This window comes from Paractinoplanes tereljensis (assembly GCF_016862435.1).
Classification (GTDB): domain Bacteria; phylum Actinomycetota; class Actinomycetes; order Mycobacteriales; family Micromonosporaceae; genus Actinoplanes; species Actinoplanes tereljensis.
Genome location: NZ_BOMY01000046.1, coordinates 169,910 through 227,580, shown reverse-complemented (window position 1 = coordinate 227,580; position 57,671 = coordinate 169,910). Strand labels below are relative to the sequence as shown.

The 57,671-nt window shown below is 69.9% G+C and carries 42 protein-coding genes and 1 tRNA gene (2 of these 43 running past the window's edge); 14 read left to right on the top strand and 29 right to left on the bottom strand.

Annotation, left to right across the window (positions count from 1 at the left end; translation table 11 throughout):
- Window positions 1-876, bottom strand: partial view of a GDSL-type esterase/lipase family protein gene (locus Ate02nite_RS36565; RefSeq protein ID WP_203812477.1) — the 5' portion only. The gene continues 426 nt to the left of window position 1, outside the view; 876 of the gene's 1,302 nt are visible here — the first part of the coding sequence; the start codon lies at window positions 874-876; the stop codon falls past the left edge of the window.
- Between the two features lie 124 nt (window positions 877-1,000).
- Between Ate02nite_RS36565 and Ate02nite_RS36560 the strand changes: the two genes are divergently transcribed.
- Together Ate02nite_RS36560 and Ate02nite_RS36555 are read left to right on the top strand one after the other, a co-directional pair.
- Window positions 1,001-2,485: a multicopper oxidase family protein gene (locus tag Ate02nite_RS36560; RefSeq protein ID WP_203812476.1), complete on the top strand. Its 1,485-nt coding sequence runs from the start codon at window positions 1,001-1,003 to the stop codon at window positions 2,483-2,485.
- Between the two features lie 105 nt (window positions 2,486-2,590).
- Window positions 2,591-4,018 carry an ATP-binding protein gene (locus Ate02nite_RS36555; RefSeq protein WP_203812475.1) on the top strand — a complete coding sequence of 476 codons (1,428 nt, stop codon included), beginning with the start codon at window positions 2,591-2,593 and terminating at the stop codon, window positions 4,016-4,018.
- 86 nt (window positions 4,019-4,104) lie between these two features.
- Here Ate02nite_RS36555 and Ate02nite_RS36550 read toward each other — a convergent pair whose 3' ends face one another.
- The 8 genes from Ate02nite_RS36550 to Ate02nite_RS36515 form a co-directional block, all read right to left on the bottom strand.
- A complete protein-coding gene (locus Ate02nite_RS36550; RefSeq protein ID WP_203812474.1) occupies window positions 4,105-7,644 on the bottom strand; it encodes a PQQ-dependent sugar dehydrogenase in 3,540 nt (1,179 codons plus the stop codon).
- Window positions 7,634-9,067: a glycosyltransferase gene (locus tag Ate02nite_RS36545; protein WP_203812473.1), complete on the bottom strand. Its 1,434-nt coding sequence runs from the start codon at window positions 9,065-9,067 to the stop codon at window positions 7,634-7,636. Before Ate02nite_RS36545 ends, Ate02nite_RS36550 begins: the two co-directional genes overlap by 11 nt.
- A complete protein-coding gene (locus Ate02nite_RS36540; protein ID WP_203812472.1) occupies window positions 9,064-11,373 on the bottom strand; it encodes a glycosyltransferase in 2,310 nt (769 codons plus the stop codon). The genes Ate02nite_RS36545 and Ate02nite_RS36540 overlap by 4 nt, the downstream gene beginning before the upstream one ends.
- Window positions 11,370-11,879 (bottom strand): GtrA family protein, encoded by a 510-nt coding sequence (locus Ate02nite_RS36535; RefSeq protein WP_275422983.1) that lies wholly within the window; start codon window positions 11,877-11,879, stop codon window positions 11,370-11,372. The genes Ate02nite_RS36540 and Ate02nite_RS36535 overlap by 4 nt, the downstream gene beginning before the upstream one ends.
- A gap of 523 nt (window positions 11,880-12,402) precedes the next feature.
- Window positions 12,403-14,169: a protein kinase domain-containing protein gene (locus Ate02nite_RS36530; RefSeq protein ID WP_239147965.1), complete on the bottom strand. Its 1,767-nt coding sequence runs from the start codon at window positions 14,167-14,169 to the stop codon at window positions 12,403-12,405.
- Window positions 14,170-14,434: 265 nt separating this feature from the next.
- Window positions 14,435-14,508, bottom strand: a tRNA-Met gene (locus Ate02nite_RS36525).
- A 67-nt stretch (window positions 14,509-14,575) separates the two neighbouring features.
- The gene (locus tag Ate02nite_RS36520; protein ID WP_203812469.1) at window positions 14,576-17,551 is read right to left on the bottom strand and encodes a UPF0182 family membrane protein; all 2,976 of its coding nucleotides are present in this window, start codon (window positions 17,549-17,551) and stop codon (window positions 14,576-14,578) included.
- Window positions 17,552-17,633: 82 nt separating this feature from the next.
- Complete coding sequence (locus Ate02nite_RS36515) at window positions 17,634-18,662, bottom strand: YlbL family protein (protein ID WP_203812468.1); 1,029 nt, start codon at window positions 18,660-18,662, stop codon at window positions 17,634-17,636.
- 90 nt (window positions 18,663-18,752) lie between these two features.
- Here Ate02nite_RS36515 and Ate02nite_RS36510 point away from each other — a divergent pair, with 90 nt between their 5' ends.
- The gene (locus Ate02nite_RS36510; protein ID WP_203812467.1) at window positions 18,753-19,976 is read left to right on the top strand and encodes a zinc-dependent metalloprotease; all 1,224 of its coding nucleotides are present in this window, start codon (window positions 18,753-18,755) and stop codon (window positions 19,974-19,976) included.
- Between the two features lie 70 nt (window positions 19,977-20,046).
- On the opposite strand, the gene Ate02nite_RS36505 is transcribed toward Ate02nite_RS36510, so the two are convergent.
- Together Ate02nite_RS36505 and Ate02nite_RS36500 are read right to left on the bottom strand one after the other, a co-directional pair.
- Window positions 20,047-20,643, bottom strand: a complete 597-nt coding sequence (locus Ate02nite_RS36505) for a hypothetical protein (protein WP_203812466.1) — start codon at window positions 20,641-20,643, stop codon at window positions 20,047-20,049.
- A gap of 174 nt (window positions 20,644-20,817) precedes the next feature.
- Window positions 20,818-21,351, bottom strand: a complete 534-nt coding sequence (locus Ate02nite_RS36500) for a M48 metallopeptidase family protein (protein ID WP_203812465.1) — start codon at window positions 21,349-21,351, stop codon at window positions 20,818-20,820.
- 493 nt (window positions 21,352-21,844) lie between these two features.
- Between Ate02nite_RS36500 and Ate02nite_RS36495 the strand changes: the two genes are divergently transcribed.
- The 4 genes from Ate02nite_RS36495 to Ate02nite_RS36480 all read left to right on the top strand — a co-directional run bounded on the left by Ate02nite_RS36495 (window position 21,845) and on the right by Ate02nite_RS36480 (window position 25,938).
- Entirely contained in the window at window positions 21,845-22,006 is a 162-nt protein-coding gene (locus Ate02nite_RS36495; protein WP_015625326.1) for a DUF5679 domain-containing protein, read from the top strand.
- A gap of 198 nt (window positions 22,007-22,204) precedes the next feature.
- Window positions 22,205-23,200, top strand: a complete 996-nt coding sequence (locus Ate02nite_RS36490; protein WP_203812464.1) for a hypothetical protein — start codon at window positions 22,205-22,207, stop codon at window positions 23,198-23,200.
- Between the two features lie 98 nt (window positions 23,201-23,298).
- Entirely contained in the window at window positions 23,299-24,645 is a 1,347-nt protein-coding gene (locus Ate02nite_RS36485) for an ABC1 kinase family protein (RefSeq protein WP_203812463.1), read from the top strand.
- A gap of 21 nt (window positions 24,646-24,666) precedes the next feature.
- Window positions 24,667-25,938 (top strand): M18 family aminopeptidase, encoded by a 1,272-nt coding sequence (locus Ate02nite_RS36480; RefSeq protein WP_203812462.1) that lies wholly within the window; start codon window positions 24,667-24,669, stop codon window positions 25,936-25,938.
- 314 nt (window positions 25,939-26,252) lie between these two features.
- Here the strand turns inward: Ate02nite_RS36480 and Ate02nite_RS36475 are convergent, their stop codons facing one another.
- The 3 genes from Ate02nite_RS36475 to Ate02nite_RS36465 all read right to left on the bottom strand — a co-directional run bounded on the left by Ate02nite_RS36475 (window position 26,253) and on the right by Ate02nite_RS36465 (window position 29,404).
- Window positions 26,253-26,615, bottom strand: coding sequence for a WhiB family transcriptional regulator (locus tag Ate02nite_RS36475; RefSeq protein WP_203812461.1), 363 nt, complete (start codon window positions 26,613-26,615; stop codon window positions 26,253-26,255).
- A gap of 137 nt (window positions 26,616-26,752) precedes the next feature.
- The gene (locus Ate02nite_RS36470) at window positions 26,753-27,127 is read right to left on the bottom strand and encodes a hypothetical protein (protein WP_203812460.1); all 375 of its coding nucleotides are present in this window, start codon (window positions 27,125-27,127) and stop codon (window positions 26,753-26,755) included.
- A gap of 123 nt (window positions 27,128-27,250) precedes the next feature.
- The gene (locus Ate02nite_RS36465) at window positions 27,251-29,404 is read right to left on the bottom strand and encodes an ATP-dependent DNA helicase UvrD2 (protein ID WP_203812459.1); all 2,154 of its coding nucleotides are present in this window, start codon (window positions 29,402-29,404) and stop codon (window positions 27,251-27,253) included.
- A 68-nt stretch (window positions 29,405-29,472) separates the two neighbouring features.
- Between Ate02nite_RS36465 and Ate02nite_RS36460 the strand changes: the two genes are divergently transcribed.
- Window positions 29,473-29,715: a mycoredoxin gene (locus tag Ate02nite_RS36460; protein ID WP_203812458.1), complete on the top strand. Its 243-nt coding sequence runs from the start codon at window positions 29,473-29,475 to the stop codon at window positions 29,713-29,715.
- Window positions 29,716-29,761: 46 nt separating this feature from the next.
- On the opposite strand, the gene Ate02nite_RS36455 is transcribed toward Ate02nite_RS36460, so the two are convergent.
- The 6 genes from Ate02nite_RS36455 to Ate02nite_RS36430 form a co-directional block, all read right to left on the bottom strand.
- On the bottom strand, window positions 29,762-30,424 hold the full coding sequence (locus Ate02nite_RS36455; protein ID WP_203812457.1) for a hypothetical protein: 663 nt from the start codon (window positions 30,422-30,424) through the stop codon (window positions 29,762-29,764).
- A complete protein-coding gene (locus tag Ate02nite_RS36450; protein WP_203812456.1) occupies window positions 30,421-30,897 on the bottom strand; it encodes a hypothetical protein in 477 nt (158 codons plus the stop codon). Before Ate02nite_RS36450 ends, Ate02nite_RS36455 begins: the two co-directional genes overlap by 4 nt.
- Before the next feature lie 21 nt (window positions 30,898-30,918).
- A complete protein-coding gene (locus Ate02nite_RS36445; RefSeq protein WP_203812455.1) occupies window positions 30,919-31,806 on the bottom strand; it encodes a phytanoyl-CoA dioxygenase family protein in 888 nt (295 codons plus the stop codon).
- Between the two features lie 103 nt (window positions 31,807-31,909).
- Entirely contained in the window at window positions 31,910-32,872 is a 963-nt protein-coding gene (gene nudC, locus Ate02nite_RS36440; protein ID WP_438871297.1) for an NAD(+) diphosphatase, read from the bottom strand.
- A complete protein-coding gene (locus Ate02nite_RS36435) occupies window positions 32,872-34,188 on the bottom strand; it encodes a M16 family metallopeptidase (protein WP_203812454.1) in 1,317 nt (438 codons plus the stop codon). Before Ate02nite_RS36435 ends, nudC begins: the two co-directional genes overlap by 1 nt.
- The gene (locus tag Ate02nite_RS36430) at window positions 34,185-35,492 is read right to left on the bottom strand and encodes a M16 family metallopeptidase (protein WP_203812453.1); all 1,308 of its coding nucleotides are present in this window, start codon (window positions 35,490-35,492) and stop codon (window positions 34,185-34,187) included. The genes Ate02nite_RS36435 and Ate02nite_RS36430 overlap by 4 nt, the downstream gene beginning before the upstream one ends.
- A gap of 181 nt (window positions 35,493-35,673) precedes the next feature.
- Here Ate02nite_RS36430 and Ate02nite_RS36425 point away from each other — a divergent pair, with 181 nt between their 5' ends.
- From Ate02nite_RS36425 to Ate02nite_RS36410, 4 genes are read left to right on the top strand one after another with little or no spacing between them, the layout of a single operon-like run.
- A complete protein-coding gene (locus tag Ate02nite_RS36425; RefSeq protein ID WP_203812452.1) occupies window positions 35,674-36,105 on the top strand; it encodes an RrF2 family transcriptional regulator in 432 nt (143 codons plus the stop codon).
- Between the two features lie 13 nt (window positions 36,106-36,118).
- On the top strand, window positions 36,119-37,204 hold the full coding sequence (locus Ate02nite_RS36420) for an ABC transporter substrate-binding protein (RefSeq protein ID WP_203812451.1): 1,086 nt from the start codon (window positions 36,119-36,121) through the stop codon (window positions 37,202-37,204).
- Between the two features lie 19 nt (window positions 37,205-37,223).
- On the top strand, window positions 37,224-38,015 hold the full coding sequence (locus Ate02nite_RS36415) for an ABC transporter ATP-binding protein (protein WP_203812450.1): 792 nt from the start codon (window positions 37,224-37,226) through the stop codon (window positions 38,013-38,015).
- Window positions 38,005-38,946 (top strand): ABC transporter permease, encoded by a 942-nt coding sequence (locus Ate02nite_RS36410; RefSeq protein ID WP_203812449.1) that lies wholly within the window; start codon window positions 38,005-38,007, stop codon window positions 38,944-38,946. Before Ate02nite_RS36415 ends, Ate02nite_RS36410 begins: the two co-directional genes overlap by 11 nt.
- Here the strand turns inward: Ate02nite_RS36410 and Ate02nite_RS36405 are convergent.
- Both Ate02nite_RS36405 and Ate02nite_RS49590 read right to left on the bottom strand, forming a co-directional pair.
- Complete coding sequence (locus tag Ate02nite_RS36405; protein ID WP_203812448.1) at window positions 38,943-39,833, bottom strand: hypothetical protein; 891 nt, start codon at window positions 39,831-39,833, stop codon at window positions 38,943-38,945. The genes Ate02nite_RS36410 and Ate02nite_RS36405 overlap by 4 nt on opposite strands.
- 48 nt (window positions 39,834-39,881) lie before the next feature.
- Window positions 39,882-40,004: a hypothetical protein gene (locus Ate02nite_RS49590; RefSeq protein WP_275422982.1), complete on the bottom strand. Its 123-nt coding sequence runs from the start codon at window positions 40,002-40,004 to the stop codon at window positions 39,882-39,884.
- Window positions 40,005-40,121: 117 nt separating this feature from the next.
- Between Ate02nite_RS49590 and Ate02nite_RS36400 the strand changes: the two genes are divergently transcribed.
- Window positions 40,122-40,835: a lysophospholipid acyltransferase family protein gene (locus tag Ate02nite_RS36400; RefSeq protein WP_203812447.1), complete on the top strand. Its 714-nt coding sequence runs from the start codon at window positions 40,122-40,124 to the stop codon at window positions 40,833-40,835.
- Window positions 40,836-40,919: 84 nt separating this feature from the next.
- On the opposite strand, the gene cspE is transcribed toward Ate02nite_RS36400, so the two are convergent.
- On the bottom strand, window positions 40,920-41,123 hold the full coding sequence (gene cspE / locus Ate02nite_RS36395) for a transcription antiterminator/RNA stability regulator CspE (protein WP_030442529.1): 204 nt from the start codon (window positions 41,121-41,123) through the stop codon (window positions 40,920-40,922).
- Between the two features lie 222 nt (window positions 41,124-41,345).
- On the opposite strand from cspE, the gene Ate02nite_RS36390 reads away from it, so the two are divergent.
- The gene (locus tag Ate02nite_RS36390) at window positions 41,346-41,753 is read left to right on the top strand and encodes a pilus assembly protein CpaE (protein WP_203812446.1); all 408 of its coding nucleotides are present in this window, start codon (window positions 41,346-41,348) and stop codon (window positions 41,751-41,753) included.
- Here the strand turns inward: Ate02nite_RS36390 and Ate02nite_RS36385 are convergent.
- The 6 genes from Ate02nite_RS36385 to Ate02nite_RS36360 form a co-directional block, all read right to left on the bottom strand.
- Window positions 41,721-45,158: an ATP-dependent helicase gene (locus tag Ate02nite_RS36385; protein WP_203812445.1), complete on the bottom strand. Its 3,438-nt coding sequence runs from the start codon at window positions 45,156-45,158 to the stop codon at window positions 41,721-41,723. The two genes, Ate02nite_RS36390 and Ate02nite_RS36385, sit on opposite strands and share 33 nt — an antisense overlap.
- Window positions 45,155-48,778 (bottom strand): ATP-dependent helicase, encoded by a 3,624-nt coding sequence (locus tag Ate02nite_RS36380; protein WP_203812444.1) that lies wholly within the window; start codon window positions 48,776-48,778, stop codon window positions 45,155-45,157. The genes Ate02nite_RS36385 and Ate02nite_RS36380 overlap by 4 nt, the downstream gene beginning before the upstream one ends.
- A 29-nt stretch (window positions 48,779-48,807) precedes the next feature.
- A complete protein-coding gene (locus tag Ate02nite_RS36375; RefSeq protein ID WP_203812443.1) occupies window positions 48,808-49,821 on the bottom strand; it encodes a LacI family DNA-binding transcriptional regulator in 1,014 nt (337 codons plus the stop codon).
- A 327-nt stretch (window positions 49,822-50,148) separates the two neighbouring features.
- Window positions 50,149-54,933 carry a ricin-type beta-trefoil lectin domain protein gene (locus tag Ate02nite_RS36370; RefSeq protein WP_203812442.1) on the bottom strand — a complete coding sequence of 1,595 codons (4,785 nt, stop codon included), beginning with the start codon at window positions 54,931-54,933 and terminating at the stop codon, window positions 50,149-50,151.
- A gap of 4 nt (window positions 54,934-54,937) precedes the next feature.
- Window positions 54,938-55,987, bottom strand: a complete 1,050-nt coding sequence (locus Ate02nite_RS36365) for a hypothetical protein (RefSeq protein WP_203812441.1) — start codon at window positions 55,985-55,987, stop codon at window positions 54,938-54,940.
- Window positions 55,984-57,671, bottom strand: partial view of an RHS repeat-associated core domain-containing protein gene (locus tag Ate02nite_RS36360; RefSeq protein ID WP_203812440.1) — the 3' end only. 6,586 nt of this gene lie beyond the right edge of the window; the window shows 1,688 of its 8,274 coding nt (coding positions 6,587-8,274); the start codon falls outside the window, past its right edge — the gene reads right to left on this strand; it ends in the stop codon at window positions 55,984-55,986. The genes Ate02nite_RS36365 and Ate02nite_RS36360 overlap by 4 nt, the downstream gene beginning before the upstream one ends.

The window sequence follows — 57,671 nt, the reverse complement described above, 5'->3', positions numbered from 1 at the left end:
CGGCGGCCCGCAGCACTGGCCGGTCGGGTCGTACGGGTTGGGCTGCACGCTCACGGTGTTCCCGGAGATCCCCGCGTTGGCCACGGCCACCCGAGCCGAGGCCGGCAACGCGTTGAGCCGGTCGGCGAGCACATCGGTCCACCGCTGGCCGGGAGGCCCGTACGCGTTGTAACCATCCGTAATGGAGTCACCCAGGGTGACCAACGTGCCCTTCGCCTCCGGCCGGTCGACGGTGACCAGATCCAGCCACCAGGTCTGCCCGGGGTGATAGCCCACCGCCGTACTGCTGGTGTTGCCGGGAATCACCGGATAGCCCGGGAAGGCCGCGTCCGACGGATCGGAAGCAGTGTTCCCACCAGTGCCGATGTAGGAGGCCGGCGGGTCGTAGGCGAACGGCGGGAAGGTATGGTCGTTCACCGGCGAGCCGGGCGCGTAGATGCTGACCGCGACGTCCTGCTGCGCCCGCACGGTGACCGGCACCGAGTCGCTGACTACCGACTGTCCCGGCGGGATAGTGACGCTACGTGCACCCCGGAAGGTAAGCCGTTTGTTGCTGTCGTTGACCAGCTTCGGCGCGCCGGGGGCGATCGGGCGGCCGAGCCAAGCCTCCCGGATGACGACGGGCGCCGAGCCGAACGGGTTGCCGAGACGGACCCGGATGCCGCTGCCGGGCACCGAGACCCGGGCGATCTGCCGGATGGTGGCGTCCGGCGAAACGCCGTGCACGCCTTCGAGGGATGCGGACCAGACGCCGGCGGCACCATGAGCGGCGGTGGGTCCGCTGGCGGCACCGGCCGAGTTGGCCGCGCTGAGAGTGGGAACGGTGATCAGGGCAACCAGCAGGCCCGTGATCCACCGGCGACGGACGGAATACATAGCGTCATATTTACACAAGCCGATGAATGCGGCCCCGGAAATTCACAGCGAACTTCCAGTCACATGGCTGACTGAAAGGTTCGGCAAAGCTCGCTGCCAACGACGGTGTCCAATGTCTCCGGCCATGACAGACACCCCGAAGCTCGTCACCCGAAGACGGGCACTGGCCGCCGCCTTCGGCCTCGCCTCCGTCGCGGCTCTCGCCAAGTTCGGCACCAGCGGCACCTCCTTCGCGGAGGAGACGGCGACCACGGCAACACTGGCGGGCGGCACCCTGCCGATCCCCGATCAACTCGTCGCCACCGTCGAGGACGGCGTCTCGGTCTTCGCCCTGACCGCCCAGAGCGGCAGCACATCCTCCCTGGTCAGTGGCGAGACCGTCAGCACGGCCGGCTACAACGGCACCTCGCTCGGCCCGACCATGCTGGTCAGCGACGGCGAGCAGGTCCGGTTCGAGGTGACCAACGGCCTCGACGAGGACACCACCGTGCACTGGCACGGACTGCACATCGCGCCCTCCGGCGACGGCGGACCGCAGAACATCATCGAGCCCGGCGCGACCTGGTCCCCCGCCACCACCATCAACCAGGGCGAGGCCTGCACCCTCTGGTACCACCCGCACGGCCTCGGCACGACCGCCGACCAGGTGGCGCTCGGGCTGGCCGGCATGCTGATCGTGGACGACGGGTCGGCGGCGAACGCGGCGCTGCCGACCGAGTACGGCGCCGACGACATCCCGCTGATCATGCAGTCCACCGGGGTGCTGACCAGCGGCGCGTTCGTCACCACCAACGCCGGCTTCACCGCCTCCGGCACGACGTTGAAGTTCCTGGTCAACGGCGCGAGCGCGACCGACAGCACCCCCACCCTGGAGGTCGCCTACAACCGGGTGCGGCTCCGCCTGCTGAACGCCTCACTCGCCGACATCGTGACCGTGGCCCTCTCGGACGGCTCGGCCATCACCCAGGTGGCCAGCGACGCCGGGCTACTGGCCGCCCCGCTGTCAGTGACCAGCCTGCGCCTCACCCCCGGCGAGCGGGCCGAGATCGTCCTCGACCTCACCTCGACCACCACCGCGACGTTGCGCGCGACCGTGCGCAGCTCCACCAACGGCACCCGTTACACGGTGTCGATGGTCCAGATCAGCAGCACCGGCACGGACACCCCCGCCGACCTGCCGGCCACCCTGAACACCATCGCCGACCTGGACACCACCGGCGCCACCGCGCGTAAGTTCACGTTCTCCAACAGCGGCAACACGTTCCTGATCAACGGGGTCGCGGGCACCACCATGGACATCATGAACGCCAACGCGATCATGACGACGGTCGGCGCCACCGAGGTGTGGACGCTTGTCAACAGCAGCACGACGATTTACCACAACTTCCACGTGCACGATGTGCCGTTCCAGGTGGTCTCGATCGGCGGAGCCGCACCCACCGGCGCCAACCTGGGCCTGCGCGACACCATCGAGCTGCCGCCCAGCACCACCGTGGTCATCAAGCTGCAGTTCACCGACTACAGCGACACCGAGTACATGTACATGCTGCACTGCCACAACGTGATCCACGAGGACGACGGCATGATGCTGGGCCTCATGGTGATGTAGCCCAGCGTCGCGGAACGGCGGCTAAGATGGTGTCGCATCCGATACTATCTCTGAAGATACTATCGCCAGCGATACCATCTTTGCCGGAAGCATGCGGGGGTCTCCATGGTCGCGTTCCAGGGCCGAGAGCGACAGCTCGCCACCATCGGGACCCTGCTCCCCGAGGTCGGCGCGGCCACCGGCGATCCGCACCCGGGGCAGTGCCTCCTCATCCGGGGCCGCCGCCGGATCGGCAAGTCCAGCCTGGTGGAGGCGTTCGTCGACCGCGCCGGCGTGCCCGCCGTGTTCTTCACCGCGGCCGGCGCGTCCGCCGAGATCGAGCTGGAGGCGTTCACCGAAGCGGTCCGATCCTCGACCCTGCCCGACCGGGCGGTGTTCGACGACGCCACCCCGGGAAACTGGAGTGCCGCCCTACGCCAACTCGCCGGCGTACTGCCGGACGACCGGCCGAGCATCGTCGTGATCGACGAAGTGCCGTACCTGGTCGACCGCGTCGATGCCTTCGAAGGAATTCTCCAGCGGGCATGGGACCGCGAGTTGAGCCGTAAGCCCGTGCTGCTCGTGCTGATCGGGTCCGACCTGTCGATGATGGAGGCGCTGGGTTCCTACGGCCGGCCCTTTCACCAGCGCGGCAAGGAAATGGTTCTCGGCCCGCTCAATCCGGCCGAGGTCGGCGACATGCTCGGTCTGGCCCCCGCCGAGGCATTCGATGCCGCCCTGGTGACCGGTGGTCTTCCGCTGCTCTGCGCGGACTGGCGGCCGGGCACCGATCTCTGGCAGTTCCTGTCCACGGAGCTGGCCAATCCGGTCTCCCCCCTGCTCGTCTCGGCCGAACGATCCCTCGCCGCGGAATTCCCCAGCTCCGCGCTGGGGCGAACGGTCCTGTACGCGATCGGCAGCGGCGAGCGAACGTTCACCAACATCGCCCAAGCGGCCGGCGGCATCTCTCACTCGACGTTGACGCGCGCCACCCAGGTACTCATCGACAAGCGCATCGTGGCCGGCGAATTGCCGATCTCCACCGGAACGTCGAAGGATCGGCGCTACCGGGTCACCGACCCCTACCTGCGCTTCTGGCTGACCTTCGTCGGCCCGTACCTGGCCGAGATCGAACGCCTGCGCGGCGACATCACCCTGCAACGAATCAGGACCGGCTGGACGAGCTGGCGCGGACGCGCGGTGGAACCGCTCCTCCGGGAGTCGCTGGCTCGGCTCCTGCCGGACGGCGTCCTGCCCTCGGCTCCGGCGGTCGGCTCCTACTGGACGCGCTCCAACAGCATCGAGATCGACATCGTCGGCGCGGACCGCGGACCCGTGGCCAAGCAACTGCTCTTCGTCGGCTCCATCAAGTGGCTGGAGAACTCCGCGTTCGACAATCACGATCTCCTGGCGTTGCAGAGACACCGGCTGACCATCACCGACGACCCGATCCCGTTGGTGGCGCTCAGCCGCAGCGGCGTGTCGACCTCCGGCCTCGACGCCGCGTACGGCCCGACCGACCTCCTTCAAGCCTGGCAAACCCGCGCGGCATAAGCGCAGGCCAGAGTCGGAATGCGGGCGGTTATTCTCCGCATCTGCAGGTACTTTTCTTCCGCAGCTTGAGGGCGAAATATCCCGTTTTATGAGACGGCTACCTGGTCGAAGGTGGTGGTGTTCAGGGCGCTGCCGTTGTGGGACGTTACGAACAGGCCGATCGTCGCTGGGCCGGTCAGCGTCGCGGTGCCCAGCTCGGTCCAGGTGACGCCGTCGGTGGAGCGGTAACCCGTCACCGTGTCGCCCAGCCTGGTCAGTTTCAGCCAGGTTCGTACGCTGCCGGGGCCGCCGTCGGCGTCGCTGTTGAAGCCGGTCTGCAGGTGGATGCCGTGGCCGGGGGACAGGAAGAGAGCCACGTACGGGGTCAGCGGGGACGCCGCTTCCTTGATCATGACGCCGGACTTGGCCCAGTCGCTGGTGTTGCCCTGGGTCAGCGGGCGGGCCACGATCGTGCCGTCGCCGGGCAGCTCGCGGTACACGTAGTGGAACTGGTCGGTGTCGTTCCAGATGTCGTGGCCGGCGCCGGCCACGGTCCAGGTGCTGCCGCTGACCGACGCCGAGCCGAGCAGGGCCGGCGCCCCGACGTCGGCCTGGTTCCAGCCGACCGGCAGGCCCGGTGCCGCGGCACCCACGCTGACATGGTCGAACGTCGCGGTGCCGAGCGCCCCGGCATCGTGCGAGGTAACGAAGAGACCGACCTCGACCGACGCCGGCAGTGGGCCGAGGTCGACCGTGCCGACAAGCGTCCACGCGGTGCCGTCGGCCGACTCGTGGCCGGTGACCACGTTGCCCCGGCGGGTCAGCTTGAGCCAGCGCGGTGCGGTACCCGCGCTGCCGGCCAGGCTGGTGGCGAAGTTGGCCTGCATCCGGGTGCCGTGCTCGGGGGTGACCATCATCGCCGCGTACGGGGAACCGGCCGTGGTGGACGCCTTCAGCATGATGCCGGCCTTGGCCCACTCCTCGGTTCCCTGCTGGGACACGACCTGGGCGATGACCGTGCCGTCGCCGGTGAGCGGCTGGTGCACGAAGTGGAACTGGTCCGCGTCGCCCCAGACGTCGCCGCCCGCGCCGGCCACCGTGAACGTTCCGGCGATCTCGGTGCCCGTCCCGGCCAGCGCGGGAGCGCCCACGTCCTGGTGGACCCAGGGCGCCGGCAGTGCCGGGTTCACGTCGCCGACCACGCTGACGTTGTCGAAGACGGCCGCGGACAGCACGTTGTTGTCGTGCGAGGTGACGAACAGGCCGATGGTGGCGTTGGTGGCCATCGCCAGCGTCGTCGACCCGATCGGCGACCAGGTAACGCCGTCGCCGGACGCATAGGCGGTGACCGTGTCGCCGACCCGGGTCAGCTTCATCCACGCGTTCGGGAAGGCGTACGGGAACTCGCCGCCGTCCTCGCCGAACTTCGCCTGGAAGTGCATCCCGTGTGTCGGCGTCACCCCGATCAGCGCGTACGGCGCGCCGGAGGTGGCCGACTCCTTGATCATGATGCCGGCCTTGGCCCACTCGTAGGTGTCGCTCTGCGCGGTCACCCGGGCCACGATCTCCCCGTCGCCGAGCAGCGGCTGATGGACGTACCGGAACTCATCGGTGGCGTCCCAGATGTCGTGGCCGCCGCCCTTGACGGTGTAGACGCCCTCGTCGTACGAGGAAAGCCCGGCAATGGTCCGGGTGCCGACGTCGTCGCTGTCCCACGGCGCCGGCGGCGGGTTGATCTGGTCGAAGTTCACCGTGTACGTAGCGTCCACCGCGGGCGTGGTGACGGTGTGCGTCTGGGCCAGCCCGTCCGACCAGCCGTGATAGAGGTACTGCTTACCGTCCAGGAACTGCGGTGAGGCCGCGCTGAGTGTCCGCTGCACGCCGACCACCGCACTCTCGGTGTAGGTCGCGGTGGCCGGAATGCCGTCGACCGCGTACTGCAGGCCCTCGACGTTGGCCTTGAAGGTGAGATGCACCAGGTTCGGCTTGACCGCGACCGACGACGTGTGGGTCAGGCCGCCGCCGTCGGTCACGGTGAGCCGGATCTCGTACCAGGTGGTGGCGACGTTGTCGGCGATCCGCGGAATGGTGAACGTGCCGCCGGTGACCCCGGTGATCGGGCCGAGGAACGGGTGCACGTGATCGGCGTGATGGAACACCACCGACCAGGAGTAAGCACTGGCCGGCAGCGCGCCCTGATCGGGGTCACTGGCCGTGCCGGCGTAACTGATCGTGTCGCCCGCGTCGTACCGGGACTGGGTTACCGGCGTGGTGATGACTCCGGTCGGTCTTCGGTTGCCGACCTGCACCTCGACCGTGGCGGTGCCGGTCTTGTCGCCGTCGCTCACGGTCAGTTTCGCCGGGTAGACACCGTTGACGGCGTACGCATGGGTGGGGTTTTGTGCGGTTGAAGTAGAGCCGTCGCCGAAGTCCCAGGCGTAGGACAGGGCGGTGCCGTCGGGATCGGCCGAGCCGGCCGAGGAGAACGAGACGTCGAGCGGGCCGAGTCCGTTGTCCGGCGAGGCGGCGGCCTTGGCGACCGGCGCCCGGTTGCCGCCGGACGGCGCGATCCGATAGAACGCCCCGGGATAGATGTCGAGCTGGTAGAGGTTGCCGTCCGGGCCGACCGCCAGCTGCACCGGCGTCCCGGCGTCCAGGTCGAAGTCGTGCACGGCGATGACGCTGGTGAATGTGTCGTCCATGGTCAGGTACTTGATGAAACCGAGCGTGTAGTCGCCGATGAAGACCGCGTTGTGGAACTCGCTAGGGAAAGTGTCTCCGGTGTAGACCGCCACCGAGGTGATCGACCCGGCGCTGGCCGGCGGCGCGGTGTGCGGATAGGTGTAGACCGGTTGGGCATATCCGCAGCCGGCACACACTCCTTCCGCGTTCGGCCAGCCGTAGTTGGCGCCCTTCTCGATGAGATTGAGTTCCTCGAACTCCGAGCCGCCCACGTCGCCGCCGAGCGGTTTACCGGCGTTGGGCCCGTTCGGGACGATGTCGAACCGGAAGGTGTTGCGTAGCCCGTACCCCCAAATGGCCGGCTCCGCGCCCGGAATGCCGACGAACGGATTGTCCGGCGGAATGGTCCCGTCGGCATTGATCCGAAGGATCTTGCCGTGGATCGTGCCCAGGTTGGGCGCGTTGGGGTGATAGACGTTGATGCCCAGCGACCAGTACAGCTTGCCGTCCGGACCGAACCGCACCTCGCCGCCGTGGTGGAAGACGTTGGCCTGCTGGTTGGACTTGAGCAGCACGAACTCCGACGCCGGGTCGATGGTGTGCCCGGTAACCGTGAAACGGCTGAGCCGGTTCAGGTTCTCCGCGTGGGTGTAGGCCAGGTAGATGTAGTGGTTGGTGGCGAAGTTCGGGTCGAGCTCGAGACCGAGCAACCCGCGCTCGTCGGCGTTCGCGGTGGGCAGCGTGATCATCGGCTCGGCGTGCAGCTCACCATGGTCGTACAGCCGGACCGCGCCGTTCTTCTCGGCGATGAAAACGCTTCCGTCCGGCGCGAACCGGAACGCGGTCGGCGCGTCCAACCCGTCGGCGAGCAGGGTGCGGTCGAACGAAGCCGGCGGTGCCGCGTACGCGGGTTGCGGAGCGACCAGGACCGCCAGCAGAAGTAAAAGCGCAGCGCTACGCCTCATGGGAGACCAGCCCGTGCTCGGTCAGCTCCCAGAAGTGCCGTTTGCTGGGTCGAAGGAGCTGGAAGACCGCCTTGTACGCGGCCACGCTCATCAGTCCCCAGTAGAGCGGGACGGTCAGCATCGCCCGCACCGCCCGATGCAGGCCACGCTCCATGCAGCCGTTCATCAGGCAGTAGCACATCATCACGTTGCCCAGCACCATGGTGGCCAGGCCGGCGTACAGGCTGAGCGGCGGGAAGAGCGGTTCCAGGTACTTCGGCCCGGTGATCAGGTAACTGACGAACAGCGCCCAGAAGATCGGGTTGATCAGCGTGGTGAAGGTGGAGAACCCGAGGGTCAGGTGCATCGCCACGGCCCGCTTGGTGCCCAGTTCCCGCCAGACCCGCACCGGATGCCGGGAGTGCACGAGCCAGGTCTGGATGTACCCCTTGATCCACCGGCTGCGCTGCCGGACCCAGTTGCCCAGGCGGCTGTTGGCCTCCTCCTCGGTCACCGAGACCATCATCCGCACGTCCCAGCCGCGCCGGGCGATCCGGATGCCCAGGTCGGCGTCCTCGGTGACGTTGTACTGATCCCAGCCGCCCAACTCGCGCAGCGCGTCGGTGCGGAAGTGGTTGGAGGTACCGCCCAGCGGGATGGCCAGCCGGTGCCGGTCCAGGCCCCGCAGCGAGAGGCTGAAGTTGGTGGCGTACTCGGCGGCGAAACACCGGGTGAGCCAGTTGGTCCACGGGTTCCAGTAGTGCAGTTCGGCCTGGACGCAGACCACCCGGTCGGGCAGCAGCCGGAAGGCGAGCACCGCCTTGCGCAGTTGGTCGGCGTCCGGCCGGTCCTCGGCGTCGTAGATGACGCAGAACTCGCCGGTGGCCCGGGACAGCCCGACGTTGCAGGCCTTCGGCTTGGTCTTCGGCGGCGAATCCGGGATCAGCACCACCTCGAACTGCGTGGCCAGCTCCATCGAGGCGAGCGCGGCCCGGGTCTCGGTGTCGTCCTCCTCGATGAGCAGCAGAATCTGCACTTTGTCGGCCGGATAATCAAGGGCCGACAACCGCTCCACCAGGTACGGGAGGACAGACGCCTCGCGGTAGAGCGGCACCAGAATGGTGTACCGGGCGAGGTCCTGATCCGGGATGGCGTGCAGGTCGTCGGGCTCGAACCGCAGCACCGGCGAACCGTCGGCCCGGAAGACCATGGCCAGCTTGAACGCGATCACCGCGACGTACACCACGGTCACCGCGGCCACCGCGAACTGGCCGTACCACAGCACGGACGGTCCGAACCCGACGGTGGCCGAGAGGGTCAGCAGCAGCACGACGGTCGCGATGACCACCACCCCGCCGACCGCCTGGCCCCGGCTGAGCAGCTTCTGCGCGCTCAGTTCCGGGCTCAGCGTGGCTAGAGGACTCTCCACCCGCACCTGGGTCACCGCACCTGCTCCTTCCGGTGGTAGATCATGCGGTCACCCGCGTGGTAGACGAGGTCGTACCGATCGGTGAGCTGCGGAGTTCCGTCCAGCTGCTTGAACACCAGGTCTTCCTGGCCGGGCAGCCCGCGCATATAGATCCACTCGATGTGCTGGGCGGCCGGATCCCGCAGCGCCGGCTCCCACATCTGGTAGCTGCCCTCGTAGACGATTCGCTGGGTGGGAATGCGCGAATCGAAGGTCACCGACTCGTTCTCGTACGACATCATCAGCGTGAGTCCGCCGTCGTGATGCACCCGGAGCCAGGCCGAGGCGGCCGCGTTCGCCGATTCCCACTGGCTGCCCCGGAATTCGCGCGCCTCGTCCAGGGTGACCACGCCCGGCACGGCGAGCGCGGTGGCCAGCACGCCGGCCGCGGCCACTCCCTGCACCACCTTCTTCGTCGACGGAATCAGGCTGATCAGATAGCCGGCGAAAATCGACGCCGGAATCAGCATGATCAGACCGAACCGGACGTTGTACAGCTCGCCGTTAATCTCCTTGACGTGCAGCGGGCGCTCACCGGCATAGAGCGCATAGATGAAGAAGACCCCGAAGAACAGCAGCGGATAAACGGCGACGGCTTCCGGCCGAAGCCGATTACGAGCGACGTAGACCACCGTGCCGAGCCCGCCCAGCAGCAGCGTCGCGAGCCCGATGTTGTGTTCGGCGGCCAGCCAATACGCCCGGGTGGCAACGCCCAGGTCGCCGACCGCCGCCTCGCCCTCCTTGACCCAGAGCGACGAATCGGCGTACTCGCCGAACTTCCAGTACAGCGGATTCCGGAAGATGACGAAGTTCCACACACACCAGCCGGCGATGCCGGCAAAGGCGATGAAACCAAAGAAGATAAAAGAGGCTTCGGTACGGATATAGCTGCGATGCCGGCGCAATTCCGTGTACGTCACCACGGCCAGCGCCGCCAGGCAGAGCACCCATCCCTCGTACCGGGTCAGCGTGGCCAGCAGGATCGCGCCCGAGGTGGCGATCAGATCCCGGTACCGGCCGAACCGGCACCACTCGTGCAGGTAATGGATGGTCGCCACGATGCAGGCGAACAGCAGACTCTCGGTCATCGCCGTCGACTGCAGATAGAGCGCGTTGGCGTTGAGCCCGAACAGCAGCGCGGCGGCGACTCCGGCGAACCGGCTGCGCGCCAGCGAGGCCCCCAGCAGGTAGAGGTAGCGCACGGTGAACACGAAGGCGGCCATCGAGACGACCGCCCCGGCCAGCCCGTTCTGGTAGAGCGTGTCGTTCCACACCAGCGGCAGCGCGAGCAGATGCGGCAGGGGTAACCACACTCCGCCGAGCTGGGCGGCGCCGGCGGTCGGACTCTCCAGCACCCGCCGCGCGATCAGCAGGTGCGAGTTGGCGTCCTTGTAGGCGAGCACCGCGCCCTGATGCCGGAAGTACAGGTACCCGCCGACGGACAGCAGGATGGCGGCCACCGTGACCACGGTGAGCAGCGGATCCTTCGGGCGCAGCAGCCGCCGTACCCAGGGTTGCTTGTCCGAGGCCCAGACCATCTGCCAGTAGACGCCGGCCAGGCTGGCCAGCGACCGCGCGATGACCGACAGCTTCGCGCCGGTCTGCTCCCCGTGCAGCCGGGGGTGGTGCTGCACCGGATGCTCGACCAGCCGCACGTCCCGCACACCGATCTTGGCAAGCAGCTCCGGCGAGATGGCCGCGGCCTCCCCGGTCAGCCGCACCCCGTCGAGCAGCCGCCGGTCGATCAGTTTGAACGCACAGTCCACATCCCGGCTGGGAACCTGGAGCACGATCCGGCACAGCCGAGTCCAGATCCACGCGTTGACCCGCCGCCGCCAGGGATCCGCCCGCTGCTCGCGGTACCCGATAACAGCGTCGGCCCGCTCCCGCCGCCGCACGTCGATGAAGGAGACCAGGTCGTCGCTGTGGAACTGCCCGTCCGAGTCGGTGAGCAACACCCAGCGCAGCTCGGTCTGCTCGAGAGCAGCCGCGATGCCGGTGCGCACGGCGGCCCCATAGCCCTGATTGGCCGCGTGGTGAACCGCGATGACCCGCCCCGGGTACGCCGCCGCGAGCTCGTCGAGCACCTCCCCGGTGCGGTCCGCACTGCCGTCGTCAACCACCACCACCGCATGCGGAAGGTCAGCGGAAGCCAACGTACGCAGGAAGTCGGTGACGGTAGCCGCCAGGTTGTCCTGCTCGTCGTAGGCCGGCATGACCACCACGACCCCGTCGGTATAGGTCCGAACCGCGACCCGAACCGGCACAGCCAACGCCGTCATGCCGCAACCTCAACTTCCGCGGCCGCGATCCGGCGCCCTTGACGAAAGATCAACAAATGACAGACCAGGTACGTGAAGACGGCGCCGGCGCCCACTCCCGCAGCCGTCCCGACCAGCGAGCCAACCGCCCCATGAACCAGCCCGAACACCGTCGTATTGACGGCCAGCCCCACCAGCGCGGTCGAGTTGTACGAGGCCCACCGCACCCAGGAGACCCGCACCGCTCCACCCCAGGTGAAAGCCGAGCTGAGCAGGAAATTCACCTGAGCGGATACGACAAACCCGACCGCATTGCCAACCGAAAGATCAACTCCACCCGCAGCGAGCGAAACCATGATCGAATACTGCACCGCGAAACAGAACGTCCCCACCAACGCAAATCTGAATACGCGCCAACCATGCAGCCGAATAACGCCCACTGTCCCCCCAGCACCCAGAATGTCCGCGTAATAGCTGCTCAGCCCACCCAAGGCCCCATTACCAAGACAGGCAGACCCATTACACATTCCAGGTTGGACGGTCCCTCAACCCGCGTCAACCACCCCCGTTACGCCCACAACTCCCCCACATATCCCCCCGATGACGCCGTCGGACAAAACCACTCTTGCCCCAAATTTCGGCCGCCCCCTCCCACCCATGCCCGCGAGGCCACCAAAATCCGAAGCACCCCACCCCACCCCTGCCAAACCCCCAAATCAAAGATCAACCACGCCCCGAAAGGATCTTAAGTTAATCGATAGTGAGATCCCAATCACACCATTCCAGGCGTAGATTCCACCCACCACCCCCCAGCCAAAAACCCCAGAAACCGCAATCGCCCGTTCGCCCATTCCACCCAAAACTTTGTTTCCACCAAATATCAAACAACCAAAAATCCCCCCAACAAATTAACGCCCCAGTCCCCCCGCCGCGACGAGCGAACACAGCAGCGGCACAACGCGGGGGCGGGAGGGCGGGCACAGGGCGCGGCCGCAGGCGGGAGGGCGGCGCACGGCCAGCCGCAGGCGGGGTCTCCGAGGTCCGGGTCGGCTACTGGGCGTGGCGCCATTTCTGATTGTCTTTGCCCACGCACACCCAGACCCACATGGCCAGGCCCTCGGCCTCGTTGCCGTAGGGAATGTCCAGGCAGTTACCTCCCGATGCGGTAACCAGTTCCAGGGAGGCGTTGTAGGTCCACTGCTGGGCCAGGGCGCCGGTGCACGTCATCAGCTTCACGAGGGAGCCGTTGGAGGTGCCGTCCACCTCGGCGCACTTGCCCCGTGCCCGCAGTGTCTTGTCCGAGGCAATGGAGAAGGCCTGACCGGCGTCCGCGCTGTCGCACGCCTTGGTCTCGATCTGACCGCCGCCCGCCGGGCCGTACAGGCAGGTCTTCTGGCCGACGCCCTGAAACACCGACCCGGTGGCGGCGGCCGCGGTCGTCGGGGATGCGACCGCGGGCCCATTGGTGGCGGACGCCTTCCGGCTGCCGACCGGCGCCGGGCCACTCACGCCCGGTGCCACAGCGCCCGCGGAGGCCCCGGGTCGAGGACTGCCGGAGGGCGACGTCACGGGGTCGGATGGCGGAACGCTAGCCGTGCCGGCCCCACCCGGCTGCGACACCGCGGGCAGCGCTCCGGGAGAGGTCGTGTCCGGCTTCCCCAGCGGCGAGTAGGCAACCGCCCCGGCAACGAGCAACGCCGCCACGGCCCCGCCACCGACCAGCCCCAACCGCCGGAGGGCCGTCCTGACACGGGGATTGCCGGCCCCCGGCGAAGCGGCTGGCGCGGAGGCTACGGACGCCGGTTCGACGGGCGCAGCCGACGGCAGAGCGGACCCGGCGGAATGGGCAAGCGCGAGCGAGCCGGCCTCCGGGGTTGACCCGGGCGAATGAACGGGCGCGAGAGGGCCGGTCGCCGGTGTGGCCGGGCGGCGCGGCGCCAGGGTCCGGACGTTCGGCGAGGCGAACGTGGGCTCGGAGTAAACCGGCGCATCCGACGGCGGCCGGGTGCCGGGGACGGCGGCCACGGTAAGGAGGCGCTTCGCCATTTCGGCGTCGGCCCGGCGCGACGGATCTCGCTGAAGCAGAGCGGTCAGGGCATGGCGCAGCTCGCCGGCATGTTCCGGTGGGTCGGGAAGTTCGGCGGCCAGAGCGGCCAGGGTGGTCACCGGCGACGAGCGCGCATACGGCGGCCGGCCCTCCACAGCGGTGTACAGCGTGGCCCCCAGGGACCACAGATCGGCCGGCGGCCCGATCTCGCCATCCAGAGCCCGTTCCGGCGCCAGGTACTGCGGAGATCCAAGGACCACCCCGGTACTGGTCATCGCAGCGTCTCCGGCGACAGTGGCCAGCCCAAAGTCGGTCAGGACCACCCGCCCGTCATCGGCAAGCAGAACGTTGCCAGGCTTAACGTCGCGATGCAGCAGCCCAGCCCTGTGCGCGGCCCGCAGAGCGGCAAGAACACCGAGGCCGATGCGTGCCACCTGATCCGGAGGCATCGGCCCTTCGTCGCGGAGAGCGTCGAGGAGAGACCGGGACGGAACCAACTCCATGACGATCCAAGGATCGTTGTCATAGAACACCACGTCAAAGACGCGGACCACGTTCGGGTGGTCAAGCCGGGCGATCGCTCGGGCCTCGCGAATGGCCCGTTCCCGCAGTTCAGCGAGTTCCGAGGCCGGAATTCCAGGCGGCGGCACCAGCTCCTTAACCGCAACGTCCCGCCCAAGCAGCTCATCCCGAGCAGCCCAAACCCGCCCCATCCCCCCTTGCCCAACCTGCCCCACCAGCCGATAACGCCCCGCGATCAAAATCGACACGGCAGCAAGATACCGGAGCAGATCAATACATCGATGTCCCGCAGCCACGCCGTTCGAGGCGAAGCGAGAGGCAAGCGAAGCGAAGCGACCGCGAGCGGCGAGCGAAGCGCAGCCACCGCGAGCGGCGAGCGAAGCGCAGCCACCGCGAGCGGCGAGCGAAGCGCAGCCACCGCAACGCGGGGCGTCCGGGGGCTCGGCCTCCGGAGCAGAAATGCGAAGAGGCCCCCGGTCCGCGCTTTTTGCGGACAGAGGGCCCCCGGACTCGTAGCGGGGACAGGATTTGAACCTGCGACCTCTGGGTTATGAGCCCAGCGAGCTACCGAGCTGCTCCACCCCGCGTCGGCTCGTTAACACTAGCGCAACCCGGAGGTGGGTTCCAAATTGCCTCCGGGTTGCGCTAGTCACGTCAGCCGGTGGTGCTCGGTGTGGGTGTGGCGGGCGTGGATGCCGCGGGTGCGCTGGCCGACGGCGAGCCGGACGGGCTGGTCGTCGGGGTGGCGTTGGCGGCCTTCTGGATGTTCTGGAACTTGGTCATCGCGGCGTCCAGTGCCTGGAGAGCCTCGCCGTACTTGGCGAAGTCACCGGACTGCTGGGCCGCCTTCACGTTGGCGATGGCCGTGTCCAACTCGGTAGCGGCCTGCCCCAGCTCGGTCGGCAACGTCGTCGGTGGCGTACCACCGGTGTTGTTGTCGGTTTGGCCTGGGTCTTCGCCGGTGGTGTTGCCGGCCTGTTTGCCCTGGTTGACGAGGGCTTGCAGGCCCGCTTTCAGGTTGTCGGCCAGGACCACGTAGGTGCCGCCGTCGCCGTACGACATCAGGACCTTCTGCAGCAGCGGGGCCGCGTTTTCCTGGTTTCCGGTCTTCACGTAGACCGGTTCGACGTACAGGATGCCGCTTTCCACCGGCAGCGAGATCAGGTTGCCGTACAGGACCTGAGCCTGGCTGTTGTTTGTTGACAGCAGGCTCAGCTGCTGTCTGACCGCGGCGTTGTTGGTCATCTTCTGATGGACCTGGACCGGGCCGGGAATGACCGTTTGATCGGGTAACTCGAGCACTTGCAAGGTGGGCTGGTTGTTGATGTAGGACCCGGAGATCAGCGCAGCCATGTTTTCCCGGTTGGCCGGGGTGACGCTGGCGGTGAGCTGGAATCTCGTGTCGGTCTGTTCGGGTAGCTGGATGTTCAGGTAGTACGGCGGCTGTTTCACGTTGCTCGACGGCGAGTCCGGCGCGTTGGGCACCTGCCAGAAGTCCTGGCCGGAGAAGTACGCCCGGGGCTCGGTGACGTGGAACTTGGTGAGCAGGTTGCGCTGCACCTTGAACAGGTCCTGCGGGTACCGGAAGTGCTGCGCGAGGTCGGCCGGCGTGTCCGCCTTCGGGATGATCAGGTCGCCGCCGAAGGCCTTGTTCCAGGCTTTCAGGATGGGGTCCTGGTCGTCGAACTCGTACAGCTTGACCGTGCCGTCGTACGCGTCGACGGTGGCCTTCACCGAGTTGCGCATGTAGTTGACGTCGTCCCGGGCCAGCGCGAACGTCCCCTGCCCGGTCAGTTCGTCCTTGGTCTCGTTGGCCAGGTTGATCTTCTGGGAGTACGGGTAGCTCGCCGACGTCGTGTAGCCATCGAGGATCCAGACGATGCGCCCGTCGACGGCGGCCGGATAGGGGTCACCGTCTATGGTCAGGAACGGCGCGACCTTCTCCACCCGGGAGCGCGGGTCCCGGATGTACATCAGCTTCGAGTCCTTGTTGACCGCGTCGGAGAGCAGGAAGTTGCTCTCGGTCAACTTGATCGAGAAGACCAGCCGGCGGAAGAACGAGCCGACCGCGACACCACCGGTGCCGTCGTAGGTGTACAGCTCCTCGGCGTTGGTGTTGCTCTGCTGCGGCCGGTCGAACTCGACCTTCTTGTTCTTGTCCGACTGTCCGACGATGGCGTACTCGGTGGACTGCTCGCCGTAGTAGATGCGCGGCTGCTCGACCGGGATCTGGTCGCTCGCGGACGAACAGTTGGCCTGCCGGTCCTCGTCGCCCAGGAAGCCGGAGACGAAGTACGGCAAGCCGCCGCAGACGACCTGGTTGGCCGGCGCCGCCACCAGGCCGTAGCCGTGGGTGTAGACGGTGTGCCGGTTGAGCCAGTTCCGCTGCTGGGTGGTCAGCTTGTCGTCGTTGATCTCGCGGGCGCCGACCACGTAGTCGGACGTCTTGCCGGCCACCGTGTAGCGGTCGACGTCGAGCTTCTTGCCGAAGTCGTAGAAGCCGCGGGACTGCTGCGACTGGGTGAAGGCCTGGGACACCAGCTGCGGGTCGACGAGCCGGGCGTTCTGCGCGCTGGTATCGGCGGTCAGCCCGCTCTGCGGCGTCACGTTGTTCGCCTGATACTGGGTTATTTTCGTGGTATCCAGCCCGAACGCCGTCCGGGTCGCGGTGATCGACCGCTGGATGTAAGGCGCTTCCTTGTCGGCCAGGCTGGGCTTGACCGAGAAGTTCTGCACGGCCAGCGGGTAGATACCGCCGATCGCGACCGCCGAGATGGCGAGCAGGCCCAGCGAGACGCCCGGCCACACCAGGTTTCGCATGCCGGCGTTGGAGAACACGATGATCGCGATGGCGACCACCACGGAGATGTACGCGAGGATCTCCTTGGCCGGCAACAGCGCGTTGACGTCGGTGTAACCGGCGCCGTAGAGCCCGGGCGAAACGTGCTGCTCGAGCAGCAGCGCGCGCCGGTCCAGGATGTAGGCAACCGCCTTGAGCAGCACGAACACCGCGACCAGGGTGGTCAGGTGGGCCCGTGCCGCGGTCGTCATCCGGTCGCCGACGCCCTGCAGCCGCACCCCGCCGAAGATGTAGTGAACGGCGAGAGCACCGAGCACCGACAGCACCACGGCGGTGAAGGCGACGCCCAGGATGTAGCGCCAGAGCGGGTACTCGAAGACGTAGAACCCGATGTCCACCTTGAACTGCGGGTCGGTTACGCCGAAGTTCCCGCCGTTCTGGAAGAGCATCCAGTCTTTCCACCGGCCCTGGGCGGACAGTCCCGCGAAGAAGCCGATGATCAGGCAGAGGACGGTGATCCAGGTGCCCAGGCGCGGGCCGATCACCATCCGGTAGCGCTCGAGGGTGGCCTGCTCGGCCGAGTGCGGCCGCAGCAGGGGACGAAGTCGGTAGGCGAGGTAAAGGTTGGCCCCGATGACCAGCGCGACGGCGAGGCCGACGGCGAGGAACAGCAGAACCCGGGTTATCAGGACGCCGGAGAAGACGTTGACGAAATCGACCTCGTTGAACCAGAGGTAGTCCGTATAAGCGTCGATGCCCCAGCCGAGCAGTGTGAATAAGAGGAAGACCCCAACCAGGACGCCGACGGTCACGCGACCGCGCCGGCTCATCCTCGGAAGAGGGCTGTTACGCATGACCAACGTGGGCTCCACACATCATTTGGGGTGGCGGTGTCTCACATTACGACATCTGTCACGAAACCGAGCACGGCTTCGGGGTGCCACCGGAGGTGAAGGTCTTGAGTGCGGTGAGCGCGTCGTCCACCGTGGCCACCTCGGCCATCGGCAGACCGTCCACCGCGTTCTTCAACGCTTCGGCGCAGTTGTCCTTCGGCACCAGGAAGATTTGAGCGCCGGCGCTCTTCGCGCCGACCAGCTTTTGCGGGATGCCACCGATCGGGCCGACGTTGCCGTTGTCGTCGATCGTGCCGGTCCCTGCAATGATCTTGCCGCCGGTCAGATCCTCCGGCATGAGCTTGTCCATGATCCCGAGGGTGAACATGAGACCGGCGCTCGGGCCGCCGATCTTGTCGAGGTCGATCTTCACCTTGAACGGGTACGGCTGCTTCTTCTCGATCTCGATGCCCAGGCGCGGCGTCTTACCGTCATCGCCGGCCTTGGTGGTGATCTGCGCGGTGCCGGCCTTGCCCGACCGGGTGTAGGCGATGGTGAAGGTGGTGCCGACCGGCTTGGCCCGGATGGCGTCGGTCAGCTTGGTCGGGTCGGTGACCGCGGTGCCGTCCACCGCGGTGATCAGGTCGCCGGTCTGCAGCAACCCGGTCGCGGCGCCGCCCTTGGTCACGCTCTTGACCGAGGTCTGCACCGGGTAGCCGAGCTTGGTGAGCGCGACCGTGACCGCGCTCTCCTGCGACTCGGTCCACTCCTGCGCGTTCTGCTGCTCGACCTGCTTCTCGGTGGTGTCCGGCGGGTAGATCAGGGCGCGCGGGACCACCGCGTCCTTGTGACTGAACCAGCCGCTGATCGCCCAGACGAGCTCGACCTGCGACTGCACGTTGACCGTGGTCAGCCGCAACTGCCCGGTGGAGGTCGTCGTCTTCGCGTCCGTCACCTGAATGACCTCGGTACCGTTGCTGGAACCGAGCGTGTTCACCGTTGGGCCCGGCTTCAACACGACGTACGGCAGGGGTGCCGCCATGACACCGACTGCCAGCAGCGCGGTGAGCAGGGCGCCGAGGATTACGGTGACACCGCGACGTCTCATGCGCGTGAGACTATCGCCCCACCCTGAGTTCTCTCTGAGCTGACACCGCCATCGGTCCGGAGCGGGCGTTTCGCGCGTACGGTTGACTACGTGCCTGATATCCCGTTCGGCTTCTCACTGCCGGGCGCCCAGCCGCCCGATCCCTCCGACCCGCAGCAGATGCAGCAGTTCATGGCGCAACTGCAGCAGATGTTCGCCGGTGGCCCCGACAACGGCCCGGTCAATTGGGACCTTGCCCGCCAGGTCGCGGCCAGTCAGCTGTCCGGGTCCGGCGACCCGGCGGTGACCATGTACGAGCGCCACCACGTCGAGGAGGCGCTGCGCCTCGCCGACCTGTGGCTCGACCCTGTCTCGGCGCTGCCCAGCGGCATCCGGACCGCCGCGGCGTGGAACCGCAACGAGTGGATCTTCAACACGCTCGAGGTCTGGAAGAAGCTCTGTGACCCGATCGCCGGCCGGATGGTCGGCGCGATGGGCGATCTCGTCCCCGATGAGGCGAAAGCCCAGCTCGGCCCGATGCAGTCGATGGTCGCCACGCTCGGCGGCGCGCTCTTCGGCGGCCAGCTCGGGCAGGCGCTCGGCCAGCTCGCCGCCGAGGTGCTCTCGGCCGGCGACATCGGGCTTCCGCTCGGGCCGAACGGCACGGCCGCACTGGTGCCGGCCAACATCAAGGCGTACGGCGAGGGCCTCGAGATCCCCGAGGACCAGGTGCGCCTGTACGTGGCTCTGCGTGAGGCGGCTCACCAGCGGCTGTTCGGGCACGTCCCGTGGCTGCGAGCGCACGTCCTGACCGCCGTGGAGACGTACGCGAACGGCATCACCGTCAACCGCGAGGCGATCGAGGAGGCGATGAGCCGGGTCGACCCGAGCGATCCCGAGTCGATGCAGGCCATGGCACTCGAGGGCATCTTCACGCCGGAGGACACGCCGCAGCAGAAGGCGAGTCTGGCCCGGCTGGAGACGGCGCTGGCGCTGATCGAGGGCTGGGTCGGCCACGTGGTCGACGCGGCCGCCGGTGACCGGCTGCCCACCGTGGTGGCGCTGGGTGAGGCGTTCCGGCGCCGGCGCGCGGCCGGCGGTCCGGCCGAGCAGACCTTCGCCGCACTGGTCGGTCTCGAGCTGCGCCCGCGTCGCCTGCGGGAGGCCGGCGCCCTGTGGGCGGCGGTCACCGAGCAGCGCGGCATCCAGGGCCGGGACGCCCTGTGGGGCCACCCCGACCTGCTGCCGACCGACGAGGACTTCGCCAACCCGCAGGTCTTCGCCCAGGGCACCACCGACTGGGACATCAGCGAGCTGGACGACCTCGACAAGTAAGGCACGACGCATGGCGGCGGCTCTCCGGAAGCGGAGGGCCGCCGCTTTTTCAACCCCCGAGCCGCGCTTTTCAACCCCCGAGCAGGGCGCGGGTGTTCTCCCAGCCCTCCAGGGCCGGGTCGAGCGACGCCAGCTCGGCCGGGCTGCGCAACCGCCGCCACTCGGCGGTGGAGCTGACATCGCCGGGCTGCGGAGCCGTCTTACGCAGGAGCTGCGCGGACGCGAGGTCGAGATCGTGGTCGACCAGCCACTCCGGCGCCGGCAGGCTGGTGGCGACCCCCATGAGCCCGTTTCCCGGCCCGCCCGGCGCGACGGCCACGGCTTTGTTCTCCAACGGGCGCAGCAGCTTGCCCAGGATCATCCCGGGCACGTCGGCGGCGTCCGCCGCGATGACCGCGGCCTGGTCGAACCCGTCCGCGGTGGCGGCCGCGAACACCGGCAGGTAGGTCGCGGTCGGCACCTCGTAGATCCGCATCCCGGGCCAGGCGATCTCCTCGGCCAGCTTGCGGTCCGCGGCGGTGGCGGCGATGGCCGGTTCCGCCTGCGCGAGCCGCGCCAGCAGGTCGACCACGTCCTCGGCGAGGGCCGCCCGCCACGCCGTGAGATCAACGCCAGGCGGACTCCACTCGACCGCAACCAGCAGCGCAGCTACAACCCGTCGGACCACGCGCCAAGACTAGTGCCTGTCCTGCCGGTCACGCGTGGCTGCGGCGTGGCCCAGGCGGCGCCTGACGGCGTCCACGAAGCGCCCGAATACAACACCGGTATGCGGCCGCTTCGCGGCCGACGCCAGCCACCACCTGAACCTCGCCTCGCTCTCGCGCGACCGGCAGGACAGGCACTAGTCGTCGCTGAGGACCAGCCCGGTGGCGGCGGAGATGCCCTCCAGGTAGCCGCGGGCACGCTCGGCCCGGGGGTAGCGGCTCACCAGCTCCCAGAAGTCGGCACTGTGGCTCGGGACGACCAGGTGGGCCAGCTCGTGCAGCAGCACGTAGTCGATCACCCAGTCGGGCATCTCCTGCATGCGGTGGGAGATCCGGATGGTGCCGTCGTCGGGCGTGCAGGAGCCCCAGCGGCCGTTCTGGTTGGTCACCCAGCGGACGCTGGCCGGAACCACCCGGTGGGCGTGGTCGGCGAGGTAGCGGGATTTCAGGCGGTGGGCGCGAGCCAGCAACTCTTCGTCGGTGCGGCGAATGCGCTCCTCGCGGGCGGCGAGCCGGGCGAGCATCCGCTCGACCCACTCCATCTCCTCGGCCCTGGAGAACCGGTCGGGGATGAGCACGACCACGCGCTCACCATCGCGGTACGCGGACACCGTTCGACGCCGGCGCTGGCTGCGCCGCACTTCGACGACAGGCTTACGCGTCCGGGCCATTACCGGCTCGCGCGGCCCAGATTCGGGTTCACGTTGAGACGCTAATCCGTGAGACCCATGTCACCGCAAGAGTACGGCCGATGACACGTGTCAGATATGAGCGCTTCGTCCCGGTATAACCGAAAAAATTTTCCAGGCCCGCAACATATGAGTCCCAGCGCCAAACTAGCGCACGACACGTTGCTGGCAAAACGCGTCGAAAGTCCACTTAAGCCCACTTTGCCGGTAATTCCCGGCGTGTTTGCGCGTAACTTCGCGAAAAGGGCGATTTCTCCCGGCACACTCACGACGGCGGCGACACCGCCGGCGCTGCTGACCTGGCTTATTCATGACTGGCTGACATGGAAAGGGCCGCTCGTGGGTAGTGACCGCCCCTGGCGGGTGGCTCCACATCCACGCGGCCGGGGACCGGTCAAGCGCCAAGCAGCTCGCGGCCTGCCGCCGCGAACAGGCATCGGGCCGACCCCGGCCGACGACACGACTAGGAGGAACCGTGGCCGACAACACGTACAACGGCTACTGCGTGAAGTGCAAGGAGAAGCGCGACTTCCAGGGCACCGTGGAGGTCTCGAAGACCGGCATGAACATGGCGAAGGGCAAGTGCCCCGTCTGCGGCACGACCGTGAACCGGATCCTGGGCAAGGCCAAGGCCTGATTCACGCTTACGGGTAGAGCGGTGCCCCATGCGCCGCTCTACCCATAACCGTGTCGGAGTCGACACGTTGAGTAAGTGTGGATAACGGGCCCAGCCTGTGGATAACTCGGCTTTAGCTGTGGACAACGCGCTCCACGGGCCCGGCGTCCCTGTGGACAACCAACTCGCTCCGCATGGCATCGGTGACAACCTGTCACCGTGATACGTCCCACCCTCATCCCCGGCCTCCCCCGTCTCTGGTGCGCCGACGGCCAGCTGCAGCTGGGTTCCGACCCGGCCCGTGCGCTGCGGTTACGCCTCCCCGATCCGCGGGCCGCCGAGATCCTCGACCTGCTCGACGGCACCCGCACCGAGCGTCTGATCCTGCTGCGAGCCGCCGAGCTGGGCATTCCGCCCGACGAGTGCCGATCCCTGCTCGCCACCCTGCAGGACGCCGGCCTCGTGCTTCCCCGCTCGTCCCTGCGCCCACCGGCCGACCGGCTGGCCGGCGAGGCGGCCGCTCTCGCGCTGCACGGCGCCGGCCCACCGGCCGAATTTCTGCGCCGCCGGCACGCGTCCCGGGTGGTGCTGGCCGGGCACGGCCGGCTCGGTGCCGGCATCGCGGTCGCGCTCGCCGAGGCCGGCGTCGGCCATCTGCAACCCGATCTTTCCGGCGCGGTCCGGCCGGGCGAGCTGGCCGGCGGACCGCTTCGCGCGTCCGACATCGGCAAACCCCGGCGGGAGGCAATCGTCGAGGCAATGACCCGTGCCGCGCCAAACGTGCTCCACGGCGTACGCCGAACGACCGCGGCCCTGCTCGTCCAGCTCGACCACGACCAGCCGGTGAGCCTGCTGGCCGCCGCCCTGTCCGGCCGGCGTCAACCACACCTGGCCGTGACCATCCGCCATGGCTCCGCCGTGATCGGCCCACTGGTGCCGGCGACCGGCGGTCCCTGCCTGAACTGCCTGGCCCTGCATCGCCGGGATCGAGACGCGGAATGGCCCGACCCGCCCGGGACGGCCGCGACCGTTCCCGAGCCCTGCACGGTCACCACCCTGCTGGCCGCCACCGCGTTCGCGGCGGCCGAGGTGCTGACGTTCCTGGACGGCGGTGACCCGCAGACCGCCGGCGCCACCGTCGAGATCACCGGGCCGGGGCGCGTTCGGCGCCGCACCTGGACTCCGCATCCGGCCTGTTCCTGCGCCCGGCCATGAATTTTCTCGTGCCGCTTCTCTCGGACTTTTCGCACATCCTGGGGCGAAGGCCACCCAGCTGGGCAGTCACTTGGCAAACCGTCAGTAAGAATGATCGGGTGACCGACATTCCGCGTCGTGCCGCGTCCCGCACCGCGAAGCTGGCAGCGCTGCCCCTGGGGTTCGCCGGGCGTGCCGCCCTGGGGCTGGGCAAGCGCGCGGTCGGCATCGCCTCCGACGTCATCTCCGCCGACATCCAGCAGCGCACCGCCGAGCAGCTGTTCAGCGTCCTGGGCCAGCTCAAGGGCGGTGCGATGAAGTTCGGCCAGGCGCTGTCGGTCTTCGAGGCCGCCCTGCCCGAGGAGATGGCCGGGCCCTATCGGCAGGCCCTCACCAAGCTTCAGGAGGCCGCGCCGCCGATGCCGGTGGCCAGCCTGCACAAGGCACTCGCCGAGCAGTTGGGGCCGGATTGGCGAGACCGGTTCGCCGAGTTCGACGACAGCCCGGCCGCCGCGGCCAGCATCGGCCAGGTGCACCGGGCGCAGTGGAAACTGCCCCCGGCTCGCAAGAACGCCAAACCCAAGACGATCCCGGTGGCCGTGAAGGTGCAATATCCGGGAGCCGGCGAGGCGCTGCTGTCCGACCTCAAGCAGCTGTCCCTGCTGGCCGGCATGTTCAAGATCATTCAACCGGGCATGGACATCAAGCCACTGCTGGCCGAGCTGCGGGCGCGGATCACCGAGGAACTCGACTACGAGATGGAGGCGGCGACCCAGACCGCCTTCGCCACCGCGTTCGCCGACGACGACGAGATCTACGTGCCGCGGGTGATCTCCTCGGCGCCGCGGGTGCTGGTCACCGAGTGGGTCGACGGCACCCCGCTGGCCAAGGTGATCAGCGAGGGCACCCAGGAAGAGCGCGACGAGGCGGGCCGGCTGATGGCCACCCTGCACTTCTCGGCGCCGGCCCGGGCCGGTCTGCTGCACGCCGACCCGCACCCCGGCAACTTCCGCATCCTGGCCGACGGCCGGCTCGGCGTGATCGACTTCGGCGCGGTGGCCCGGTTGCCCGGTGGCCACCCCGAACCGATCGGGCGGCTGGTGCGACTCACCCTCGACGGGGACGCCGATGGGGTCGCCGACGGCCTGCGCACGGAAGGCTTCATCAAGCCCGACGACGAGATCGACGCCGAGGCGGTGCTGAAGTTCCTCCGGCCGATGATCGAGCCGCTCGCGGTCGACGAGTTCCGCTTCACCCGCAGCTGGCTGCGCGGCGAGGCGACCCGGCTGACCAGTCCGAAGTCCCCGGCCTACCAACTGAGCCGCAAGCTCAACCTGCCGCCCAACTACCTGCTGATCCACCGGGTCACGCTGGGCTCGATCGGGGTGCTGTGCCAACTGGAGGCCGAGGCGCCCTACCGGGAGATCGTCGAGAAATGGCTGCCCGGGTTCGCACCCGTGGCATAGGGCCATGATTCGATGAGCGGCATGGACGCCACGGGGCACATCGACGATCTTGGAAGCTTCATCTCGGCATCGCCGAGTTCCTACCACGCGGCGGCCGAGGTGGCCCGCCGCCTCGGCGACGCCGGCTACACCACTCTCGACGAGGCGGCCGACTGGCGCGAGGTCGTCCGCCCCGGCGCTCGGCTGGTCCTGGTCCGCGACGGTGCGGTGATCGGTCTGGCGCTGCCCGCCGACGCCGGCCCGGCCACGCCGTTCCGCGTTCTCGGCGCGCACACCGACTCGCCCACCTTCAAACTCAAGCCGCGCCCGGCGCTGTCCGCGCACGGCTGGCTGCAGGCGGGCGTCGAGGTGTACGGCGGACCCATCATCGCCTCCTGGTTCGACCGCGAGCTGGAGTTCGCGGGCCGGCTCGTCGACACCGCCGGCACCGTGCACCTGGTCCGCACCGGCCCGTTCGCCCGCATCCCGCACCTGGCCGTCCACCTGGACCGCGACGTCAACACGTCGTTCGCCCCCGACCGGCAGCGCGACGTCCAGCCGATCCTCGGCGTCTCCGGCCCCGACGTGCTCACCCACCTGGCCCGGGCGGGCGGCCTCTCCTCGGCCGGCGACGTCGCCGGGTTCGACGTGGTCTCGGTCGACTCGGCGGCGCCGGCCCGGTTCGGGGCGGACGGCTCGCTGTTCGCCGCGGCCCGGCTGGACAACCTGTCGTCGGTGCACGCCGGCCTCACCGCCCTGGTGCGCGCCGCGCCGGCCGGGGCGATCGCGGTGCTGGCCGCCTTCGACCACGAGGAGATCGGCTCGGAAAGCCGCTCGGGCGCCGCCGGGCCGCTGCTCTCCGACGTGCTGGAGCGGGTCTCGGCCGCGCTCGGTGGCGATCGCTCCGACCTGGCCCGGGCCATCTTCGGGTCCTGGTGCCTGTCGGCCGACGCCGGCCACGCCGTGCACCCCAACCGGCCGGAGCGGCACGACCCGGCGAACCGTCCGGTGGCCGGCGGCGGCCCACTGCTGAAGATCAACGCCAACCAGCGCTACACCACCGACGCGGTGGGCGCCGCGCTGTGGGCCCGCACCTGCGAAAAGGCCGGCGTCCCGTTCCAGGAGTTCGTCTCCAACAACGCGGTCCCGTGCGGCTCCACGATCGGCCCGATCACCGCGGTCCGGATCGGCATCCCGACCCTGGACGTCGGCACCCCGCTGCTCTCCATGCACTCGGCCCGTGAGCTGTGCCACGTGGATGACCCGGCTCGGCTGTCGGCCGCGGCCGAGGTCTTCTTCACCGGCCTGCCCTGACCCACCCCTTTGACATAGCGAAGGCCCGTCCGCGCCGAAGCGCGGACGGGCCTTTCAGTAGCGAGTTGTTGTCAGTGGGTCAGTAGCGCCCGCCGCCGAGTTCGCGCGAGGCCCGGTGATGGGCCTGCATGGCGACCAGACGAGCGGGGCGGTGCGCCTCAGGTGTGTACTCACGCTGAGGCCGACGCGTTCGGGCCCGGGACAACGCTTCGTGGAGAAGTCTCATTCTGGTGGCTCCAGTCGTATTCATCTCGATGCTCGGCTTTCGGGTTGTGGCCGGTTCGGCCTCAGGGAGGGCGATGCTGCTGTTCATGTCAGGCCGCCAGGCGGACCTGGTTGCGGGACTCGAGACCGTTCGCGGCGAGCCGCTCCTCGACCTCGACGGCGAGCTCGGCGTCGCGCGCCACGTCCGACTTACGCGGACGGCCACGCGGCCGCTTGCGGGGAACCACGGCACCCCGCTCGAAGATCTCGCCACCCCAGACGCCCCAGGGCTCGTTCCGCTCGACCGCACCGGCGAGGCACTCCACGCGCAGCGGGCAATCCCCGCAGAGCGACTTCGCCAGCTCCAGCTGAGCCGGGGAGTCCGAGAACCAAAGGTCCGGGTCGAACTTCCGGCAGGGCAGGTTTGCCTCGATGTCGACGCTCACGTCGATCGGGGCCAGCGCCAGACTCATAAAGCCCGGTCACCTCTCTCTTCTTCAGCGATCTTCTGGATCGTCGGGTGCTGCACCGGCCGGTGGGCCGGCAAAAAAGTAAGGCCGCGGATCCCTGTACGGGTTCCGCGGCCTCGAGGTGAGCCGGAGGTCTGCTATCAGACCGGCCTTCCTCGAGGCGGGACACCACTGCCACCATCCGCGTAACGCTTCTTGGAGACGTTGCTGCCCTTGAACCCAGTGGTGGTGCCGTTACTGCCATTGATTCCGTCGGTAAGCGTCAGGACCTGAGCCAGCTCGGCCTGGACCTGGACCTGGTGCACCCGCGAAACCGGAGCCCGCTCGGCGGCGAGAATCGCCATCGGTCGGACGGTCTCGGCCGGAACCCAAGCCCGCTCGGCTGCCGGAGCCACGGGGGCCACCGGCGAAGCCGACATCGCTGCCACGGAGGCGGCGGAAATCGGCAACAGAGCGGACGGAGCGCACGCACGGGTCAGCGGCAGCGATTTCTGCGTCATCGTGTAGATCTCCATCTCTGCCACCTCCTCCATCTGCGTTGCACTCATCGTTCGTTTTCCCTTGTAGAGCAGGCCGCTCGCCAAGGTGTGCTCTGAGGCTAAGCCTCAGTTGCGAGGGAGGGCAAACGAATTAACGCACTAGTTTTCAAAGTTTTTTGACGAGACTTCGTCGGGCGTCGCGCCACCCACGAGAGCGAACACCGCGGCGCCGTACTGACCGAGCTTTCGGGGGCCGATCCCGGCGATCCCCAGCAGTTCCGCCGGATTACTCGGGCGCCGCTCCGCCATGGCCACCAGGGTCGCGTCGGTGAACACCACATAAGCAGGGACTTTGAGCCCGGCCGCGGTATCCGCCCGCCAGGTCGTAAAACGGTCCAGAAGGTCCTGATCGAGGTCGGACGGGCAGGTCGGGCAGCGGCCCATCTTGCGGTCGGCACCGCCCAGCAGAGTGGTCCCGCAGATGCGGCACGAGGACACCTGAGAGCGTCGACGGTCGGGTTTCCGACTCCGATCGAGGGATCCGGCCCGTTCGGTCGGCGAGTTGCGCTCCAGCTGGGGCAGGAAGCGGCAGGGCCGCCGCGCCCGGCCACTGCCGGACCGCGTCTGACCATAGGAAAGCCACAACCACTCGCGCGCCCGGGTCACCCCGACGTAGAGCAGCCGGCGCTCCTCCTCCAGTTGCTCGGGCGTCTTCGCATACGTCGTCGGGAGCGTGCCGTCGGCCAGGCCCACCAGGAAGACCGCGTCCCATTCGAGGCCTTTGGCCGAGTGAAGTGAGGCGAGCGTCACACCCGCCACCGTCGGCGCGTGCTGCTGCTCGACCCGGCGGGCCAGCTCGTCGTTGAAGGCGGACAGCGTGACGTCTCGCTGCACGGCACCAGCCTGGCCGATCGGTTCGAGGGTGGGTGCCTTCGCGTACTCCTCGGCGAGGGTGACAAGCGCGGCCAGTGCCTCCCACTGCTCGCGTGCCGCACCGCCGGCCGGGGGTTGCTCGCGGGCCCACCCGGTCGCCGCGAGCGCCTCGACCACCGCCTGCACCAGTGGGGTCTCGCCGGGCGTGGAACGCACCGCCGCGCGCAGCGCGATCATCGCCTGCCGGACCTCGGGCCGCTCGAAGAACCGCTCGGCGCCGCGCACCAGGTAGGGCACCTCGGCCTCGGCGAGCGCCTCCTCATACGTCTCGGACTGGGCGTTGATGCGGAACAGCACGGCGATCTCGCTGGCCGGGGTGCCGCCGGCGATAAGCTCACGGCAGCGGCGGGCCACCGCAGCCGCCTCGCCGGCCTCGTCCGGGAAGATCTTCAGCTCCGGTTCGGCTCCGGACGGCCGCTGGCCGACCAGCTCGAGCCGGAGCCGGGCCTCGTTGCCGCGCGCCTGCCGGATCACCGCGTTGGCCAGGCCGACCACCTGCGGGGTCGAGCGGTAGTCGCGGACCAGCCGGATCACCACGGCGCCGGGCCGCTGCCGGGCGAAGTCGATCAGGTAGCTCGAGGTGGCGCCGGTGAACGAGTAGATCGTCTGACTGGCGTCGCCGACCACGGTGAGGTCGTCGCGGCCGCCCAGCCAGGCGTCGAGCAACCGCTGCTGCAGCGGGTTGACGTCTTGATACTCGTCGACGACGAAGTGGCGATATTGCGACCGGATCTCCTCGCCGACATCCGGATGCTCCTCGATCCCCCAGACCGCGGCACGCAGCATGTCCTCGAAGTCGATCACGCCCTGGCGGCGCTTGAGCGTCTCGTAGGCCGCGAACACCTCGGCGACCTTGGCCGGCTCGTGTGGCGGCTCACGGTGGCCCTTGGTGGCGGCCACCGCGTATTCCCCCGGCTCGACCAGCGACGATTTCGCCCACTCGATCTCGCTGGCCAGGTCGCGGGCGGCGGCACGGTCGGCCCGGACCCCGACCCGGGCCGCGGCCAGGCCGATCATGCGGGCCTTGGATTCGAGCAGCTCGGGCATCGCCCGGCCCTCGAGCAGGCGGGGCGCGAAGTAACGCACCTGGCGCAGGGCCGCGGCGTGGAAGGTGCGGGCCTGCACGCCGGTGGCGCCGAGCGCGCCGAGCCGGGCGCGCATCTCGGCGGCGGCCCGCGCGGTGAACGTGACGGCCAGCACGTGCCGGGGGCTGATCTCGCCGGTGAGCGTGCGGTAGGCGATGCGGTGGGTGATCGCCCGGGTCTTGCCGGTGCCGGCGCCGGCCAGGATGCAGACCGGGCCTGCGGGGGCGGTCACCACCGTCCGCTGCTCGGGGTCGAGCCCGGCCAGCACCGCATCACTCAGCACGTCGGGAATCATGGCACTTGGGTCTGACGTTATGTCGCAAGGCGGAGTGCCATGTGACCCAGCCGAGAGGATCTTGACCGATGTTGACCATGTATTCGACGTCCTGGTGCGGTTATTGCCACCGACTCAAGTCGCAGCTCGACCGCGAAGGCATCGCGTACGACGTAGTGGACATCGAGCAGGACGAGGCGGCGGCGGAGTTCGTGCAGACCGTGAACGGCGGCAATCGCACCGTCCCGACCCTGCGTTTCGACGATGACTCGGCGCTGACCAACCCGTCGATCATCCAGGTCAAGGAGCACCTCGCGGCCATCGCCGCCTGAGCTACCGCAGAGCGCGGCATCCCGATCGGATGCCGCGCTTTTGTGTCTACGCGGAGACGAGCGACGCGGCCTTCTCCTCGGCATCCGCGATGATCGCGTCGAGTTCCTGGTCACCCAGGGCGAGTTCGTCGGCGAGCGAAGCAAACAGCAGCAGATGTACGGCGAGCAGGATGCCGCCGTCGATGTCGCCGATCGGGACCGTCTCGCCGAGCGCGTGCCGCACCAGCATCTCGGCGTCGAGGATCGGCAGCCCGGCGACGGCATGCTCGTGCACGGCCGTGGCCACGGTGCGGCTGATCTCGACGAGCGGAGTCTCGGACTCGAACCGGCGGCGCACCACCAGACCGAAAGCGATCTCCCACACCTGGCGAGCCGCGTCGTCGACATCGCCGGCCGGCATGCCGAACCGGGCCGGAGCGTCGTCCCGGGCGGCCTGGCGAAGGTAATGCCCGGCCGCCGTGGCGATCACTCCCGGCTGGTGGTCCGTGCCGTGCGGCAGCTGGCCGGAGAGCGCGCCGACCGGCGGCTCCCGTCGGTCGGAGTGCGGCGCCTCGGCCGACTCCGGCCGCGATTCGGCGTTCCCGGCCGGCCGGGCCGAGCGGCGCCGGCCCCGGTTCGTCTCGGGCAACGGCTCAGGCGACGGCAGCTCGGCGACCTGTTCGTCGATCTCGGCGGCACGCTGGGTGGAACGGCGACGGTTGCGGCTCACATCGCCCTCCGGCCGACGACCCGATTGCGCGGCCGGTCGAAGCGGGCCACCCGCTGCTCGGCCTGATCGACCAGGGCGAACAGTTCGGCCTCGGGCACGCCGGGCGGGCGAGCCAGGTCGCCGACCACGTGACAGATCAGCTCGAAGCGGCGCAGCTCGGGCACGCCGTTCGCCAGGTCCGGCTCGCTGATCGCTGCCCGGATCATCGCTTCGGCCTCGCGGGCGAGCTCGCCCTGGGCCGGCAGCGCCTGATATTCGAGCAGGTCACGCACGTAGCGGGTGACGTCGCGCGGCTCACGGCCGACGAAGCTGCGGCGGACCGCCACGATGAAGAGCTCGCGCAGCAGCCGAACGGCACGTGGCGAGTCGTTGAGACGAGACAGCGACCGCGCCGGGCGCTCTTCCCCCAGTGCTTCGAGGATGAGCCGGCCCGCCGCGGTCGCCGCTTTGTCTAATGTCCCGGTTTGCCCCACATGGGGGACTCTAACCGGTCGTTACGGGATGAGAGCCGGAATGCTGGAGTCGAGCAGACCCCGCTCCTTGAGCGCGCCGTACAGCGGCGTGGTCTCCGGGAAGTGGCCCCAGGCGTGGTCGCCGGAGCCGTCGCCGGCGTGGCCGAGCAGCTGCTTCTGCACCGGGTTGAGACTGTCGAACCAGTCCTGCTGCGGCAGGTCGGCGACGTCGTCGCGGCCGGCGATCCAGCGCGGGGTGTAACCGAAGAACGCGCCCATCCGGGTGAAGGGCGAGTAGTTGTCGGAGCGCGCGTGCCAGATGCGCCGGTCGAAGACGACCAGGTCGCCGGGGTTCGCGGTGATCTGGGTCGCGCCCTCGGGCTCCGGCCACGGGACGCCGCGGCTCGGCGGGCCGGGCAGCCAGTTGGTCTTGTGGCTACCGGGGATCACGGTGAAGTTGCCGCGACCGGTCTCGCTCACGTCGGAGAACCAGAACGCCAGCTTCACGGAGAACATCGGGCGCGGATCGGTCTCGATCTCCCGGTTCTGCCGGCCACCGTCCTGGTGCCAGTGCCACCACTCCTTGGTCTTCTCGTGAATCTGCGGGTGCACGTCCACGTGGGAGTGGTAGATGTGAATGTTCCAGCCCAGCAGCGACCAGATGTACTTGAACGCCACCGGGTGGTCGATCAGGTAGGCCAGCTCGGGGACGGAGGTAATCGCGGACAGCTGGTGCAGCGCACCGGTCGCGTTCAGGCCGTGGCCACCGGGCTGCTGAGCCCGCTCGTAGGCGGCTTGGATCGCGTTCTGCCCGACCTCGATCTCGCTCTCACTGAGCACGCCGGGAATCACGAGAATCCCGTCCTGGTCGAACTTGGCACGCTCGTCGTCCGTCATGGCGGTCCATGCCGGCGCTTCCACCTGCGTCATCGAAATTTCCACCTCTCGGTCTTTGTACTTCGAGACGCGGTGGAGGCGCATTTTGGTTACTCGGGAAGTAGAAAACTTCTCTACTTAGAGCAACTTCGATCCACTATCGGCCGAAACCGCCCAACCAGGTCTCAATCAGGTAGAACGCGATAGAGGATCGCATAGGAAGGCTCATCCTGACGCCCGTATCGGCATGAACGAAGCCTCCGGCGATCATCTTGGCGACGTCGTCCCGCGTGAACCAGTGAGCCTCATCGATCTCCTCGGGGTCGAGGGTCATCGGCGTGTCCGGGTCGGCGGTGGCGTGAAAACCGAGCATCAGCGACCCGGGGAACGGCCACGACTGGCTGCCCGAGTAGGACAAACCGGTGAGCCCGATGCCCACCTCCTCATCCACCTCGCGCCAGACCGCCGCCTCGGCGGACTCGCCGGGCTCGACGTAACCGGCCAGGCAGGAGAACCGGACCACGCCGTCCGGACTGGCCGGCCAGGTGGAGTTGTGGCCGAGCAGGCAGCGCCCGGCCGGACCGGCCACCCCGTCGTGCACCAGCACGATCATCGCCGGGTCGGTGCGCGGCCACATCAGGTTGCCGTCGGGGTCCTTGCGCGCCCAGCCCGCCTCCACCGACTCGGTGGGCAGCCCGGTCCTCGGCGAGAAGACGTGACTGCGGTGCCAGTTGGCGAGCGCCGCGGCGGCCGTGAACAGGCCCGCGTCCCGGTCGTCGAGCAGATGCCCGACGTCCCGCAGGGTCACCGCCCGGGCGCCGGCCGTCTCGGGCAGCGGCGCCGCGACCGTCCAGAGCGGGGTGCCGTCGGTGTCGACGCCGAGGAACCAGTGCTCGGCCTCCGGCGCGTCGGCCGCGGCCACCAGCACCAGCCCGGCCCCGCCGTCCGGCCGGTCGGCGATCAGCGCCCGGCCGCCCTTGGTCGGGTCGATGACCAGCACCAGGCCACGCGACCAGGCCTCGGCGAGCCAGGCGTCGTCCTTGCGGCGCAGCGCGGACCGGTCGAGGGTGCTGCGGGCCAGCGGCGGTACGTCGCTGGTGAACTCCGGCGGAATGGTCACTAGGCGTCGCGCTCCACCGTGGTCAGGGCCGCCAGCGGCGCGGCGACCTTCTCGGCGTCACCGAGCACCACGGTGACCGCCTTGGCCGGGGCCAGGAAGCGGGACGCCGCCGCGGTGACCTCGTCGAGCGTCGCGGAGGCCAGCGCGGCCGAGTGCTCGCGCAGGTGCTCCAGACGCAGGCCGAAACTCGCGTAGATGCTGGCCAGCCCGGCCAGGCCGGCCTGGGTCGACATGCCGAGCCGGAGCGTGCCGAGGGCGTACCGGCGGGCCTGTTCGAGCTCCTCCTCGCCGGGCGGGAGGCTGGCGATGCGGCCGAGCTCGTAGAGGGTCTCGAGCAGGGACGGGCCGGTCACCTCGGTGGCGACCTCGGCCGCGACCGTCAGGGCCGAGCCGGCCAGGTAGTGCTCGATCGAGGTGTGCGGGCCGTACGTGTAGCCCTTGTCCTCGCGCATGTTCTCCACCCAGCGGGACGAGAAATAGCCGCCGAAGACCAGGTTGGCCAGCTGGAGAGCCGCGTACTGCGGGTCGGTGCGGGGCACCGCGGGCAGCGCCATCCGCAGCGAGGACTGCACCGCGCCGGGCCGGTCGACAAGCAGCAGTGGGCCAGGCTCCAGCGGTGGTGTGGCCGGCACGGTCTCGTCCCGGCCGGGGCCGGTCCAGCTGCCGAGCGCCTTCTCGGCGGCGTCGATCGCCTTCTCCGGGCTGAGGTCGCCGACCAGCACCAGCACCGAGCCGTTCGGGCGGACCCGGTCGGCGTGCAGGCTGCGCAGCTGCGCCGGGCGAACCCCCCGGACCTGCTCGGGCTCGGGGGTCTGCACCGCGTAGGGGTGGCTGCCGTACATCCGCTTGAGCAGAGCCGTGCGGGCCACGTGCCCCGGCTGCATCAGGGCCACCTGGATGTGGTCGACCAGGCGGTCCCGCTCGGTGGCGACCTCGGACTTGGGGTAGGCCGGGTCGGTGAGCACCGAGGCCAGGATCTCCAGCATCCGGTCCAGGCCGCCGGCCAGCGCGTTGCCGGTGACCAGCAGCCGGTCGGGATCGAGACCGGCGGACAGCCCGCCGCCGACCGCCTGCAGGCCGGCCGCGATGTCGATGCTCGACATCGTGCCGGTGCCGGTGAACAGCGCCTGGGACAGCAGGGTGGCCCGGGGCAGCGCCGCCTTGCTGAACGGGACCCGCAGCCGCAGCTCCACCAGCGGCACCGAGGTGCGCCGGATGGCGATCACGGTGAGGCCGCTGGCCAGCGTGCGCTCGGCCTGCTTGGGCAGCTTGAGCTTGGCGTCCGGGACCAGATCGGGCAGGGACTTCGCGTTCATGAACCAGCTCCGGGGAGGACCTCGACGGTGGAACGCCCCTCGGGGCGCAGGGTGGCCGCGGCGGTGACGATCTGGGCCTCGGTGACCTCGCCGACCAGCCGGGGCAGCTCGTTGAGCAGCCCGGGATCGCCGCGCTGCAATTCCAGTACGGCCATCGGCAGGGCCCGGCCGAGCACCGCGTCGGTGTCGCGCAGCAGGTGGGTGGCGATGCGGGCCTGGGTGCGCTCGAGCTCGCCGGGCGTCAGGCCGTCCTGGACCAGCCGGTCGATCTCCTCGTCGACGGTGCGCAGCACCTTGTCGGAGTCGCCGCCGGGCGGCATGTGCGCCTGCAGGAGCAGCGCGGTGGGGTTGCGCACGCCGAACTCGTCGCCCATGAACCCGATGTAGCCGCCGATGCTGGTGACCGACCGGTCGCGCTGGACCAGCCGCTCGATCAGGCGGGACGCCTCGCCGTCGGTGAGCACCTCAGCGAGCACCACGAACGGCAGGTAGCTCGCGAAGTCGCCGATCGGGTCGGGCACCCGCCAGGCGCTGGCCACGCCGCCGAGCGGGGCCAGCCGGTCGGTGTAGGTGTCGCGGCGCTCGCGGTCGATGCCGGGCTCGTCGAAGTCGGGCAGCACCGGCGCCGGGCGGGCCGGCACGTCGTCGAAGTGCCGGCGGATCATCGCGGTCGCCTCGGCCACGTCGAAGTCACCGGCCACCGCGAGGGTGGCGTTGCCGGCCGCGTAGTAGCGGTCGAAGAAGGCCTTCGCGTCGTCGACCGTGGCGCTCTCCAGATCGCCGAACGAGCCGTAGCCGTCGTGTGAGTTGGCGAACGTGGAGAACATCACCGGCGGCAGCTTGAGCCACGGGAACCCGCCGTACGGCCGGTTCAGGACGTTGACCCGGATCTCTTCCTTGACCACGTCAATCTGGTTGAGCAGGTTTTCCTCGGTCAGGCGCGGGCCGCGCATGCGGTCGGCCTCGAGGAAGAGCGCTCGCTCGAGGGCGCCGGCCGGCAGCACCTCGAAGTAATCGGTGTAGTCCAGGTGGGTGGACCCGTTGAAGGTGCCCCCGGCGCCCTGCACGTGCCGGAAGTGGGCGAGTTTCTCGAGGTTTTCCGAGCCCTGGAACATCAGGTGCTCGAAGAGGTGGGCGAAGCCGGTGCGCCCCTCCGGCTCGGAGCGGATGCCCACGTCGTAGACCACGGCGACGCCCACGACCGGCGCACTGCGATCGGGCGTGAGCACCACCCGCAGGCCGTTGTCCAGGGTGAATCGCTCCACCGGGTACTTCGTTGCGGGGATCTTTCTGCTGCGCGCCACGGACTGACATTAGCGCGCTCCGTGTTCATCGACGCCACGGCAGGTCACCGATCATGCCCCGATCGGGTCCCGCTATGCGGTCCGGCCTTGACGCGGCATTCCCATCTCGTCCATTATTCCCATCCATCGGATAGGTAAAGCAGAGTTTCACAACCGGGAGACCGGAGAGGAGGGCCGGATCGTGTATGTGTCGGCGCGCACCGACTATGCCGTCCGAGCCATGCTCGCCATCACGGCCGAGCATCCCCACCTGGTGAAGGCCGCCGGCCTGGCCGCTACTCAGGTCATCCCGCTGAGCTTCTTACAGGGGATCCTGCTCGATCTCCGCCGGGCCGGATTGCTGCACAGCCACCGCGGCGTCGACGGCGGTTACGCCCTCGCCCGCCCCGCCACCGAGATCACCGTCGGTGATGTCGTCCGGGCTGTCGGCGGGGCACTGACCACCGTTCGTGGGCTGCCCACCGCCACTGCCACCTACCACGGCGCGGCCTCCGGGCTACGCGACGTGTGGGTTGCCGTCGAGGAAGCCATCGAAGGCGTCGTCGATCACAAGACCTTGGCCGAGCTCTCTCGCTTGGCCGGAACGCAACAACCCTCCCCGTTGAAGAACTGAAATTAGGAGTGAGATGAGCTCCCCCACCTTTTCCCGCCGGCGCGTATTCACCCTCGCCGGCGCAATGCTGACCGCGTCCGCCCTCGCGGCCTGCGGCGACGACGAGGACGGCACTCCCACCACCTCCGCGTCCGGCGGTGCCGAGGCGTCGGCGATCCGGCTCGGCTACTTCCCGAACATCACCCACGCGCCCGCCCTGGTCGGCGTCAACAAGAACCTCTTCGCCGAGGCCCTGGGCAGCACCAAGCTCGACCCGAAGACGTTCAACGCCGGGCCAGCCGCGATCGAGGCGCTCGTCTCCGGTGCCATCGACGCCACCTACATCGGCCCGAACCCGGCGATCAACAGCTGGACGCAGTCCAAGGGCCAATCGCTGAAGATCATCGCGGGTAGCACCTCCGGCGGCGCCGGCCTGGTGGTCAAGCCGGCCATCAACGGTCCGGCCGACCTCAAGGGCAAGAAGCTCGCCACCCCGCAGCTGGGCAACACCCAGGACGTCGCGCTGCGGGCCTGGCTCAAGTCGAACAACCTCAACGCCGACGCCCAGGGCGGCGGCGACGTCTCGATCCTGCCGCAGGACAACGCCACCGCGCTGCAGGCCTTCCAGCAGGGCGCGATCGACGGCGCCTGGGTTCCGGAGCCCTTCCTGAGCCGGTACCAGCTCGAGGCCGGCGGCAAGCTGCTGGTCAACGAGAAGGACCTGTGGACCGACACGAGCGGCCAGTTCGTCACCACCCACTTGATCGTCAGCCAGGAGTTCCTGAAGAAGTACCCGGGAACGGTTACCAAGCTGATCCAGGGGCACCTGAAGGCGCTCGACTTCATCAAGACCAGTGACGCGGACGCGCAGAAGGCGGCCAACGCCCAGATCGAGGCGCTCAGCGGCAAGCCGCTGAAGGACAACGTGCTGGCCTCGGCGTTCAAGAACCTGACGTTCACCGCGGACCCGATCGCCGCGTCGTTGTACACCAGTGCCAAGCACGCCCAGGACGTCGGCCTGCTCAAAGAGGTCGACCTGAAGGGCATCTACGACCTCAATGCGCTGAACGCTCTGCTGACGGCGGCCGGCCAGCCGGCGGTCAGCGACGCGTCGTCCTGATCCTCCCAGGGAGAGCCCAGTGAGCCTTGTTGAAACCCAGACCCCGCGGCCGGTAACCGGCCGCGGGGACGCGGTTGTCCGCCTCGAGAACGTCTCCAAGCAGTACGGGTCCGGCAGCAACGCCCTGCTTGCCCTGGACCGCGTCTCGCTGACCGTCCAGCAGGGCGAGTTCGTCTGCCTGCTGGGCGCCTCCGGCTGCGGCAAGAGCACGCTGCTCTCGCTGGTCGCGGGGCTCGACAAGATCACCAGCGGCACCCTGGACATCGGCGGGCGACACGTCTCACTGATGTTCCAGGAGGCCGCCCTGTTCCCCTGGCTCTCCGTGGCCGGCAACGTCGAACTGCCGCTCCGGCTGCAGGGCGTTGGCAAGGCCGAGCGCCGCAAGCGCGCCGAGGAACTGCTGGAGATCGTGCGGCTGAGCGGCTTCGGCCACAAACGGCCGCACGAGCTCTCCGGCGGCATGCGCCAGCGGGTCGCGCTGGCCCGGGCGCTCGCCCAGAACGCCGACATCCTGCTGATGGACGAGCCGTTCGGCGCCCTCGACGCGATGACCCGCGACATCCTGCACGACGAGCTCGAGCGGATCTGGCGGGAACAGAACCTGACCGTGCTGTTCGTGACGCACAACGTGCGCGAGGCGGTCCGGCTCGGCGACCGGGTGATCCTGCTCAGCAGCCGTCCCGGCCGAGTGATCGAGGACTACCCGATCACCCACGAGCGCCCCCGGCGCATCGACTCCCCCGAGGTCTCCGGCCAGGCCGCCGAGATCACCGACCGGCTCCGCGCGGAGGTCGCCCGCCATGCCAATTAAGTACCCGTCCGCCCGCGCCGGGCTGGAAGGCGCCGGCGGCGAGAACACGGTCGCCGAGGTGCCCGAGAAGGTCGGCGTCGACCCGCAGGGCCGGGACGAGGTCAGCGGCCTCGACGCGCTCGAGCTCGCACCCCGGACCGAGCAGGACAACCTGGGTAAGCGGATCTGGCGCAGCGCCTGGCCGAAGCTGCTGGCCATCGCGATCGTCGTGCTGATCTGGCAGATCGTGGTGTGGTCGAAGTGGAAGCCGGATTACGTGCTGCCCGGTCCGGGGACGGTCTTCAGCGACCTGGGCGACGTGATCACCACCGGCGACTTCTGGGACGGGGTGCGGCTCACCCTGATCCGGGCGCTCACCGGCTTCGCGCTGGCCGTCGCCATCGGCACCCTGGTCGGTGCGGCGGTGTCCCGGTTCGCGCCGCTGCGTGCGGCGATCGGCTCGCTGATCACCGGCCTGCAGACGATGCCGTCGATCATGTGGTTCCCGCTGGCCATCCTGCTGTTCCAGATCAGCGAGAGCGCCATCATGTTCGTGGTCATCATCGGCGCGGCTCCGTCGGTGGCGAACGGCCTGATCAGCGGCATCGACTATGTGCCCCGGACGTGGCTGCGGGTCGGCCAGGTGCTCGGCATGAAGGGCCTCGCGAAGTACCGGCACCTGATCCTGCCGGCGTCACTGCCGTCCTTCATCTCCGGGCTCAAGCAGGGCTGGGCGTTCTCCTGGCGCAGCCTGATGGCGGGTGAGCTGCTGGTCATCGTGCCGGGTGCGCTCTCCATCGGCGTACGGATGCAGCAGGCTCGTGATCTTTCCGACTCGAGCCTGGTGATCTGTTACATCATCGTCGTGCTGGTGATCGGCATCCTGATCGATGTGCTGTTCAACGCGGCCGACAACGCCCTGCGCAAGCGCTGGGGACTGACCGGCAGCTAGGGAGTCCGGACCGACTTGAGCACGTCGTCGATCACGTAGTCCCACTGCTTGTGGGTGCCGGGGATCGAGACGTAGAGAACGGCCGCCGTCGACTTGCCGACGTCGATGACCGCCACCGCGGAAAGTTCGTCGGTGGCGGTCAGGCCGGCCTGCTTGAAGTGCAACCGGAACTCGTTGACGTAGGCCGGCTTGCCACCCAGCGTGGTCATCCTGTCCTGGATCATTTCCATCGTGTTGGGCTGCGGGTAGTACTCCGCGCGCACGTCCGCGGCCACCTGCCGGCCCACGCACTCCAGGTCGACGATCCCGCCGTCGTTGTCGGCGGCCGGCACCGCGGCCGACAGGATCGACGCGTGATATTGCCCGCCGCTGTAGGCCTCGGTCACGAAGTGCTGCCCCACCTTGTACGGCACCTCCAGCGTCCCGGCCCGCCACACGGTGTTCCACGGGACCCAGGGCGCCCCGTATGCCTTGTAGGAGATGCCCGCGTCCGGGTCGGTGGTCCGTGCCCCGGTCTCCGGCGGCAGCGCGCTCGGCGCCTGGGTGGGCCCGGTGCTCGGCGAAACGCTCGGTGCGGGGCAGGCCTGCGCCAGCGGCGGCCGCACGTCGGTGGGGGCGGACGCCTTGTCGCGGAACGGGTTGCTCCCGGACGAGAACACCAGGATCAGGATGATCGTCAGGCCGATCGCCAGGATCGCGCCGGCGATGCCCGCGAAGATCAGCATCTGCCGCCGGCGCCGCTGCGGCCCGTCCGAGCCCGGCTTCTCCTCCGGTGGCGGTGGATCCGATGGCGGCGGCGTGGCCGGCGGCAGACCGGGAGCCGTCACGGTGCCCGATGCGAACCGCCCGCCGGGCTGTTGCCAGGAGAACGTCGTCGGCTCAGACATGAATCCCAGTGAACACCACGCAGGCCGCTATTGCGTCACGGCACGGGCTCAGCCGATCGGCGGAACCGCTGTGTACCACGGCGTGAAGACGACCACGAGAACCAACGCCAGGCCCGCGCCGGCCACCCCCAACACGAACGCGAGCTCACGGCGTGCGGTGGTGCTGCGCATAACGGATCCCCCCGGACCGGTCACAGAAATGAGCGTCACCGACTAAGACGCCGCACAGGCCCATGTGGTTGCACCCCGAACCAGCCGATCTTCAGGTGTTTCGGCTACCGTCTCTCCATGGAACTCGTGTATCCCCCGGTCATCGCCTTAGCCAAGACGATGTTCCGCGCTCTCGACATGCGGATTGAGGTCGACGGCGCCGAGCACATCCCGCACGAGGGTGGTGCGGTACTGGCGAGTAACCATGTCAGCTACCTCGACTTCATCTTCTGCGGCCTGGCCGCCCAGCCGGCCCACCGGCTGGTCCGCTTCATGGCGAAGAAAGCGGTCTTCGACCACAAGATCAGCGGCCCGCTGATGCGCGGCATGCAGCACATCCCGGTCGACCGGGACGCCGGCGCCTCCTCGTTCCGCGAGGCCACCACCGCGCTGAAGAACGGCCAGGTGGTCGGCGTCTTCCCGGAGGCGACGATCAGCGAGTCGTTCACGGTCAAGGAGATGAAGTCGGGTGCGGTCCGGCTGGCCCGCTCGGCCAAGGTGCCGCTGATCCCGATGGTGGTGTGGGGCCCGCATCGTCTGTGGACCAAGGGCCGCAAGAAAGAACTGACCAAGCGGCACGTTCCGGTGCTCATCAAGGTCGGCGAGGCCATCGAGCTGCCCAAGGGTGCCACCCCCGAGGCGCTGACGGCCACCCTGCGGGCACGCCTGACCGAGCTGCTCGACGCGGTGCAGAAGGCGTACCCGGAAAAGCCCGCTGGGCCGGACGACCGCTGGTGGCTGCCCGCGCACATGGGTGGCACGGCGCCGCTGCCGGAGGCAGCAGCCGTCTGACTTTTGGTTTCCCAAACACGTCGGCGCCGCACCCCGGGCTGGGGTGCGACGCCGATTTTTCGATCTTAGTTTTTGAAGAAGGGGTCAGACTGCGCGGATGTTCGCGGCCTGCGGGCCCTTCTGGCCCTGCGTAACCTCGAACTCAACCCGCTGGTTCTCTTCCAGGCTGCGGTAGCCCGACATCTGGATCGCGGAGAAGTGGGCGAAGACGTCGGCCCCGCCGTCGTCCGGGGTGATGAACCCGAAGCCCTTGTCCGCGTTGAACCACTTCACAACGCCGGTAACCATGATCGTCTCCTCGACGGTCGATCGCTCCCGCCATTATGGACGGGAGCGGTGTGATAAGACTCGGATTTCCCGAGTCTCGTGTCGCCGTACTGATCGCCCGAACCGGAGAAACCCGGGTTACGACAAAGAGCGCCTGGGGCAGATTTCCCCACAGGCGCTCCTAAGTACTTGGGAACCAAACGAACAACGGTCGGAGCGTAGCACGGGTTAGGGGGTTCAGCAGTGATCGGCGCACATCTGGCACAACGGCTGAAGGAGGCCGGCCTCGTCTGGAAGCCGGCCCTCGGCGACCGCTTCGCGATCCCTGATCGGGACCTGGACGAAGAGGTCTTCGTACTCAGCAACATGACTATCGAGGTGCACACGATGCCGGAGGGAAAGGTGATCGGTTTCAACGGCACCACGGAGTGGGCGCTCGACGATGTGGAGATCGACGAGACCATCTGGCTGCCCCGCGAGGACCAACTGCGGGAACTGCTCGGCGGGACCTTCCGCAGCCTGGGTTGCGACCCCGACGGGTACGAGGTGCGCATCGACCTGCTCGGCGAGGAACGGCGGTTCGCCGGGGCCACCGCTGACGAGGCGTACGCGTCGGCACTACTGCACCTGCTGGCCTCGATCACCCAGTAGCGGGACCTCGACCACAAGTGCCTCCAACTCGTCGGCGTCGAGCAGGTCGACCGGCCGGACGGTGACCTGATCGCGCACATAGTGGAAGCCGGCCTTGACCCGGTTGACCGGCACCCCGGCCAGCGACGCCCAGGCCACCCGGTAGGCGGCCAGCTGCACGGCCGCCGCCTCCGCCTCGACGCCGGTCGGCCGGCGGCCGGTCTTCCAGTCGATCACGTCGAACCGGTTGGCCGACTCGGCGAAGACCGCGTCCATCCGGCCGCGCACCACCACCCCGGCCACCGACGTCGCGAACGGAACCTCCACCTCGATCGGGGTGCGGTCGGCCCACTCGCCGGCCAGGAACGCCGCCTGCAACGTCGCCAGCTCCTCGTCGGCGGCCGCGTCGTCGTCGGCCGCACCCGGCAACTCGTCGATGTCGATCAGGCGGGCCGACCCGAACCGCTGCTCCAGCCAGGCGTGGAACGCGGTACCACGCCGGGCCTGCGGCGCCGGGCGCTGCGGCAGCGGGCGGCGTAGCGAACGGGCCAGGGCCTGCGGATCGCGGCGCAGCACCACCAGCTGGGAGACCGACAGGTGGTTAGGCAGCGCGACCTCCAGCGGGCCGTCCCGGCGGGCTCGTTCCTCCCGTTCGGCCAGCAGCAGGACGGACTCCCGGCGCCAGCGGGCGATGTCCGGATCGTCGGCCGCGGCGTCGGCGTCCTCGGCCTCCCGGCGAATCTCCTCCACGGGAATGCCGACCAGCTCGGCGGCGAATCCGGCCCGGGCGGCCACTTCCGGCTCCCGGGCGGCCAGATCGGCGAAGGCGGCCGCGGCCGAGGCGGCCGGGTCGGCGATCATCCGGCGGATCAGGTCGGCGGCCACCGCCATCGCCGGGCGGCGCCGGCCCAGCGGATCGAACGGCCACTCCATCGGTTCCGCCTCGCCGGTCGAGGGATTTGTCGCCTCCGGGGTCGGCTCCGGCGTCCAGCGGTCCACCACGCCGTCGCCGTTCGCGCAGGTCGCGCGGATCTCGTCGAGGAAGACCGACGGGCCGCGCGGGCGCTTAACGGCCTCACCCCACCAGTAGCCGGAGCACAGCAACAGCCGGCGAGGGCGGGTCACGGCCACGTAGGCGAGGCGGCGCTCCTCCCGTACGTCGTGTTCCCGCCAGGCCCGGCCGAACGCCGTCACCGCGGCGAGCACTCCCTTCTGGTCGACCGCCTCGGACAGGTCGAGCCGGGGCAGCCCGTCCGAGTCGCCGCGTAGCGGGAACGGCAGCACGCCGATGCCCATCAGGTAGTGGTCGGTGCCCCGGGTCAGTCCCGGCCAGACGCCCTTGCTGAGGCCGGCCACCGAGACGACGTCCCACTCCAGACCCTTCGCGGCGTGCGCGGTCAGGATCTGCACGGCGCCCTCGACCACGTCGACCTGGCCCGGTTCCAGGCCGCGCTCCTCCTCCTCGGCGGCGGCCAGGAAAGCCAGGAAACCGGCGAGGGTGCCTCCGTCGGTCTCGCCGGCGTAGCGGGCCGCCACGTCGCCGAGCGCGTCCAGGTGACCGCGGGCCAGCCCGGCGTCGCCGGCCTGCCAGCCGCGCACCGCCACCTCGACGTCCAGGCCGGTGGTGCGCTCGATGTCGGCGACCAGGTCGGGCAGGGGCTGGTCGAGTCGCTGCCGGAGCGAGCTCAGCTCCCGGCTGTACGCACGCAGGCGCAGGTAGCCCTCCGCCGAGTACTGCTGCGGGGCGCCCAGGTCGGCCATCGCCTCGACCAGGGTGGCGTCGTCGAGCCGGTCGCCGACGATCTCCTCCGGGTCGGTCCGGTTGACCACCTCGGCCCGGGCGGCGGCCAGCGACCGGGCCCGGCGGTGCAGGGTGACCAGGTCACGCGGGCCGATCCGCCAGCGCGGGCCGGTCAGCATCCGCAGCAGCGAGGCGCCGTCGGTCGGGTCGGCCAGGACCCGCAGCGTGCAGGTGACGTCGCGAACCTCCGGGGTGTCCAGCAGGCCACCCAGGCCGACCACCTCGACCGGCAGGCCGACCTTGCGTAGTGCCTGCTCGATCGCCGGGATCTGGCTGCGCACCCGCACCAGCACGGCGCTGGTCGGGCGTTGCTCCAGCGGAATCTCGTCGGCCTCGGCCTGCGGCCGGCCGGCCGAGATGCGCCAGGCGGCAAGCATCTGCTCGGCGATCCAGTCGGCCTCTTCGGCGTACGTCTCCAGCAGTGCACAGGTCACCGTGCGGCCGCCGACGTCCCGTTTGACGGTGGGTGCCGCCACCAGCGTCGCCACCTGCGCGCCGGCCGCCCGCAACGGCTTGGACAGCTCGTTCGCCACGGCCAGGATCTGCGGCCGGTTCCGCCAGCTCCGGGTCAGGCCGAGCACCCGAGCGTCCCGGCCCTCCGCGTCGGGGAACTGCTCCGGGAAACGTTCGAGTGTGCCGGCCGACGCACCGCGCCAGCCGTAGATCGACTGGCAGGGGTCGCCGACCGCGGTCACCGGATGACCGCCGCCGAACAGCGCGTTCAGCATCGTCACCTGGGCGTGGCTGGTGTCCTGGTATTCATCGAGGAGCACGATGCGAAACCGGTCGCGCTCCACCTCGCCGACCGCCGGATGGTTGCGGGCGACAAGCGCGGCCCGGGCCATCTGGTCGCCGAAGTCCATCGCCTCGAGGTCGAGTTTGCGCTTCTCGTAGAGGCGCACCAGGGGCAGCAGGGTGAGCCGGTGGCGCTGCCGCGCCAGGGTGTCGGCGACGTCCTTGTAGACCCGGCCCGGCAACTCCTGCACCTCGGCGAAGAACCGGCCGGTCCAGGCGGCCAACTCGTCCGGGGTGATCAGGTGCTCGGCCAGCTCGCCGGAGAGCGCCAGGACGTCGTCGGTGACCGTGCCGGGCGCCCGGTTCAGGCCGGTCATCTCGCCGGTGTAGGAGCGGACCAGCGAGTCGACGATCTGCCAGCGGGCTGCCTCGGTGAGCAGCCGGGCCGACGGTTCGTAACCGGCCCGCAGGCCGTGCTCGGTGACCACCCGGGCCGCATAGGAGTGGTAGGTCGAGATGGTGGCCTCGCCGACGAACGCGTCGTCCCGGCCGATCCGGCGCACCAGCTGGCCGAGCCGGGTGCGCACCCGGTGGGCCAGTTCGCCGGCCGCCTTGCGGGTGAAGGTGAGGCCGAGGATCTGGTCGGGCCGGGCATAGCCGTTGGCCACCAGCCACACCACCCGCGAAGCCATCGTCTCGGTCTTTCCCGAGCCGGCCCCCGCCACCACCAGGAACGGCCGGACCGGCGCCGAGATGATCTCTTTCTGCTCCTCGGTCGGCCGATGCAGGCGCAGCAAACCGGCCAGCTCGGCCGGCGTATAACGCGGGCCCGAGTCGGCACGGCGGCGCGGCGCCGCCGGTTCGTCGGCGAAGAGGCTGGGCTGGGTCACTGCGTATCTTCTACTACCTGACGCCCCTTGCCGGAAATCGGGCAGCTGGTGCGGACCGGGCAGACCCGGCACCGGCTGTTGGCGACGGCCGAGAACGTGGCCGCGGCCATCGTGTCGGCGGTGCGCCGGACCATCGCGTACGCCCACTGCGGGTCGACCGCGTCGGCCAGCGGCAGCTGCATCTGTTCGCGGGCGTCCTTGCCCGGCCCGAGCTGCACCAGCGCCGCGCCACCGCTCGCCAGCCCATGGTCGCCGAACGCGCCCGCCTCCACCGCGGCCTGATATCCGGCCAGCTGGGCGTGTTCCTCCACATCGGCCGACGAGACGGTGGTGGACTTGCCGGTCTTCAGGTCGATGACGACCAGCCGGCCCTCCTCGTCGATCTCGAGCCGATCGACCCGCCCGGTCAGCTGAATCGGCCGGGTCTCGTCCTCCAGCCGCACCGTGAACTCGTGCTCGATCGCCAGCAGCCGCCGCGGGTTACCGGCCAGCCAGCGCAGCAGCTTGTCGACCATGCCCTGGGCCCGCTCCTGCTCCGGGCCGGCCAGCCAGCGCGCGGCCAGCTCGATCTCCGGGAACCGGGCCGAGACGTATTCGACCAGTTTCTCCCGGTCGGCGTTGGCGTCCTCGGCCAGCATCGCGGCCGCGTGCACCAGGTTGCCGACCCCCTGGGCCGGCCCCGGCGGCCCGGCGCCGCCGTGTCGTTCCAGCAGCCAGCGCAGGCTGCAGCGCAGCGCGCTCTCCATCGAGGAGGGGGTGACCTTGACCGGCTGCCCCTCGTCGACCAGCGGCCGATCGTCGGACAGCGGCCGCAGCCCCCACCACTCGTCCGGGTGTGCTCCGGGCACGCCAACGGCGGCAAGCCGGGCGAGTTCGGCGGCCGCGGCGCGCCGCCGGCTGGGCGTCTGGTCCTTCCCCACCACGACGGTACGGAGTTCAGCCACGAGTCCCGCCAAGGTCAGAGCCCGCGGCGCCCGCCCCACCGGAAGCTCGATGGCCGCATCGACCCGCTCCTCCACCGCCGACGCGGCGTCGCCACCGCCGACGGGTTCCACCGCACTCTCGCCGCCACCCGGTTCCACCAGGTGCTCGCCGCCCAGGACGTCATGCCCGTCCCGGCCGGCCGGGCGATCGACGTCGGCTGCGCTGCCGGACTCGGCCGGACCAGCGGCATCGCCGGCGCCATCCGGGTCCGGCGGGCCGTCGGGGTCGGCTGGGCCGTCGGGGTCGGCGTCCCAGGGGTCGGGGTCGGGTGGGTCTGGGGGCGGTGGGGTGTCGGGGCCGGTGCCGGGGTTGCGGCCCCGGATCGGGAGGGCCAGTTCGGTGAGGAAGCGGCTGGGCTGTTCCTCGCCGTCGGAACCGCCGACGCCGGCCGAGGCGACGGCCGTGACGATCAGGTGGCGGCGGGCCCGGGTGGTGGCCACGTAGAACAGCCGGCGCTCCTCATCTAGCAGCGCCGACGTCTCGCCGACCACGGCGGCCGGGCCGCTGGTGGCGCGGCCCGCGAGGTAGTCGACAAGCCGTTCCGAGCCGAGCAGGCTGCCGCGCAGCCGCAGGTCGGGCCAGATGCCCTCCTGCACGCCGGCCAGCACCACCACGTCCCACTCGAGGCCCTTGGCGGCATGGGCGGTGAGCAGCCGGACCGCCTCGCCCCGGTCGGCGCTCGGGGCGATCGAGTCGGCCGGGAGGTCCTGGCCGAGCACGTGGTCGAGGAAGACCTCGGTGCGGGCGCCGGGCAGCCGGTCGACGAACCGGGCGGCCGCGTCGAACAGCACCACCATCGAGTCGAGGTCGCGATCGGCGGCCTCGGCCCGCCACTGCCGGGCGCGACCGGCGTCCGGGTCGTCGGAGGCGACCGGTCGGGTGCTCAATCCGTACCACCGGTCGGCCAGGCCGCTGTCCCGCCAGACCGTCCACAGCACCTGCTCGGCGGTGGCACCCGGGACGGCGGCCGCCTCCCGGGCGGTGGCGATGAGCCGGGCCACCGTCTGTGCCGGTTTGGCCCAGCGTCGTTCCACCATGTCCAGTCCGGCCGGATCGCGCACCGCGTCGACAAGCAACTCCCCGGAGGGACGCCGGTCCCCCGCGGCGAGCGCCAGCGCCCGGAGCCCCTGCCGCAGCCGGCGCTCGGCCAGCGGATCGGCGCCGCCCAGCGACGAGTGCAGCAGCGCGACCGCCGCCTCCTCATCGAGCAGCTCGGGCTGCAGCGCACACCGCAGGAGCAGCAGAAACGGTGCCACGGCGGGCTGCAGGTGCAGCGGCATGTCCTCGGCGTGCGTCACGGTCGGCACGCCGGCCGCGGCCAGCGCCCGCTGCATCGACGGCAGCTGCAACGAGGTCGACCGCAACACCACCGCCATCCGGGACCACGGCACCCCGTCGAGCAGATGCGCCTCGCGCAGCGCGTGCGCGACGTAGGCGGTCTCCGCCGTCGGCGACCGGAACGTCCGGACCACCGCCCCGCCGCGCTCCACGCCCTCCGGCGCGGCGACAGCGTCCGGCGCAGGTTCCTCGGGCGGGGCGGGTGGGTGCATCGAGCGGTGGGTGATCGGGCCGCGCATGTGGCGGGACACCCGGGTGGTCGAGGTGAGCAGGGGGGACGCGGCGCGGTAGTTGGTGTGCAGGGTGATGGCCCCGGCCACGGCGCCGGAGGCGGTGCGGAAGTGCTGGGGGAAGGCCGTTACGCCGGTCGGGTCGGCACCCCGGAAGCCGTAGATCGACGAGTCGGGGTCGGCGAAAGCCACCAGGGGCTTTCCGCCGCCGGCCACCAGATGGAGCAGCTCGATCTGGGCCGGGTCGGTGTCGGCCAGCTCGTCGACGTAGATGTAGGCGAGCCGGTTGCGTTCCGCGGTCAGCAACTCGGGGTCGTCGGCCAGCAGGCCTGCGGCCGCCCGGACCAGCTCGGCCGGGTCGTAGGCCGACGAGCCGCGGGTCGTCACGTCGCGCAGGGCCAGGACCGCCACGTACTGCCGGAGGAAGCGGGCCGCGGCCGGCCAGTCGTCGCGGCCGACGCGCTCGCCGATGCGGGCCAGCTCGGCGGCGTTGAGGCCGCGCTCGGCAGCCCGCTGCATCAGGTCGCGCAGCTGCTGGGCGAACGCCTTGGTGGGCAGGGCCGGGCGCAACGCCTCGGGCCAGCCGACCTCGTCGGGGGTCTCCTCGTCGCCGACGGCCTCGAGGAGCTCCCGGATGATCAGGTCTTGCTCGGGGCCGGTGAGCAGGCGGGGTGAGGGCTCGCCGCGCTCAGCCGCGGCCCGGCGGAGCAGGGCGAAGGCATAGGCGTGGAAGGTGCGCACCAGGGGCTCGTGCACGATGCGGCCGGGGTCGTCGGCGATCCGGGCCTCGATGCGGTCGCGCAGGGCCATCGCGCCGCGGCGGCCGAAGGTCAGGACCAGGATGCGCTCGGGGTCGACCCCCTCGGCGATGCGGGCGGCGACCGACTCGACCAGGGTGGTCGTCTTGCCGGTGCCGGGGCCGCCGACCACCAGCAGCGGGCCCTCGTCGTGGCTGACGACATAGCTCTGCAGCTCGTCGGGGCGCAGCGCGGGCACGGCGGGGCGTGGGCGCCGGACCAGCCGGTAGGCCGGGCGGCGCACGGCGGGAGAGGAGGCCGGCGTGCTCACGGCATCAAGGAAACCACGGGGGTACGACGTTAATCGGCGGGCGGTCGTCCGATCGAGGCGCGGCGTCGCACCGGCATGGGCAGGCGCTGCACCTCGGGGTAACCCGGCTCGCCGAGCAGGGTCTCGACCGCCTGCCAGCCGAGCTGGTAGTGCGGCAGCGCGATGCTGGTGAGCTGCGGTCGCAGCCACGCGGCCAGCTCGGAATCGTCGAAGGAGATCACCGAGACGTCGCCGGGGATGCGCAGACCGGCCTCGCGCAGTGCCTGATAGGCGCCGAGCGCCACCCGGTCGTTGAGGCAGATCAGTGCCCGCGGGGCCAGGCCGTCGGTGAGGGCCCGGTGGACCGCGTCGTACGCCGAGTCGGGCCACCAGTTGCAGTCGATGGTGCCGGCCAGGCGGGCTCCGGCGTCACCGAGCCCGTCCTTGATGCCGGCCAGCCGCTCGCGGCCGGCGAAGACCTCCTCCCGGACGTGTCCGACCAGGTAGATCCCGCTGTGGTGGCCGGCCTCGAGGAGGGTGCGGGCGGCGTCCAGCCCGGCGGTGAGCTCGTCCGGGATGACCGCCGGATTTGTCGTCCGGGTGAGGCAGTTGAGCAGCACCACCCGGTGGCCGCGCAGCAGTTTGGGCAGCTGGACGTGGCGGGTGAACATGCTGGCGTAGAGGAATCCGTCCACCTGCCGGTCGACGAAGTCGGCGATCAGCCTCCCCTCGACAACCGGGTCACCCTCGGTCTCACCGATGAACAGCAGATGCCCGTGTGCCACGGCGGCGGCCAGGCTGCCCTGGATGACGCGTCCGGCGTACGCCTCGGAAGCGATGGTGTCGGAGACCAGCGCAACCGTCTTGGTCACCTTGGTCCGCAGGCTGCGCGCCATGAGGTTGGGCCGGTAGTCCAGCTCCTGGGCGGCCCGGAGGACACGCTGCCGGGCGTCCTCGGAGATCCGCATGTCCTTGTGACGACCGGACAGAACGAAGGAAGCCGTGCTGCGGGACACCCCGGCCCGCTGCGCGACCTGCATCAGGGTCGGCCGTGGGGGCGGCATGCTGGCAGTGTTCCACGTCCGTGCAGAGGGCGCGAAACGCCGCAGGTGGTGACTGATCGACATGGCTTGACGCGTACGGGTGCAAAGAGCAACGTCGGCGCAAAGCCCCCTGCCGGGCCGGCCGCGCCGCATCGCACCGGTTCGGCAGGGGCCGTACCGCGCCCCGGCGAGTTGCGACCCCGTCGGGTTGACCCGGCGCGAGCTGCACCGTGCGCGTCCGGTGAGAGCGTGTCCGAGTGCGCCCCCGGGATGTTCCGGCGGGCTCGTCGGGGCCCTGGTCACGCCGGGTGGGTGTGGTGACACCCACCCGGCGTGACCGTCAGGACGTCAGCTGCGGCTCAGTGCCGTGATCTGATCCTGGGTGAGGATTCCCTGGTAGAGCCGGACATCGTCGATGCCACCGGCCCAGAAGTTGGCCTGGGCGGCGTTCCACCAGGTGCGGCCGATCGCGGTGGCGCCGGGCGCCAGCCACAGGTTGCCGACCAGCACCGAGCTCTTCTTGACGCCGTCCACGTACAGCGTGGCGGTCCCGGCCTCGTGGTCGTAGACGCCGACCAGATGGGTCCAGCGGTTCAGCGTCATGCTGCCGGCGCCGGCGCCGACCCGGACGTAGGAACCCGAGGTCGACAGGTTGGTCACCCCGAATTCCCACTCGTCGCTGGTCGGGTAGTAGAGCAGCGCGAACGGGGTACGGTCGGTGCCGTCCTGGGCGACGACCGTGCGGGTCGTGCTCGCATCGCTCAGTTTGGCCCAGCCGGCGACCGTGAACGACCGGTCGGTCTGCAGGGCGGTCGAGGTGGCCGACGCGTACGCCGTGGTGCCGTTGAAGTTGAGCCCGGAGCCGGTGTGCCCGGTCGTCCAGGTCGCCCCGCTCAGGGTGGCCGGCCGGGCGTAGGCGGAGTCGTCGGCCGTGGTCGTGCCGTTGTTCTCGTTCATCGACCACGACGCGACCAGTTTGGCGGCGGTCGACCGGTTCGTGCCGTCGCCCTGACCGAGCGCCGGAATGGAGAACCGCTGGTTGATTCCGCCGTTGCAGGGATACGTCTCGATCCGGCCGCCGGCCGCGGCCAATGCATAGCCGTCCAGGCACCAGTTCAGGGCCGGGTTGTAGAGGGCGTCACCGCGCCGGAGCGTCCACTGTTGAGACGCGGCCCCGCTGCACGCGGACAGCTGCGCGTACTTGTACGTACCGGTGCGGACCGGGCCGGCCGTGTCCAGGCAGTAGCCGTACGCCCGGGCCGTGCCGTCGCCCGGGAAGGTCCACTGCTGGCTGCCGATGTCGGCGACGCAGGCTGCCGCCTGGATCTGCGCCGCGACGGCGGCGTTCTGGTTGGTCACGTCGACGCACAGGCCGGGGTAACCGGTCAGCAGCATCGGACCGGTCCGGGCCTGCTTGGTGGGCAGTTGCCACTGCTGGTTGGTGAGGCCGTGGCAGCCCCCGGTGTACAGCTGCAGCGGCGTGCCGGTCAGCGGCATGTCCAGGCAGCCGTTCTGCGCGGGACTGAAGAGCGTGCCGTCCGGCCGGGGCACCCACTGCTGCTGGTTGGTGCCGTTACAGGTGTAGGTGTAGATGAACCGCAGCGTGCCGCTGCGCACCGGGCCGTTGGCGTCCAGGCAGAGCCCGAAGATCCGGATGGTGCCGTCCCCGGGCACGGTGAACAGCTGGGCGTCATTGCCCTTGCACGCGATCGACTGCAGCGGGGCGGTCCGGGCCCGGGCGGCGTTGACCACGTCGATGCACTGGCCACCGTTGCCGGTGATCGTGCCGAAACGCGCGACCGGCTTGTCGGCCCGCACCCGCACGTCGCGGAAGGTCACCACGTTGCCGACGGCACTGCCCTGCAGCCCGATGTACGCCGGGTCGAGCATCTTGCCGGCCGCGGTGGCCAGGAAGTCGTTGACCACGACCTCGTTGAGGGTGACCGTGATCCGCTTCCCGCTGACCCCGATCTCGTAGGAGTTCCACTGACCGGCCGGCTTCTGGGCCGACTGGATCGGCGCCCGGTTGGACGCGACCGCGCCGGTGGCCAGGGTGGCCGCACCGTCCGGCCGGATCTGCACCTCGTATCCGCCGGCAGCGGAGAGCGTGCCGCTGGGCGGAGCGCCGAAGCCCAGCATGATGCCCGAGTCGGACGAGTCGGAGGTGGTCTTGTAGTCCAGTCGAAGTGTGTACTCCGACGCCAGGTGCTCGATCGGGTACCACAGGAAGGCGTCGTTCGGGCTGGAGCTGAGCTCGCAGTTGGTGCTGGTGATGGTGCCGGCGGTGCCGGCCTGCCGCCACGACGAGCTCTGCGGCGAGCGGCCGTCGAACAGCGGGACGAAGCCCGGCTCGGCGTCGATCGCGCACGACCCGGTCTGCTCGGCCAGGGCCGCGCCGCCGGTGAAGTAGCCGGTGACCGCACCGACCAGATGGGTGGACGCTTCCTCGGCCCGGATCTTCAGCGTGCCGCTGCCACCGGTCCGGGGGATCACCAGACCCTCGACCGCCTTGGCCGCCTCCAGACCGTCCACGTCGGTCAGGCCGGAGGAGCCACGCTCGGCCGGCTTCAGCGACAACGCGCCGACCCCGTCGGCCAGCCCGGTCAGGGTCAGCACCGGCGCCGCCACGTTGCGCGGAACCCCGGCGACGTCGCCGACCGAGAGCGGCACGACGCCGTTCTGCCCGACCTTGCCGACGGCCGTGCCGGTGCCGGTGCGGGTGTCGAGAACCTTGGTGGCGCGCGGCAGTGGCACGAACTTCGCGCCGCTGCCCGGGGCGAACCAGCCGAGCACGTCGACGGTGGCCGCGACGGTGCCGGCCGAGTTGCGGATGCGGATGGCGCCGTCGTCACCGATGCCGGTCAGCACCACGTTGCTGCGGTTGCTGTTCGGCGGGGTGTCGAGGGTTCCGGTGCTGGTCGGCAGCGTCTGCGGGAAGACCTGCAGGTAACCGAGCGTGCTGCTGTCGGTCTCGCGCAGGTTGAGCGCGACCGCGGTGGCGTTGTCCGGCACCCCGGCCACGCCGCGGACCGGCAGGGTGAAGGTCTCGTTCGCGGCGAACGGCGCGTAGTGGCCGCCCAGCGTCTTGTGCGTGTCCAGGATCCGGACCGGGGCGTCCTTCGGGAAGTACGTGCCGGAGCTGGTCGGGCTGAAGTAGCCGAGCAGGTCGACGTAGACGTCGGCCGTCCCGGTGTCGTTGCGGATGGTGATGGTGCGCGCGGCGGAGAGCGGCACGATCGCCATGATGGAGTGCTTGTCGGCGTTCAGCTCCAGGGTGGGCACGTCACCGATGGTGTTGACGTCCCGGTAGAACCAGAGGCTGGTGCGGTTGGCCGAGAGGGCCGAGATGTTGATCGCGACCGCGGTGGTGTCGGTGGGCAGGCCGGCGATCGGCAAGGTGAAGACCTCACCGGCGGTGAACTGCCGCTGGTGGTTGCCGACCGCCGAGGTGGTGCCGAGCAGGCGGTACGGCGTCTGGAGCGGGGTGAAGCCGTTGCCGGCCGCGGGCTGGGTGTCGTCGGCCGAGCCGAGCGCGACCAGGCCGTGCCCCCACTGGTTGTCGAACTTCGACGGGTTGGTGCGCGCCTCCAGCATGGCCTGCACCTGGCTCGGGTCGAGGCTGCTGTTGGCCCCGAGGAGCAGGGCCGCGGCCCCGGTGACGTGCGCGGCCGCGGCGGAGGTGCCGGCCATCGTGGGAGCCGGCCCGTAGGTGTAGGTGGAGACGCCGGACTGCCCGGTGATGTCCGGCTTGGTGCGGCCGTCCACGGTCGGGCCCTGCGAGCTGTAGTCGTCGACCCGGCCGCTGCCGATCGCGCTGGCCCCGACGGCCAGGGCGTACGGCGAGGTGGCCGGCTCCAGGACACTGCCCGCCGCGATCGGGTAGGACAGGCTGATGGCGTCGCCCATCACGAACACGTCGGCCTTGGTCGACGCGTACGGCGCCTTGGCGGCGACGTAGATCCAGTAGGTCTGCGACCCGCCGGACGTGTTGGTGATGGTGACCTGCTCGGTCGGGGGCAGCGGGGCGGCCGCGGTCGACTGCGGGTTGGTCGACTGGCCGACGATCGCGGTGTCGCCCGAGCCGGTCGGCACCCGGTTGGCCGACAGCACCATCAGGTCGAGGTCCTGCCGGGTGGTGGGCCAGGCGTCCCAGCGCAGGCTCACGGTCGCGGTGCCGCCCGGCGGAACGGTGAAGCCGTTGCCCTCGGCAGTGCCGCTGACCTCGACGTACCCGTCGGCGTTGGCGTCCGCGGCCGGCCCGGACCAGTGCAGCTGGGCCTGGTTTCCGGCGGCCGCGACCCAGAGCACACCGGCCTGGCGGGCCTGCTTGACCACCGCGGCGGGCGAGCCGTCCGCGCCGGTGCCGTCGCCGCGGCCGGTGTTGGGGAAGCCGATGGCGGCGTTGATGACCTGCACGTGCTGGCTGGTCAGCCACTCCACGGCGGAGGCGAACGTCATCGAGTCGGGGGCGCAGGCCAGGTAGAGCTCGGCACCGGGGGCCATGTCGTGCACGACCTCGGCGACCGCGGTGCCGTGGGTCGAGCCGTTCTCGGCCGGGCAGTCGTTGCCGTGCAGGGTGACGCCGGCCGGGAGCTCACCCGCGTCCTGCGCGTCGGAGAGACCGTCGAAGCCGATGTCGACGATGCCGACCTTGACGCCGGCGCCGGTCTGGCCGCCGCGGATCCACGCGCCCGCGCCGGAGGTCTCGACACCCTCGGAGGTCACCGCGAGCGGGAAGGCCTTGTCGGGCTGCCGGACGGCGGCGACCCCGGACTGCTTGGCCAGGGTGACCAGTTTGCCGCCGGGAACCGCGGCGCGGACCCGCTTGCCGCGGGTCTGCAGGACCTTGCCGCCGGCCTTCTTCACCGCCGCTTCGGCGGCGGCTGCCGTCGTTCCCTCGACATAGACGAAGGTACGGCCGGACTTGTCGCGTGCGGGGGTCTTGGTGCGGGCGAAGCGCTTGTCACCGATGGCCGGCAACAGCCCGACATCGAGCGTGCGCGGAACGTCGGGCTGGACATAGGACGGCGAGTCGGCCGGATTTGCTGGATCCGCCGAGGCGGGCCCGGCCAGGCCCACCACGGCCAGTGCGGCGGCCAGTGCCGCCGCTGCTATCCCCCGTGTTGTTCTCAAAGTTTCAGCCTCCCCATGGGTGTTCTGGATTCGTTGCGACTTCGAGCAGGAAGCGGGAAGCGGACATCATGTGCAGCCGGTGCCGGCTCAGCTCGGCATCGAAGACGATGACCGGCCAGAACTCGGGCCGCTTCTTGTAGGTCAGCCAGCAGACGTGGCCGCCGCCCTCAAGATCGCCCCAGCGCATGACGCCGCGCGGCTCCGGCCAGACCGTCCCGGCCGGACCGCCGCCGGCGGCGCGCTGCTTGACCACCCGCCGGCGCAGCTTGTCGTACGTCTTGACCAGGTCGACCGGCCCGCCGGGGGCGGCGACCGTCACCGGGCCGACCTTGATCGCGCCGAGTTCCTCGATCAGGTGCTTGTAGTCGGGCGGCGGCGGCCAGCCGATCTTGCCCTGCACCTGCGACCAGACCGTGTACCAGCGCGGCACGGTGATCGTGATCGGGGCCGGGGTGACCAGGTCACGCAGTTCGTCCACGCAGTCCTCGGGGCCGAGCAGCTCGCGGCCCTCGGCCTCGCGGTTCCAGTGCTCCTCGTCCGGACCGGCCGGGGCGGACGTGCGGCCGTCGTTGGCCACGTAGGACGGCGGCTGCTGCGCCTCGGCGACGAAGGTGAGCTCCTCGACCGGGGTGGGCACGGTCAGCACGGCCCGGAGGAAACCGGCCGTGGACAGCCGGTGGACCACCCGCCCGGGGCCGCGGCTGTCGCAGACCACGACCGGCCACGCGTCCGGGTCGTCGCCCTCGATCCGCCAGGCGATGACGTAGTCCATGCCGACCACGGCCCACGGCACCAGATCCGGCTCACCCAGCATCTGGGCATAGCCGTGGATCTCGTCCGCGTACTCGTCCGGCGGGAAGCCGGCCGGGTGCAGCAGGGACAGGAAGGTCTGGAACTGACCGGGTGGCAGCGCCTCGGCCACCTCCCGGAACTCGGCCGGATAGCGGGCGCCGGTGGCGCTCTGCACGGCCGCCCAGTCGACCGCTGCCGGCGCGGACACCGGCCAGCGAATCAGTTCGAGCAGGGCGGCGGTGGCCGCGGAGGGAGTTGTCATTTGATATTCCTGATCGTCGCTCGGAACACGGGCTGACCCGGCGTCGCGACCACGAACTCGATCGAGGTGGGTACGTCGCTCTTCGGGTCGCCGTAGACGGGTGTCACGGAGTAGTAGACCTGGTTCGTCTTGGCCCACTCGTTCACGATCTTCTCGACACCGTGGTACATGGCACCGGAGTTCACCTTGCGCTGCCACAGCGGCACGATGTTCTCCGGTATCTGGCCGTTGCCGCCCAGCTCGCGCCCGATCAGGTGACCGCGCGCCATCTCGTTGCCCGGGGTCGACTGGTAGCCCGGCGGTGTGTAGGTCGCGGAGGTGCCGACCGACTTCGGACCCGGCGGGTTGTAGCAGGCCTCCGCCCCGGTCGCGCGGCCGCGCGGCTCGTCCGGGTCGTAACTCGGCTCCACGTCCTTGTAGTGGATCTCCTCGCCGCCGATCGAACCGTCGGCGAAGCACTCGTCCCGCTGCTTCTTGGTCTGCTGCGAGAGCGGATCGTCGTCGCTCTCCCAGGTGCGCAGCCGCGGGTTGTTCTTCGGCCGCTTGCCCACCTGGTTCAGCCAGTCGACGAGCAGGCCGCCGACCAGCAGGGTGAGGCCGGCGCCGGTCTCCTCGATTGTGCCGACGGCCGTGGTGACCAGGGCCGCGATGCCCGCGGTGATGCCCGGACCGGGGTCCATGATCTTGAACTTGGGCAGCTTGATGTTGATCCGCGGCACCCGCGGCTTGACCTGCGTGCCCGGCGCCGGCGGCTTGACCGGCTTGAACAGCGGCGGCTCCCACGGCGGCGGGGGCGGCGGAGGCGGCGGGGTGTACCGCGGCTGGCCGCCACCGGGACCGCCGCCACCGCCGGGACCACCGCCGGGACCACCACCGCCACCCGGACCGTCACCGCCGGTCGGGCCGCCGCCCTTGGTGCCGTGCGGGTCGGTGTAGTGCTTGTAGCGGCTGCGGTCCGGCCGCATGCCGCTGGGCCCCCGGTAGTTGGCCCAGGAGTTCTTGTGACAGGCCCCCGGGCCCTGCCACTCGCAGGTCTCGTAGCCCTCGTGGGACGGCCACAGCCATTCCACGACGAGTTCCACGCCGATCTCCACGCCGATCGCGCAGATCGGGCAGTGGCCGGACGGGTCGGCGTTGGCGACCGGATCCCCGGTGCCGTAGGCGTACCGGTTACCGGAGCCGGCCGGCTCCGGGTCGACCGCCCAGGTGTCCCGGCTCTGGAACGAACCGGTGTCCGGGTCGTACCAGCGGGACGCCATGTTGACCGAGCCGGTCGCGGTGTCCGTCCAGGAACCCTGGTAACCGGTTGCCGCGGTCTCCCCGGCTGACGCGGTGACCTGGCCGAACGGGTCGTAGCTGCGGGTGTCCGGCGCGCTCGCCGACAGGTAGCGGCCGGTCACGTCGCCGTGCTCGTCGGCGTACAGCATCCGGGCGGTGCCGCCGCTGACCGCCTTGTCGGCGAACGGCTGCCCCCAGGTGTCCCGGCTGACCACCCGGGAGCCGTCGGCGACCACGTCGTTGGTGAGGCCGTCGTAGGCGAACCCGCCGATGCCGTTGCGGGTGGCGACCCGGTCGAGCGAGTCGTACGCGTAGGAGGTGGAGCCGTCGGTGATCAGCCGCTCGAAGGCGTCGTAGGAGACATCGCCCTTCGTGCTCCGGTCCAGCGTGCCGCGCAACGAGTAGG

Coding starts and splice junctions, on each gene's coding strand:
- Ate02nite_RS36540 (WP_203812472.1), bottom strand. CDS start 11,373: ATGACGGCGTTGGCTGTGCCGGTTCGGGTCGCGGTTCGGACCTATACC.
- Ate02nite_RS36405 (WP_203812448.1), bottom strand. CDS start 39,833: ATGTCTGAGCCGACGACGTTCTCCTGGCAACAGCCCGGCGGGCGGTTC.
- Ate02nite_RS36475 (WP_203812461.1), bottom strand. CDS start 26,615: ATGAGTCTGGCGCTGGCCCCGATCGACGTGAGCGTCGACATCGAGGCA.
- Ate02nite_RS36515 (WP_203812468.1), bottom strand. CDS start 18,662: ATGAGACGTCGCGGTGTCACCGTAATCCTCGGCGCCCTGCTCACCGCG.
- Ate02nite_RS36480 (WP_203812462.1), top strand. CDS start 24,667: ATGGACGCCACGGGGCACATCGACGATCTTGGAAGCTTCATCTCGGCA.
- Ate02nite_RS36465 (WP_203812459.1), bottom strand. CDS start 29,404: ATGATTCCCGACGTGCTGAGTGATGCGGTGCTGGCCGGGCTCGACCCC.
- Ate02nite_RS36520 (WP_203812469.1), bottom strand. CDS start 17,551: ATGAGCCGGCGCGGTCGCGTGACCGTCGGCGTCCTGGTTGGGGTCTTC.
- Ate02nite_RS36560 (WP_203812476.1), top strand. CDS start 1,001: ATGACAGACACCCCGAAGCTCGTCACCCGAAGACGGGCACTGGCCGCC.
- Ate02nite_RS36375 (WP_203812443.1), bottom strand. CDS start 49,821: ATGCCGCCCCCACGGCCGACCCTGATGCAGGTCGCGCAGCGGGCCGGG.
- Ate02nite_RS36460 (WP_203812458.1), top strand. CDS start 29,473: ATGTTGACCATGTATTCGACGTCCTGGTGCGGTTATTGCCACCGACTC.
- Ate02nite_RS36410 (WP_203812449.1), top strand. CDS start 38,005: ATGCCAATTAAGTACCCGTCCGCCCGCGCCGGGCTGGAAGGCGCCGGC.
- Ate02nite_RS36500 (WP_203812465.1), bottom strand. CDS start 21,351: ATGGCCCGGACGCGTAAGCCTGTCGTCGAAGTGCGGCGCAGCCAGCGC.
- cspE (WP_030442529.1), bottom strand. CDS start 41,123: ATGGTTACCGGCGTTGTGAAGTGGTTCAACGCGGACAAGGGCTTCGGG.
- Ate02nite_RS36555 (WP_203812475.1), top strand. CDS start 2,591: ATGGTCGCGTTCCAGGGCCGAGAGCGACAGCTCGCCACCATCGGGACC.
- Ate02nite_RS36445 (WP_203812455.1), bottom strand. CDS start 31,806: ATGACGCAGGTGGAAGCGCCGGCATGGACCGCCATGACGGACGACGAG.
- Ate02nite_RS36470 (WP_203812460.1), bottom strand. CDS start 27,127: ATGGAGATCTACACGATGACGCAGAAATCGCTGCCGCTGACCCGTGCG.
- Ate02nite_RS36535 (WP_275422983.1), bottom strand. CDS start 11,879: ATGTGTAATGGGTCTGCCTGTCTTGGTAATGGGGCCTTGGGTGGGCTG.
- Ate02nite_RS36365 (WP_203812441.1), bottom strand. CDS start 55,987: ATGACAACTCCCTCCGCGGCCACCGCCGCCCTGCTCGAACTGATTCGC.
- Ate02nite_RS49590 (WP_275422982.1), bottom strand. CDS start 40,004: ATGCGCAGCACCACCGCACGCCGTGAGCTCGCGTTCGTGTTGGGGGTG.
- Ate02nite_RS36420 (WP_203812451.1), top strand. CDS start 36,119: ATGAGCTCCCCCACCTTTTCCCGCCGGCGCGTATTCACCCTCGCCGGC.
- Ate02nite_RS36550 (WP_203812474.1), bottom strand. CDS start 7,644: ATGAGGCGTAGCGCTGCGCTTTTACTTCTGCTGGCGGTCCTGGTCGCT.
- Ate02nite_RS36435 (WP_203812454.1), bottom strand. CDS start 34,188: ATGAACGCGAAGTCCCTGCCCGATCTGGTCCCGGACGCCAAGCTCAAG.
- Ate02nite_RS36400 (WP_203812447.1), top strand. CDS start 40,122: ATGGAACTCGTGTATCCCCCGGTCATCGCCTTAGCCAAGACGATGTTC.